Consider the following 54,477-nt stretch of genomic DNA (forward strand, 5'->3'; position numbering starts at 1 on the left):
GCCTGGTCCTGGCGGCCGTCATGGTGCCGCAGACGGTGCTCGCGCTGCCGCTGTACCTGATGGCCTCGGAGGCGGGCCTCGTCAACACCTTCTGGGCCGTGTTCATCCCCGTCCTGTTCAACCCGTTCGGCGTCTACCTCGGCCGGATCTTCAGCCAGGGCTATGTCCCCGACGAGGTGTTGGAGGCGGCCCGCGTCGACGGCGCGGGCGAACTCACCACCTACGTACGGGTGGCGCTGCGGATGCTCGGCCCCGGCCTGGTCACGGTCTTCCTCTTCCAGCTCACCGCCATCTGGAACAACTTCTTCCTGCCCATGGTGATGCTCTCCGACCAGGACCTGTATCCCGTCAGCCTCGGCCTGTACCAGTGGAACAGCTCGGCCTCCGTGTCGCCCGAGTACTACCCGGTGGTGATCATGGGATCGTTGCTCGCGGTCGTCCCCCTCATCCTCGCCTTCGCCCTGCTGCAACGCTTCTGGCGCAGCGGACTGACGGCGGGCTCCGTCAAATAGCTGTGCCTGTACCGGAGTTGTCGACCAGCAAGGAGTACCCGACCCCGAATGACCGTGTCCTCGCCGGGCCCCGGCTTCCGCCCCCGTGCCGCACTGGCCATGTCCCCGGACGCCGCCGACGCCGTCCTCGACCCCGACTCGCTCGCCGCCCTCGCCGCAGTGTGCGACCTGGCCCCGCTCCCCGTACTCGACGACTTCGGCACCGAGCGCGCCCGCGAGATCCTCGCCGGCGTCGACCTCCTGATCACCGGCTGGGGCTGCCCGGTCCTGGACGCCGACGCCCTGGAGGCGGCTCCGCGACTGCGGGCGGTCGTGCACACGGCGGGCAGTGTCCGCCCGCACGTCACCGAGGCCTGCTGGGAGCGCGGCATCGAGGTGTCGTCCGCCGCCGCCGCGAACGCCCTGCCGGTCGCCGAGTACACCCTCGCGATGATCCTGCTCAGCGGCAAACAGGTCCTGGAACGGGCCCACGCGTACGCCGCCACCCGCACCCGTGACGACTGGCTGCGCACCTCCCGCACGATCGGCAACTATCGCCGAACCGTCGGCATCGTCTCGGCCTCCCTGATCGGCCGCCGAGTCATCGAACTGCTCCATCCCCACGACTTCGAGATCCTCCTCTACGACCCCTACGTGACCGACGCCGAAGCCGCCGAACTCGGCGTGGAGCGCGTCGAGTTGGACACCCTGTTCGCCCGCTGCGACACGGTCAGCCTGCATACCCCGCTGCTGCCCGCCACCCAGGGCCTGGTGAGCCGCGCCCTGCTCGACTCCATGCGTCCGGGCGCCGTGTTCATCAACACCGCCCGGGGAGGTGTCGTCGACCAGGACGCCCTCACCGACGCGGTCCGCGAACGCCGTATCCGCGCCGTCCTGGACGTCACCGACCCCGAAGTGCTGCCGCCCGAGCACCCGTTGTGGCAGTGCCCCGACGCTCTCCTCACCCCCCACCTCGCCGGTTCCCAGGGCAACGAGTGGCACCGCCTCGCCGATCTGGCAGTCGCCGAGACGGAACACTGGGCATCCGGCGCGGGCTTCCGCCATCCCGTACGACGCGAAAGGCTGGCCTTCCTCGCATGAGCAGCACGACCCGTATCACCAGCAGCGGAATCCCCTTCGAACTCCCGCCCGAGGACCGCGAGTCGAGCCCGCACACCGGCTACACGCGGGCCCACTGGGAGGCCGTGGCGGACGGACTCCTGGCCGCCGCCTGGCGCTGGAGCACCCCCGGCGGCGCCCTGCTCGACCTGCCCGGTGCCCCGTCCCGCTCGGGCGTGCGCTCCGACGGCCTCGAAGGCTACACGCGCACCTTCCTCGCCGCCGCCTTCCGGGTCGCGGGCGCGAACGGCGACGACCCGCACGGCTGGCTCGACCGCTACGCCCAGGGCCTCGCCTCGGGCACCACCACCCCCGGCCGCGCCGACACCGAGTCCTGGCCGCTCATCCTCGACCACGACGTCCAGGGCCAGCCGATGGTCGAGTCGGCGTCCGTGGCCCTCGGCCTGCGACTGACGGCGCCCTGGCTCTGGAAACGGCTCGACTCCGCCGTACAGGACCGGGCGGAGGAGTGGCTGCGCGGCTCGCTGCGCCACTCGCCCGCCCCGAACAACTGGTACCTCTTTCCGTACACGGTCGCCGGTTTCCTGGAGTCGGTCGGACGCGGCGATGCGGAGACGGCCAGGGCTCGCGAGCGAGCCCTGGAGCTGATGGAGACCTGGTACCGGGGCGACGGCTGGTACGCCGACGGCGACGGCCGGGCCTTCGACCACTACAACGGCTGGGCCCTGCACCTGTACCCGGTACTGGACGCCCACCTGGGAGACGACCGCGAACTGTCGTCCCTCTACGGCCCCCGTCTGCGCGAACACCTGGACGGCTTCGCGCTGATGTTCGGCGGTGACGGCGCCCCGATCCACTTCGGCCGCTCCCTCTCGTACCGCTTCGCCGCCTCGGCGGCCGTGGGCCTGGGCGCCCTCACCGGCCACACTCCACTGACCCCCGGCACGAGCCGCCGCATCATCAGCGGCAGCCTCCGCCACTTCCTCGACCGGGGCGCCCTGACGGAGGACGGCCTCCTGACCCTCGGCTGGCACGGCCCCCACCAGGCCACCTTGCAGACCTACTCGGGCCCGGCGTCCCCGTACTGGGCCTCGAAGGCCTTCGTCTCCCTGCTCGCCCCGGCCGACGCCCCGCTCTGGACGGCGGTAGAGGAACCGTCACCGGTGGAGGAAAGGGACCGGGTGCTGTCCCTGCCCGCCCCCGGCCTGCTGGTGCAGTCGACGCGCGCGGACGGGATCGTACGACTGCACAACCACGGCAGCGATCACGTCCGCCCGCACGAGGGCGAGACGGCGGACCAGGACGACCCGCACTACGGCCGCCAGGCCTACTCGACCCACTCCGGCCCGACGGCCCCCGCCAACATCGCCGACAACCACCTCTCCGTGGAGATCGGCGGCCGGGGCAGTGTCCGCCGCCGCATCCACCCTCTGGGCGCGGGCCACGGCGACGACTGGGGCTGGGCGGCCTCCTGGCACCGCCCCGTCTTCACCTCGGGCCCGCCCATGGTGCCGGGCCTGCGGGTGGAGAGCGTGACGGTGGTACGAGGCCGCCACGAACTCCGCGTCCACCGCGTGATCGGCGCCCCGACGGGCACCCGGGTCACGCACACGGGCTGGGCGACGGGCCCCGAGGAGCCGTTGACGTCGACCCTGCACCCCCTGCACGGCTGGAACCCGGAGACGGAGGAGGCCCGGGCTCCGCAGGGCACGGCGTACACCCGCTGGGCAATCGTCCCCCGCCTGACGGGCGAGGCGGACGGCACGTCCCTGTACGTGGCCCTGGCGACTCTGACAGCGGACCCGACCCCGCTGGTACCCGACCAGGTCATCTCCGAGATCGAGGCGACGGAGACGACGGTGGAGGTGACCTGGGCGGGGGACGCCGCCCGAACGAGGATCACCTTCGAACCGGTAGCGGTACAGCAGCGCACCTAAGGGGCGCGGGGAACTGCGCGACAAGCCCCCACGCACCCGCAGCCAACAACGAACCCCTACGGCAGCAACTTGTCCAACGCGGCAGCCCCCTCCTCCGCCAACTTCCGCTCAGCCCAAGCCAGACTCCGCGGAGTCACATCACGCCCCGTCGCAAGCACCAGATCCTCAGCGGAAGCGCCATGCTCCGCACCGGTGTGCAGCAGGGCATCGGGCGTCGTGGCATCGTCGGACCACGAGGGCGAATCGGAGTGCTGGATCGGCATGGCGGTCTCCTCGTTCGACGGACCTGCTACCACCATGCACAGCTCACGCCCGGCGCGCACCCCGCGCCGGTACGGGAGCGGGAGCCGTCACTCGAATCGTGACGTGTCTCCCGCGCCCCGGCGCACGATCTCCGCCTCGCCGCTGGAGAAGTCGATCACCGTCGTCGGCTCCGTGCCGCAGTCACCGGAGTCGACGACCGCGTCCAGGACGTGGTCGAGCCGCTCCTTGATCTCCCAGCCCTGCGTCAACGGCTCCTTCTCGTCGGGGAGGAGCAGCGTGCTGGACAGGAGGGGCTCGCCCAGCTCCGCCAACAGGGCCTGCGTGACCGTGTGGTCGGGGATGCGCACGCCGACCGTCTTCTTCTTCGGGTGCAGCAGCTTGCGCGGGACCTCACGCGTCGCCGGGAGGATAAAGGTGTAACTGCCGGGCGTGGACGCCTTGACGGCTCGGAACACGTCGTTGTCGACCTGCACGAACTGGCCGAGCTGGGCGAAGTCCCGGCACACGAGGGTGAAATGGTGCCGGTCGTCGAGCTGCCGGATCGACCGGATCCGGTCGATGCCGTCACGGCTGCCGAGCTGGCAGCCGAGGGCGAAACAGGAGTCCGTCGGATACGCGATCAGCGCACCGGAGCGGATGCTGTCGGCGACCTGACTGATCGTGCGCGGCTGCGGGTTGTCGGGATGGACGTCGAAGTACCTTGCCATCCGGCGAGCCTATGCCCTCCGTGCGGTAAATTCCGGACCGTGATGCGGTGTGAACGTGATTGACCGGGGAAGGGCCGTCGTGGCAGGCAGTGGAGCCGGCGACGGGCAGGACGACATGGGTGGCAAGGCCTCGGGGAACTGGGCGGACGAACTCCTCGACCATCTGCGCCCGGCCGCCCGGGACATCGGCAGGGTGGCCGCCTGGCTCGCCGGGGCCGTCGACGCCGAGGTGTCCCTCCAGGATGTGAACGGCAGCCTCCTCGCCGGGACCGGCGTCCCCGCCGACGACGGTCTGGTGCTGGACGTGTCCACCGGCAGAATCGCTTCTGCGGCCGTCCACGCCCACGGCCGTCACGTCCGGCTGGACGGACTCGGCCACCCCGCCACCAAAGGCGTGCTCGCGGTGACCCGCAGCCGGCCCTTCGACCAGCGGACCACTGACATCGTTGCCCGCACGGCCTGGGTCCTCGAACTGCTCCTGCGCGAACGCGAGACGGCTAGCGCCGAACACCGCCTCGACCAGGCCACCTCCGACCTCCGGCTCGCCATCCTCCAGCTGCTGATGGTCGGCGACATCATCGCCGCCCGCCGGGTCGCCGCGGGCCTCTGGCCCGGCCTCTTCGACACCGACACCGCCTGCGTCTACGTACTGGAGGGCCACGCCGCCAGGCGCGACGACCTCGCCGAGGACTGCCAGGAGGCGGCGGACGGCCACGCGCTCATCGTGCGGTGCCCGGCCGTGGACGAGCATCTGATCGTCGTCGCGCCCGTCGACCGGGGCCAGGACCGGGCGGGACCGGAGCTGCGCACGGTCGTCGGTGAATGGCCCGACACCTTCATCGGCGGCAGCGTCCGGCAGGACCTCGCCCAGACCGCCACCGCGTACGGCCAGGCCGTCAGCGCCCTCGCCGTGGCCCGCTTCCGCCCGGACCGGGCCGCCGTGTACGCCGAACGCACGCACCCCGAGCGGCTGATGAACCCCCTCGCCCTGCGCGGCTGGGCCGACGGGCTGCTGAGCCCGCTCGACGACCTGCCCCACCACACGCGCGCCGAACTCCTCGCCACCACCCGCCTCGGCTTCTCCTTCACCGCCGTCAAGACGGCGATCATCCTCGGCGTCAGCCGCAACACCGTGCGCGCCCGGATGGAACGCGTCGAGGGCCTGCTCGGCGCCGACTTCTCCGACCTCACCACCCGGGCCGCCGTCCAGCTCGCCCTGAACACCCAGGCCGCCGTCCCCGACGGACCGCGCCCGCCCGCGGCCCCGCCCGCCGGAGTGACCGAGCTGCTGCGCACCGACCCGCTCGTGGCCTGGGCGGACGGCCTCCTCGGCCGCCTCACCACGGACTCCCGGGACCTGCGGCGGACGGTCCGCACCTGGATCGCGGCCGGCGGCAACGCCGAACGCACCGCGCAGGTGCTCGGCATCCACGCGCAGACCGTCCGCGACCATGTACGCAGTGCCGAACCCGTCCTGGAACGCCAGTTGCTCTCCGGCGGCAGCGACCTGTACGAGGTCGTCCTCGCCCATCTGGCACTCGGTGACCTCGGCGAACCCGCCGTCGGCCGGGCGAAGCGGGACCATTCGGACGTGACCGTGCACGAGTGAGTCCTCGGCGCCCGAGAGAGGGCACCGGCGAGATACACACCCCCGCTCAACGCGCGTAGGTTCATGTGCACGCCGGTGCTCCAGTGCGCGAGCGCCGGAGCCCACGACGTGGTGCCTGGCCGGAAACCGGCCCCCAAGGCGCCGCGGGTGCGGGGGCGCGGCAGGCACGGGGGTCCGGCCGTTTCCCGCACCCGCGGCTTTCATTCGCGTATGCCGGAATTCGGGTGCGCCGCGTGAGTAGCCCGGCGATTCGTGGGAACTCGGCGGCCATGGACACGGCACGAGCAGCAGCGGACGCGGGTCAGGTACTCGCCGCGTCGAGCGACGTACTCAATGTGATCGCCGCCTTCGCCGGTGGCCTCATCGTGGCGGGCCTGCTGATCTGGGCCGTCCGGTTCGGCGTGCGGGTGAAGGACACGGAGGCGCCCCGGCCCCGGCCGGACGAGCAGCCCAGGCTGCCCGCGTCCGGGGCGGTGCACGAGGAGCGGGAGCGGCGCGAGCCCAACGAGGTGCCGCACACCTCGGCCGAGGACGAGCGGCTCAGGCCGCACAACCTCCACCCCTCCGGCACGAAACGCGGCGAGGACCAGACCCGGCCGCGCTGGTCGCCGGGCAACAGCGGCTCCTTCGGCAGCGGTGGCTCGGGCCGGACCTGACTCCTAGAGTGGGCCGTATGGGGGAAACACCTGACACACGGCCCACGTCCGAGTTCCACGCCGGCAATTTCTCCACCGCCGACGTGGACAGGCTCGTGGCGGGCCTGGACGCGCAGGATCAGGCCGACGGCGTACGACGGCTGCGTGCCTGGGCACAGGGCGCGCTCGACCCGCGTCCGGGCGAACGCGTGATCGACATCGGGAGCGGTACGGGGACTCAGACCCTGGCCCTGGCGGCGGCCGTGGCGCCGTCCGGCGACGCGCTCGGCATCGAGGCGAACCCGGTGATGCGCGAGGTCGCCGAGCGGCGAGCGGCGGCGGCCGGGGGTCCGGCCCGCTTCCTGCACGGCGACGCGGTCGCCCTCCCGGTTCCCGATGCCTCGGTGGACGTGGTCTGGTGCGAGCGGGTCCTGCAGCATCTGTCCGAGCCGGACAAGGCCGTGCGCGAGATCGCCCGGGTGCTGCGCCCCGGCGGGCGCGTGGCGCTGATCGACTCCGACTGGGGGACCGCCCTCCTGCACCCCGCAGACCCCGACACGTTGGCCGCGCTGACGAAGGGAATCCTGGCCATGGCGGCCAATCCGTACTCCGGCCGCCGGCTGCTCGGCCAGGTCGCCGACGCGGGGCTGGTCGCCGACGACCAGGGTTCGCAGGCGCTCATCCAGGACCGCGGGTCGGTGACCTGGCCGCTGGTGCGCATGATGACCGAGTCGACCGTACGGAGCGGCCTGCTGACCGAGGAGCAGCGGGACCGGCTGCACGCGGAGCTGGCCGCGGCGGCGGAGCGGGGCGCCCTGCACATGTCGGTGACGATGTTCGCCGTGGTGGCACACCGGCCCCGCTGAGCTGCCTCGCCCGTTCCCCCGCCGGTCCCCGGGCCGGTGGCGCTCGGCGTGCGGGCGGCCCCGGGGCGTGGTCCGCTGTGAGGCCGAGGCGGGTGGCGACGGACCCTGTGGTGGCGCGATGTGCTGGAGTGCGACGGCGGACCTGGTGGCGGGCGCGGGCATCGCCGCCGTGGGCGTGGCCTGCGTGACGACCGTGGCGCGGGCGGGCCGGGCCCGTGAGCTGCCGCTGGCCGCGCTGCCGTTGCTGCTGGGAGCCCACCAGGTCGTCGAGTCCCTGGTGTGGCGGGCGGACGGCGGCACCGGCCCGGCGACCGTGGCCTGGGCCGTCATCGCCCTCCCGCTGCTCGCCCTCTGGGTACCGGTGGCCGTCCTGTGCGCGGCACCCGCGACAGCCAGGCCCCGTCTGCTGCTGCCGCTGGGCGCCGGAGTCGCGACGAGCGCCGCACTCGCGTACAACCTGTCCCGCCACCCGGTGGCCGCGGACATCCGCGGCCACACCGTCGGCTACGCGGTCCAGCTGTCCCACTCCGGACTGCTCGTCGTGGGCTATCTGCTCGCCACGGTCGGCTCCCTGCTCCTCTCCGGCGATCGCCGTCTGGTGCTGTTCGGAGCGCTGGCCGGCGTGGGCGCACCCGTGTGCTGGGCGCTGTGGCGGCTGGAGTTCGTCTCCACCTGGTGCGCCCTCGCCGCGCTCTGCTCCCTGGTCCTGCTGGGCTGGGCCCACCGCCGGACCGGGCCCTACTCGGCGTCGGCCCCGACGAGCGCGCGGACCTCGAACTCCTCGTACGAGGACGGCTCCTGACGTCTGGTCAGAACAGTGCCGAGCCAGCCCAGGAGGAAGCCCGCCGGGATCGACACGATGCCGGGATTCTGCAGCGGGAACCAGGCGAAGTCCGACTCCGGATAGATGGAGGACGGGGTCGACGACACCACTGGCGAGACCACCACCAGCAGCACCGAGCAGACCAGGCCCCCGCACAGACTGAGCAGCGCGCCCCGGGAGTTGAAGCGCCGCCAGAACAGGCTGTAGAGGAGCGTGGGCAGCAGCGCGGACGCGGCGATGGCGAAGGCGAGGAAGGCGAGCGTCGAGACGTTGGTCTCCCAGGACAGCAGGGCCAGCGCCATCCCGAGGACGCCGATGAGTACGGCGGCCAGCCGGGCCACGCCCAGCTCCTCGGCCTGGGTGGCGCGGCCCTTGCGGACGACCTCGCCGTACAGGTCGTGGGCGAGGGAGGAGGCGGCGGCGAGGGTGAGGCCGGCCGCGACCGCGAGGAGCGTCACGAAGGCGAGGCAGGACAGCAGCGCGGTGAGCACCCCGCCGCCGATGGACTGGGCGAGCAGCAGTACCGCCGCGTCGCCCTTCGGGTCGGTGTCGACGATGTTGTCCCGGCCCACCAGGGCGGTCGCGCCGAGGCCGAGGACACCGGCGGCCAGACAGACGAAGCCGACCAGACCGGCGGCCCACACCACCGAGGAGCGCAGGACGTTGGTGGAGCGCGGCGCGAGCAGCCGCATCATCACGTGGGGGAGCGCGGCGAGGCCGAGCACGATGGCCAACTGGAGGCTCAGGAAGTCGAGTTTGCTGGTGGTGCTGGCGCCGTAGCGCAGCCCGGGTTCGAGGAACCGCTGTCCGATGCCGCTGTTGTCGGTGGCCGCGTCCAGCAGCGCGTTCACGTTCCAGTCGAAGCGGTTGAGCACCATGACGGCCGCGACGGTGACGCCGCAGATGAGCATCACGGCCTTGACGATCTGGATGAACGTCGCCCCGGGCATACCGCCGAGCGAGGCGTACACGATGACGATGGTCCCGATGACGACGACGCACAGGGTGCGCGTGGTGGAGCTGGGGACGCCGGTGAACTGGGTCAACAGAGCGACGCTGCCGACGAGTTGGGCGACCAGATAGAGGCAGCAGATGGTCAGGGTGCACAGGGAGAGGGCGACCCGGACCGCCCGTCCGCCCTGCGGGAGCCGCAGCGCCAGGGTGTCCCCGAGCGTGAACCGGCCGGAGTTGCGCAGCGGTTCGGCGATCACCAGGAGCACCATCATCCAGGCGACCGTGGTGCCGCACAGATACAGCAGCCCGTCGTAGCCGGTGAGGGCGACCAGTCCGGTACTGCCGAGCAGGGTCGCGGCCGAGAGGTAGTCCCCGCACATCGCCAGGCCGTTGCGCAGCGGCGACATCTCCCGGTTGCCGAGATAGAACTCGGCGACCTCGTCGCGCTGCGGGGCGATCAGCAGCGCGGCGAACAGCGTCACCACGACGACGGAGAGGAAGAGCACGAAGGTCAGCTGCCGGCTGAACGGGTCGGCGACACCCGCACCGATGCTCACCACGCGCGGTACTCCCTCGCGCTCGGCGTGCCGTACGTGCTCTGCGTCCCGGGCCGACGCTGCTCCGCCTGGGCCCGCAGCCCCCGGGCGACCGGATCGAACTGGGTGCGCATCCGCCGGACGTAGCACCAGGCGGTGACCCCCATCACCGCGAACTGCCCGAGCCCGAGGGCCAGTCCGAGCGTCAGACGACCGGCGAGCGGCTGGTTCATGATGCCGGGAGCGAAGTTGGACAACAGGACATAGAGCAGGAATCCGCCGACGGATAACGCCGTCGAAACCGCTGCGAAGCGGCGGTAGCCGTTTCGTAACGACTGGAATTCGGGGTGGTCGTGTATCGACCTTCCCGGGGTGCTTCCGGAGGTGCTTTCGGGGTATCGGGGGCTGTATGCGGGCGGCTCGTCCGGCCGCGTGAAATAGTTGGACATAAACGCACCTTCTTTGCTGCTTTATGTCGCGCATCCAAAGTCGCGCGCTTCTGCGGACTTGGTGGAAGCAGATTGTGGCAGCGCCCCTCCGGAACAATCAACAGGCTGTGATGGGGAGATCGCGGTGTGGAGGCGCCGTGAAGGGGAAGTCGAAGGGCAAGGAAGAACAGGGCAAGAGCGGCGAACAGCGGAGGAATGATGGATTCCACCACGACGGTGATCGTGGTCGTCGCGGTACTGGCGGTGGCCGCGCTGGCCGTGGCGGCCACCGTGCTGGTACGGCTGGTCCGCACCCGCCGGGACCTGCGCCGCGCGGGCCTGCCGACGGGCTCGCGCTGGGTGTTCTGGGGCGCCGTCCTCTATCTGGTGCTCCCGACCGACCTCGTGCCCGACCCCGTCTACCTGGACGACATCGGCGTACTCCTGCTGGCCCTGCGCTCCATGCGGGCACAGGCGCGGGAGCGGGAGCTGGAGTTGGACGCCGGCGGGCCGGTGGAGTCCGCTCCGGGCGGCCGGGCGGACCGGTTCGGGTGAGACACGTGACAGGGCCCGGCCCGCGGTACGCCGCGGACCGGGCCCTGTCGTTCGTGCCTGCTACCTGCGCACCTGCTACCGGTGGGTGTGCTGCCGGTGCATCCCGGTGTCTTTACGGTACGTTCACGCCTCGCTGGCGCGGAGCATGCCCTCGCGCTCGACGATCTTGACGCGCTCGCGGCCCTCGGGCTCGCCCAGCGCCTTCTCCGCGGCGTCCAGCTTGTACCAGCCCTCCCAGGTGGTGAAGCGGACGTTCCGCTCGCCGAGGAAGGCCTCCACGGCCGCCGGGTCGGGCGAGGCGGGCGTGCGGAGCCGGTCGTTCGCGAAGTCGTCCAGCAGGTTGGCGACGGTCTCGTTGGCGTCGCCCTTCGTGTGGCCGATCAGACCGACGGGGCCGCGCCGGATCCAGCCGGTGACGTACGTCGACGCGAGGTGCTCGCCGGTCTCCTCGATGACCCGGCCGCCCTCGTCCGGGACGGTGCCCGAGTCGACGTCCCAGGGCAGCTTCGGCAGCTTGTCGGAGAGGTAGCCCACCGCGCGGTAGACGGCGCCGAGGTCCCAGTCCTTGAACTCGCCGGTGCCCTTGACGTTGCCGGTGCCGTCCAGCGCGGTCCGCTCCGTGCGCAGGCCGACGACCCTGCCGTCCTCGCCGAGGATCTCGGTGGGCGACTCGAAGAAGTGCAGGAAGAGCTTGTGCGGGCGCTCGCCGGTGTCCCGGATCGCCCAGTTCTCCAGCGTCTTGGCGACCATGTCGGCCTGCTTGTTGCCGCGCCGGGTCGCGATCGAGCCCTCGTCGTAGTCGATGTCCTCGGGGTCGACGATGACCTCGATGTTGGGGGAGTGGTCCAGCTCGCGCAGCTCCAGCGGGCTGAACTTGGCCTGCGCCGGGCCGCGGCGGCCGAACACGTGCACTTCGAGCGCCTTGTTGGCCTTGAGGCCCTCGTGGACGTTCGGCGGGATCTCGGTCGGCAGCAGTTCCTCAGCCGTCTTGGCGAGGACGCGGGCCACGTCGAGCGCGACGTTGCCGACGCCGAGGACCGCGACCTTCTCCGCGTCGAGCGGCCAGGTGCGCGGCACGTCCGGGTGGCCGTCGTACCAGGAGACGAAGTCGGCGGCGCCGTACGAGCCCTCCAGGTCGATGCCGGGTATGTCGAGCGCGCGGTCGGCCGTGGCGCCCGTGGAGAAGATCACCGCGTCGTAGAAGGCGCGCAGGTCGTCCAGGTTGATGTCGCCCGGGTAGTCGACGTTGCCGAAGAGACGGATCTGCGGCTTGTCGAGCACCTGGTGCAGGGCGGTGACGATGCCCTTGATGCGCGGGTGGTCGGGGGCGACGCCGTACCGGATCAGGCCGAAGGGGGCGGGCATCCGCTCGAAGAGGTCGATGGACACGCCGGGCTCCACGGCCACTGCGGACTTGAGCAACGCGTCGGCGGCGTAGATCCCGGCCGGGCCGGCTCCGACAATGGCCACCCGCAGAGGGCGAGGCATGATCAGGTTCCCTTCGAACGATGACAAGAGATCTTCGAAGGAAGCCTAAACTAAGGCAAGCCTAAGCTAGTACCGGGGTCCGGGTTATGGGCTCATAAGGCGGACTTATGGGGTGTGTGATGCCCCTGGTCCGCCGGTCTTCCTTAGAGATTCCTATGAATCCGCGGGGCGTTTGAACGCTCGGGAGCCCGTCCGCGTATGGCACTGGGGGCATTTCCATGTCGAATCCGGCCATGACGCGCAGGAGTACTCCGTGGGACGTAACACGCGCAGACGCCCGACAGGTCCACGCCGAGCGACCTTTGCCGCGGTCGCCCTGATGCTGGGCGGAGGTGGACTGGTCGTCGGGAACGTCTACGCCTCCGCCACCGAGAGCGGCCCGGGCGGTGAATCGGCCGACCGGACGCTGTCCTCCGGGGCCGCCACGATCGACTGCCCCGAAGTCGGCGGCAGACTGGCGGCCGTACCGGACGAGGCGCGGCCGGAGGTGGACAGGGAACTCGCCGCCCTCGACCAGCAGATAGCCGAGGCCTATCAGCGGCTGCAGAACTCGGCCCGGGAGATCCGGCAGGACGGCGGCTTCGCCGAGTCCGCGATCATGAACCCGCTGAAGGAGAAGCGGGCGGCCACGATCGAGCGGATAGCTCTTGCCATCGACCGGGTGGGGGACCGCCCCGAGGGCCTGGAGGACCTGGCCGCCTGTGTGTTCCGCGAATCCGGCAATCAGCCGGAGGACGAGGGTGAGTGGCAGGACGGGGGCGGCGGGACCGAGGAGGGGCAGGACCAGAACGGCGACGGCCAGGACCAGGGGAGTGGCCAGGACCAGGGCGACGGCCAAAACGGTGGCGACCAGGGCAACGACCAGGGCGGCGACGAGGGGCAGCAGCAGGGCGCCGGCAACGGCGGACAGGCCGGGAACGGTCCTGTCGCCGTCGACTTCGTGGACATCGCCACCGTTCAGCCCAACGTCTCGAACCCGGCTCAGCAGGGCGACGCCTCCCGGGGCACCTTCACCACCAGCTGCGGGGTGAACGCCGAGGGCCTGTTCAACTCGGACAACGTCATCGTGGCCCCCGGCGTCTCCAACGGCGCGCACCACTTCCACGACTACGTCGGCAACCAGTCCAACAACGCCTTCGCGAGCGACGAGGACCTGGCCGCCGCGCGCACCAGTTGCGTAGACCAGGGCGACAGGTCCTCGTACTTCTGGCCGGTACTGCGCCTGCAGAACGGCGCACAGGAGCAGGACGCGAACTCTCCTGGCGGCGGCATCGAGGGCAACGCCGGGGAGATCGTCACGCCCCGGCAGGTCACGATGACCTTCGTGGGCAACCCGCGCGGCGAGGTCGTCGCCATGCCCAGGCTGCTGCGCATTATCACCGGCGACGCCAAGGCGTTCGTCAACGGCACGGCCAACGCCAACGCCTCCTGGAGCTGCACCGGCTTCGAGGACAAGGCGCAGCTGAAGGACAAGTACCCGCTCTGCCCCCGGGGCAGCGAGGTCGTGCGCACCTTCAGGTTCCAGAGCTGCTGGGACGGCAGCAACATCGACAGCGCCAACCACCGCACCCACGTGGCCTTCACCGACGCCGACGGGAACTGCCCGACCGACTTCGAGGCCATCCCGCAGCTGGTCCAGCGCATCGTGTACGACGTCGACGCGCCGAGCCTGCGGGACGGCGGCCGTACGACCCCGCTGTTCGCGGTCGACTCCTTTCCCGAGCAGCTGCACAAGCCGGTCACCGACCACGGCGACTTCATCAACGTCTTCGACGAGGACCTGATGCGGGAGATGGTCGGCTGCATCAACACCGGACGGCAGTGCGGGGCCGGCGCCCCGAACGGCGAGGAGCCGGAGAACAGTCCGTCACCGACCCCCGCCCCGCCGTCCGAGCAGCCCTCCGAACCGCCGTCCGAGGAGACCACCGAACCGGCCCCCGACCCCGTGGACACCACTCCCGGCCCCGTGGACACCCCGGGCCGGGACGAGACCGCCGAGCCCACGCGGACCCCGGACCAGGCGAGCGCCGAGCCCACGAAGAACCCCGTAGAGGCGGAGCCCCGGGCCTACACCTCGCCGCCGGCCACCCAGCGGCCCGAGACGGCCGCGTCGCCGACGGACGACACCGGCGGTGCGGTCGGCGGCGAGATCGGCAGCGCGGCGACCGCCGACGAGGGCGACGGCGACAACGACGGTGTCATCACCCAGCCCGCACCGCAGGCGGTCACCGGCGACCTCGCCGACACGGGGACCCAGCTGTGGCCGGCCGCGGTCGGCGCACTGCTGCTGATCGGCGGCTTCGTGCTGCTCCGCCGGGTGCGGCGCGGATCACGCTGACGGCGACCGGCGGCGCCCATCGGCGCGGCGCCGCCGGTCAGGGCCGGTAGGACTGCTGCTGCGTGTTCGCCTGGCCACCGGCGCCGCCGTGCTGCAGCTGTTCCGCCTGCTCCTTGGTCACCTTCTGCTCCGCACCGCAGAAGGTGCACTGCGTCTGGTACTTCGTCGAGAAGGGGAACAGCGGCACGAAGAACAGGGTGAACTTCGTGACGCGTTTGCGCAGGGCGTGCGCGGACGGGTTGCCGCAGTGCCCGCACACCAGGGTGAGTATCGCGAGCTGGTAGAGATAGCCCTTGGTGCCAAAGATGATCATGTTCTACGTCCCGTCCTCGGTGCGTCTGCCGGCTGCCTGGGGCCCCTCAAAAGGGGGTAGTGGATTATGTGCGTCCGGTTCATGGTGAGGGACATGACCGCACTGCAGACTTTCCAACTGCCCCTGACCGTAGAGGGCGGCGACGCCGACCGGTTACTCGGCCGGGCACTCGTCGCCGCCTGGCAGGCCGACGGTATCTTCCAGGTCGAGGCCACCCCTGACCAGGACGTCGCCACCGGACGGGCCCTCGACGCATCCCGTGCCTTCGTCGGCCGGCCGCTCAAGGAGAAGGCCGGGCATGTGTCCGACCTCACCTACAGCGGCTATGTCGCCTCCGGTGAGGAGGAGACGGCAGGGGAGAAGGACGGCTCCGAGATCTTCACCGTCTGCCCCGACATCCCCGCCACCGACACCCGCGTCGTCGACAAGTGGCCCTGCCACGGCCCCGCCCCCTGGCCGTCCGGCGAGTACGCGGCTGCCATGAAGGACTACATGGCCGTCGTCGGCGACATCGGCCACCGGCTGCTGCAGCTGACCGCGCTGGGCCTCGGCCTGGACGACATGGACCACTTCACGCGGCTCACCGACGACGGCTGGCACCACATGAGGGTGCTGCGCTTCCCGCCCGCCGACGCGACCTCCGAGCGCGGCATCGGCTCCCACACCGACTACGGCCTGCTCGTCATCGCGGTCCAGGACGACGTGGGCGGCCTCTACATCCGGCCGCCCGTACCCGGCGAGACCCGGGGCCGCAACTGGCTGCCGGAGGAGTCCATGGCCGGGCGCTACGAGAACGAGGAGCCCTGGACCTTCGTCACCCCGGCCCCCTCGGTCTTCACCGTCTTCCCCGGCGACATCATGCAGTTCATCACCGGCGGGACCCTTCTCTCCACCCCGCACAAGGTGCGCCTGGCCGACCGTGAGCGCTTCACCATGGCCTACTTCCACGAGCCGTCGTTCCAGGCCGTGGCCCGCCCGCTGGAGCCCGCCGACGCCGACGAGTTCATCCACTACGGCACGCACTTCACGAACATGTTCATGCGCTGCTACCCGGACCGCTCGACCACCGCGCGGATCGAACAGGAGGACCGACTGTCCGTCCTGGAGCGGCTCCGCAAGGAGGCCCTCAACTCCTGAGCGGGACACCGGATTTCCCTGGAGCCGCCCGGCGGAACAACCGCCGGGCGGCTTCGGTGAATAGGTGAACAGCGCTCAGCAAATCGCCCGGCCGAATTCTCGCCGGGGTGTTCCGCATTCCTGGCTCACGGACGATGGCCGATCACCGGCGTACTGAGGAAAAGGGGCCAATTCGGCGGTCAGGGGAGCAGGCCGAGGCGCCGGGCCGTCATGACGGCCTCCAGCCGTGAATGGGATCCCAGCCTGCGCATCGCACTGCGCAGATAGCTTTTCACCGTTTCGGCCCGCAGGCCGAGTTCGTCCGCCACATCGGTATTGGTCCGGCCCAGTGCGACGCACGACAGCACGTCGAGTTCGCGCGCGGACAGGGCCGGTGCGGCGGGGTGCCGGGCGGCGGGGGCTCCGGCGCCGGCGAGCCTGTCGCTCAGGGCGGTGACCCGGTCGCGCAGCTCGGTGTCCGTCAAGTGCTGGGCGAGGAGCCGCAGTTCGGCGTAGGCCTCGCGGATCGTCTCCCACCGGGGCGAGGCCGGCCCCGGTGGCCGGTCGGCGGCCACCGGGGGCTCGTCGAGTTCGGCGAGGCGGCGGGCCACCTCGTCGCGCACCGCCAGGTTCTGTTCCAGCGCGCGGGCGGTGTCCATGACGGCGTCGACCGTCCGGTCGCCCAGCCCGACGGACTGGCGGACCGCGCCGTACATCACCGCCCGCACCGTCCGGTTCACCACGACGGGGGCCGCGACGACGGCGCGAATGCCCTCTGCGGCGACCATGAGGTCGTAATGGTGGCTGATCCGCTTGGAGTTGGCGTAGTCGTTGACCGCGATCGGGCGGTGCAGGGCCACCGCCTTGCCGCCGAGCCCCATGCCGAACCCGAGGGTCAGCCCCATGAGGGCTCTGGTCGAGTGACCGGCGAACTCGGTGAGCTGGGCGTGCCGCCCTCTGGTCACGACACCGCCGAAGGTGAGGTCCACGCCGGTGGAGTCGCGTAACCCCTCGATGGCCCGCCTGAGTTGGCGGTCGTCGTCCGAGGCGGGGAGTGGTGTGGGTGTCATGCGCATCCTCGCTGTGCTCCGGAGCCCGGGCGGGCGGCCTGTACGGCTGTACATCCCGTTTCCCCGGCCGGGCAGCGGCCTTCCGCTCACACCACGATGAGGTAAAGGCCACGGCTCTGCTACCCCCGGATGAGGGGTGGAACGGAGGGGGACGCTCCTCGCGAACCGGCGGCCGTGAGACGTCAATTACTTGTACTCTCAAGGGTATTGACGTCGGTATGCGCTTGCAGAACTCTTCTGCTGGCAACGGGGCACCCTCGGCCAGGTAAGGAGTCGACGCGCTCATGCTGCCGACGGAAGACAGTGAGGAGGCCGCCGCGGCCCGTGCCGCCGTGCTGGCGCTGCGCAGGGACAGCGGTCTGCCGATCGCGGGTGCGGCCTGGCTCGTCGGCCCGCGGCTGCTGCGGATCAGCGAGACCAGCGGCGTGACGTCGCGGTGCCGCCGGGGGTTCGCCGTACCGGCGGGTGCCGGACTGATGGGCAAGGTGCTGACGACCCGACGGCTGGCGGCGGTCAGCGACTACCGGGCCGCCCGGCAGATCAGCCACGAGTACGACGCCTTCGTCGCGGCGGAGGAGGTGCGGGCGATGGCGGCGGCCCCCGTGATCGTCGGCGACACGGTACGGGCCGCGCTCTTCGTGGGCTCGCGCGAAGCCGTACGCCTCGGCGACCGCGTACTGACGGCTGTCACGCAGGCAGCCCGCGACCTGGAGCAGTTCCTCGCCGCCCACGAACAGGCGCACCGCCTCCTCTCGGAGGCCAGGGCCGTACGGCGCACCCCCTCGCTCCAGGACGCAGCGGCCCTGGAGCGGGTGCACGAGGTCCACACCGAACTGCTGGAGCTGACGGCGACGATCGACGAGGGCGACCTCAAGTCGCGCTTCCACGAGGTGTGTTCGCTGCTGGAGTCGGGCTGCTGTGCCGAACGCCCGGCACCGGAACCGGCGGCGCGGCTCACGCCCCGCGAACTGGACGTCCTGGCCGGGGTCGCCGCGGGCCGCACCAACCTGGAGATCTCGGACCGGCTCGACATCGGCCTGGAGACCGTCAAGGGCTATCTGCGCTCGGTGATGCGCAAGCTCGGCACCGGCACCCGCCTCGAAGCGGTCACCGCGGCCCGCCGGGCGGGGCAGCTCCCGTAGCGCCGGGCACGCCGCTCAAGTCGCCGGCCTCGCTAAGGGTGTCGCGGTAGAGGAACGGCACGAGGTGCTGGTGGACGTCGATCCGGCGGGGTGCAGTGCTCATCGTGGTCTCTGGGGCCTCAGCCGTCGAAGCGTGACGAGCCGAGCGTCACCTGGTGCCCGACGAGGCCGATCTCGACGCCGTCCGCGCCGGCCCGCGCCGACTCGAAGCCGACGCCCTGCGGGAGGCCGACCCGCCAGTCCAGTCCGGGCCGGTCGACACCGGGGACCGTCAGGGAAAGCTCGGTGCCCTGCGCCAGCAGCGTTCCCGTGGCGTCCAGCGCCGTACCGCCGACCGTGCCCGTGACCCTGACGCGGGCCGCCTGGCCGTTCGAGCCCGCTGCCCGGGAGACCTTCAGTGGGCCGCCGTCGCCCGCGAGCCGGGTGAGCACTCCCGACAGTTCCGCGTACGAGATCGACAGGGTGCCGGTGGCGGTGTTCGCCTCGGCGCTGCGCGACGCCAGCGAGGTCACCCGTACCCCGCGCAGGTCCAGCTGGAGGCGGTCGACGTGCAGATAGCCGCCCTGGGCGTTGTTCGTCGTGTCGATCAGGAAGCGGCGCGCGTTCAGCGTCACATGGTCGAAGCTCTCACCGGCCGCCTGCGTCAGGAAAGGGAAGCCCTCGATCGACACGTCCATACCGCCGTCGGTGGTGTTGGCGTAGCCGTACTTCTCCTTGGCGAGCTGTGTCGCCTCCTTGTCGGCGTAGTGCACGGCGACGCGGTCGGCCGCAGTGAACAGCGCGGCGAGCACCACGACCGTGACCAGCAGAACCTTCACCCATCGACGTCTCACGCCGATCCCTCCCCCGCACCGCGCCGAGCCGAGCACATGGCACTCACACGGAGGCCGGTGGAGACTCTAGGACGCCGTCGGCCATGAACAGCCGTACGGATGTTCAAGGCCGCGTCAAGGTGTCCGCCCCGCACGCGGGGAACGGACGCCCGACCCGCGCGGGCCGGGCGACCGCCGGGTCAGACGGCGTCCAGCTCGGCCAACTCCTCCGCGGAGAGCTTCAGTTCGGTGGCCGCCGCCGAGTCACGGATGGTCTCCGGGCGGGACGAACCCGGGATCGGCACGACCACCGGGGACTTCGCGAGCATCCAGGCCAGGCACACCCGCTGCGCACTGACACCGTGCGCCTCGGCGACCCGGGCGAAGGGGGCGTACGCCGAACCGAGCCCGCCCGCCCGGGAGATACCGCCGAGCGGGCTCCACGGCAGGAACGCGATGCCCAGCTCGTCGCAGAGCCGCAGCTCCGGCTCGCTGGAGCGGAAGGCCGGGGAGAACTGGTTCTGCACGGAGACCAGTCGGCCGCCGAGGATCTCGTTCGCCTGCCGGATCTGTTCCGGGTTCGCGTTGGAGATCCCGGCCAGCCGGATCTTGCCCTCGTCCAGCAGGTCCCGGATCGCGCCGACCGACTCGGCGTACGGGACCTTGGGGTCGGGACGGTGGAACTGGTACAGCCCGATGGCCTCCACGCCCAGTCGGCGCAGCGAGGCCTCGCAGGCCTCCTTCAGGTGCTCGGGCGAGCCGTCCAGGGTCCAGCTGCCGTCACCGGGGCGCAGATGGCCGCCCTTGGTGGCGACCAGCACGTCCGCGCCGCGCTCATGGGTGGCGAGCGCCTTGGCGATGAGGGTCTCGTTGTGACCGACCTCGTCGGCGTCCCGGTGGTAGGCGTCCGCCGTGTCGATCAGCGTCAGGCCCGCGTCGAGCGCGGCGTGGACGGTGGCCAGGGAACGGGCCTCGTCCGGCCGCCCCTCGATCGACATGGGCATCCCGCCCAGACCGATCGCGCCGACCTCCACGTCACCGATGCGTCGAGTGTGCATGTGTTCGTTGCCTCTTCCGGGAGTCGAGCGGCGGGTGTCCAGTGGCGGGTGCCGCGGTCGTGGGGCAAGGGCTTGCACTCCAGCGTTGCCCGCCGGACGCCCCGGGGTCCAATAGAGGAATCCGAACGCATTCAGCACCCGGGCCGCTGAATCCCGGTGAGCCGGAGGCCCGTGGGGCCGCCGCTGGTAAAATGGGGTCACACTTCGACACCGCCTGGGCCCGTACCGCATGGGTACGGGCCCCGGTGCGTTCGAGGCGTCAGACCAGGAAGGCTCCCCATGACCGCCGAACCGTCGGCCCGCACAGCGCCGCAGGGCGAACTCATCACTCCGCGGACGGGGACCCCGGGCCTGCCGCCGGCCGAGTCCTTCGACGCGCTCGGCCTGCCGCCGAAGCTGCTGGCGACACTGACGGACCTCGGCGTGACGGAGCCCTTCCCGATCCAGGCGGCGACCCTGCCCAACGCGCTGGCCGGCCGCGACGTCCTCGGCCGCGCCCGCACCGGCTCCGGCAAGACGCTCGCCTTCGGGCTCGCGCTCCTCGTCCGTACGGCGGGACTGCGCGCGGAGGCGAAGCGGCCCCTCGCGCTGGTGCTGGTGCCGACCCGGGAGCTGGCACAGCAGGTCGGCGACGCGCTGGAGCCGTACACGCGGGCCCTGGACGTACGCCTCGCGACCGTGGTCGGCGGGCTGTCGATCAACAAGCAGCAGGCGCAGCTGCGGGCCGGCGCCGAGGTGCTCATCGCGACGCCGGGACGGCTGACCGACCTGGTGTCCCGCCGGGACTGCCTCCTGAACCATGTCCGGATCACCGTGCTGGACGAGGCCGACCAGATGTGCGACCTGGGCTTTCTGCCGCAGGTCTCCGAACTGGTCGGCCAGGTCCGTCCCGACGGGCAGCGGCTGCTGTTCTCGGCCACCCTCGACCGCAACGTCGACCAGCTGGTCCGCGACCACCTGCACGACCCGGTGCTCGCGACGGTCGACCGGGTGGCGGGCTCGGTCACCACCATGGAGCACCACGTCCTGAACATCCACGCCGCCGACAAGTACGCGACCGCGACCGAGATCGCCGCCCGCGACGGCCGGGTCCTGATGTTCCTCGACACCAAGTCCGGCGTCGACCAGTTCACCCGGCACCTGCGCGCCAGCGGGGTCCGGGCGGGCGCCCTGCACAGCGGCAAGTCGCAGCCCCAGCGCACGCACACGCTCGGCCAGTTCAAGGACGGCGAGATCACCGTGCTGGTCGCCACCAACGTGGCGGCGCGCGGCATCCACATCGAGGCGCTCGACCTCGTCGTCAACGTCGACCCGCCCGCCGACGCCAAGGAGTACCTGCACCGAGGCGGGCGTACGGCGCGGGCGGGGGAGTCCGGGAAGGTGGTCACCCTGGTCACCCCCAACCAGCGGCGCGACGTCAACCGCATGATGACCGACGCGGGCATCCGGCCGACGGTCGTCCAGGTGCGCTCGGGCGAGGAGAAGCTGACCGCCATCACCGGCGCGAAGCGCCCGCCGACCGAGACGAAGGCCGCCACCGGCAACGCCCCCTTCCGGGGCATGGGCACCCGCCCGGGCCGCCCCGCGAAGGAGTCCCGCAAGGCCGCCGAGGCCCGCAAGACGGCGGAAGCCCGCGCCGCCGCCCGGGTGCGCAAGGGGCGCTGACTCTAGGTCCTGTCGTCAAATTCCCGTCGTCGCCCGAAGGGCGGCCCTGCGGCGTCAGGTGCGTGCTCCCGGCGTGCCGGGCCCTGACTCGCGTACTGGACGTACTCGGGTCAGGGCCCGGTGCGGCGGGAGTGCGTGCATGGCGTCGCGGGGCAGACGGGAATTTGACGACAGGGCCTAGTAGTGCTTGGGCAGGTTCACTCGCCGGTGGCGTGTCCGTTTGATCGCTTGTTCCGTTGACCTGTTGTGATGGGTGGGGAGCTTGCCGCGGTCCGGTGTGATCTCGAGGACTTCGCGGCAGAGATGTTCGAGCCGTTCGCGCGGGCGGATCAACGCCGGTGGGGAACGGTCTATCTGCGGGGCCTGCTGCTGGACGGGCGGCGCAAGTCGGTGGAACCGATGGCCGCCCGCCTGGGCGAGGACGGCAACCGGCAGGCCCTGGCGAACTTCATCACCACCAGCCCGTGGGACGCGGCGCATGTCCGCGCCCGCCTGGCCTGGCGGATGCAGCAGGTGGTCAAGCCGACCGCGCTGATCGTGGATGACACAGGCTTCCTCAAGGACGGGGACGCCTCGGCGTGTGTGGCCCGGCAGTACACCGGCACCGCGGGCAAGGTCACCAACTGTCAGGCCGGGGTGTCCCTGCACCTGGCCTCCGACGACGCGTCGGCTGCTGTCGACTGGCGTCTGTTCCTGCCCGAGAGCTGGGATCCCGCCTCGTCCAAGGCCGATCCGGGCAAGGTGGCCCGCCGCACCACGTGCGGCATCCCCACCGACGTCGGACACGTCGAGAAGTGGCAGCTGGCCCTGGACATGATCGACGAGACCAGGTCGTGGGGCATCGACGTCCCGATCGTCGTCGCCGACGGCGGTTACGGCGATACCGCAGCCTTCCGGCTGGGCCTGGAAGAACGCGGGCTCGGCTACGCGGTCGGCATCTCCACCACGACCACCGCCCACCCGGAAACGGCACGGCCGCATACCCCGCCCTACGGCGGTCGCGGCCCTCGGCCCCAGCCGGTTTATCCCGAGGCGGCCAGGACGGTGAAGAAGCTGGTTATCGAGGCCGGCAAGCAGACAGCCCGGCCGGTGCAGTGGCGGGAAGGCTCCCGCCCGGGCAGCGGCCGCAGCGGCGTCAAGCGCATGTACTCCCGCTTCGTGGCCCTGCGCGTGCGGCCCGCCGGACGCGAGATCCGCAAAGCCTGCGACGGCCCGGAACTGCCCGTCTGCTGGCTGCTGGCCGAATGGCCCGCCGACCAGCCCGAACCCGTCCAGTTCTGGCTGTCCAACCTTCCCGCCGACACGGCGCTGGCCACCCTCGTGCGCACCGCGAAACTACGCTGGCGCATCGAGCACGACTACCGCGAGATGAAGCAGACCCTGGGCCTGGCCCACTTCGAAGGCCGCACCTGGCGAGGCTGGCACCACCACGTCACCCTCGTCTCCGTCGCACACGCCTTTTGCACCCTTCAGCGCATCACCCGGTCCCCAAAAGAGACGGCGCCGGCCTGAGCCTCTACCAGGTCGCCCGCGAACTGCAGCTACTCCTCGCGGTCTGGACCGGCGCCTGCCCCACCTGTCACCGCAACATGCCAGAACCGATACCGACCTGACCAAGCACTACTAGGGCTTCGCCCTGACCAGGCCGGCGTCGTACGCCGTGATCACCGCCTGGATGCGGTCGCGGGCGCCGATCTTGGCGAGGACGCGGCCGACGTGCTTCTTGACGGTCGACTCGGTGAGGACGAGCCGTTCGGCGATCTCGCTGTTGGTCCAGCCCTGTGCGACGGCGATCAGCACCTCGCGCTCCCGGTCGCTGAGCGACCGCAGCCGGGGGTCGACGGCCGCCGGGGCGCCGGGCGGGGCGAGGACCTGGTGGGCGTAGGCGTCCAGGAGGCGGCGGGTGAGGCGGGGGGCCACGACGGCGTCGCCGGTCGCCACCGCGTGGATGCCCGCGACGAGTTCCTCGGGGCGGGCGTCCTTGAGCAGGAAGCCGCTGGCACCGGCCCGCAGACCTTCGTACGCGTACTCGTCGAGGTCGAAGGTCGTCACGATGAGTACGCGGGTGCGGGCGCCGGTGGCGGTGATGCGGCGGGTGGCCTCCAGGCCGTCCATGCCGGGCATCCGGATGTCCATCAGGACGACGTCGGGACGGAGTTCGGCGGCCAGCCGGACCGCCTCGGCGCCGTGCGCGGCCTCGCCGACCGGGGTCAGGCCCGGGGTGCCCTCGATGAGCATGCGGAAGCCCATGCGCTGCAGGGGCTGGTCGTCGGCGATCAGCACGGTGGTCATGACAGGTGTTCTCCCGAGGCGGGCGGGGCGGGCGCGGAGGGCGCGTCGAGGACGACGTCCACCAGCCAGCCGTGGCCGGTGTCGCGCGGCCCGATGGTGACGGCACCGCTGTACATGGCGGCCCGCTGACGGATGCCGACCACGCCGTGACCGGTGTCTCCGGTGTCCGGAGCGGCCTTCGCAGACGCGCCCTGGGGCAGACCCGTGTCCTCGACCCGTACTCGGACCCGGCCGGCGTCGGCGGCCACGGTGACCTCGGCGCTGGAGCCCGTACCCGCGTGCTTGATCGTGTTGGTCAGCGCTTCCTGGACGATGCGGTAGACGGTGAGCTGGACGCCGCTGGTCAGTGCGTCGAGTTCGCCCACCGTCCGGTAGGTCACCGTCAGCCCCGCCGCGCGGACCCGGGACAGCAGGAGGTCCAGGTCGTGGATGCCGGGCTGCGGGTTGAGCAGGCGTACGTCGTCCTCCTCCTCGCGCAGGACACCCAGCACCCGGCGGAGTTCGCCCATGGCCTGGCGGCCGGTGTCGCCGAGGATGCGCAGGGCCTCGGCGGACTTCTCGCCCCGGTTGGCGGCGAGGGTCGCGGCGCCGTCGGCGACGCTGACCATGACGGAGAGGTTGTGGCCGACGATGTCGTGCATCTCGCGCGCGACCCGGGACCGCTCGGCGGCGGCGGTCAGCCGCACCCGCTGGTCGCGCTCGACCTCCAGCCGGGCGGCCCGGTCCTCCAGCGCCGCCAGGTACATCCGGCGGATGCGCAGCGTCAGACCGACGGCGATGGCCGCCGTCGTCGTCCCCAGCAGGAAGAACATGGCGAGCAGCGGCGGCTCGACGGGCACCAGGACGAACACCGCCAGGGCGACCTGGACACCGGCCACCGCGGCGGCCCAGCCCAGCTTCCGCAGCGATCCGTGCAGGGCGAGGCTGTACAGCGCGACCAGCATGCTCATGCCGGCCTGCTGCCAGATGCCCAGGGACCACTGGACGAGGGACACCAGCGCGATGACGAAGAAGGTGACGGCCGGGGCCCTGCGCCGCCACCACAGCGGCACGACGAGCGCCATGGCGAAGGCGAACAGGACGCCGGTCGGATGGGTGCTGTTGCGGACCGTGTCCTCGAAGGGACCGCTTCTCTCATGGGAGAACACGTCCGGCAGGCTGGTGAGGGCGACGAACAGGACCACCGCCGTGTCCAGCAGCCACGGATGCCGCCGGTCCAGCCGCTGTCTGCGGCTCTGGTCCCGCAGCAGTCTGCCCAGCAGCGGATGTGTCCAGGCGGCGTCGAACCCGGAGGACGGCGCGAACGCCGCCTCCGGGGCCGGGTGTGCGGGGCCGGCTGCCGCCCGCTCGGGACTCATGAGCCTCATTGTCCCCGGCCCGCCGCTCACGCGTCGCTGCGGACCAGCCGGTACGCCGCCCCGGCGAGGGTCAGCGCCACCCAGCCGGCGAAGACGGCGAGGCCCGCTCCGGGCGAGAGGGCGTCGGAGGACTCGTGCAGGGCGTACACGGCCGAGCCCGCGTTGCTGGGGAAGTACGGGTTGATGTTGTCGTACAGCGAGTCCGGCAGCAGCGAGGCCAGGCCGGGCAGGATCAGCAGAACACCGACCAGGACCGCGATGGCGCCGGCGGAGGAGCGCAGCAGCACACCCAGGGCGACACCGAACACGGCGACCAGACCGAGGTAGACCCCGGCACCTGCCAGGCTGCGCAGCACCCCGTCGTCGCTCAGGGACAGGGCGATCTTCTCGCCGTCCAGACCGAGGGTGCCCAGCTGGAAGGCGGCCAGCGCGCCGACGGTGGAGAGGACCAGGGCGACGGGCCCGATCACGGCGGCCTTCGACCACAGCACGGGCAGCCGGCGCGGTACGGCGGTGAGGGTGGAGCGGATCATGCCGGTGCTGTACTCGCCCGCCGACAGCAGCACCCCGAGGACGCCGACGGCCAGCGAGGCGAAGGTCACCCCGAGCAGCGCGAGACTCACCGCGTCCTGGGTGCCGGAGCCCGGACCGCCGGGCGGCCCGCCGTCGGCGACGACGTCCGGACTGTAGGTGGCGGAGGCGATGGCACCGAGGGCGACCAGCAGGAGCAGGGAGACGCCCAGGGTGATCCAACTGGAGCGCAGCGACCAGAACTTGGCCCACTCCGAACGCAGTACCCGCAGGGCGGTCACCTTGCGCACGGTCGTGCGGACGGGAGCCGCGGAAAGGGTGTCGGTGGTCATCAGGCGGCCTTTCGTGCGGTGTCGGCGGGGGCGCTCTGGTACTCGACGGCGTCATGGGTGAGCGCCATGAAGGCCTCCTCCAGGGAGACGGCCTGCGGGGTGAGTTCGTACAGCGCGATCCCGTGCTCGGCGGCGACCGCCCCGATCTCCCGGGCGCTGCGCCCCGACACCACCAGTTCCTCGGCGGCGGACGAGCTGACGACGACGTCCGGGCCCGCCAGCAGCGAACGCAGCCGTACGGCCTCGGTGGTGGAGACCTTCACACCGCCGCCGCCCGCCTCCCGCACGAAGTCGTCGACCGTGGTGTCCGCGAGGAGCCGGCCCCGGCCGATGATCACGAGGTGGTCGGCGATCAGCGCGGTCTCGCTCATCAGGTGCGAGGAGAGCATCACCGCCCGGCCCTCGTCGGCCAGCGAGCGCAGCAGGTTGCGTACCCACAACACGCCCTCCGGATCGAGGCCGTTGACCGGTTCGTCCAGCATGACGATCGCCGGGTCGGCGAGCAGCGCCGAGGCGATGCCGAGCCGCTGGCCCATCCCGAGCGAGAAGGCGCCGACCCGCTTCCCGGCCACGCTGGTCAGCCCCGCCAGCTCGATGACCTCGTCGACCCGGCCGCGCGAGATGCCGTGGGTGTGCGCGAGCGCCATCAGGTGGTTGAACGCCGTACGCCCCGGGTGGACGGACTTGGCCTCCAGCAGGGAGCCGATCTCGTGCAACGGCGCCGGGTGCTTCGCGTAGGAGCGCCCGTTGACCGTGACCGAGCCGCCCGTGGGGGCGTCCAGGCCGATGATCATGCGCATGGTCGTGGACTTGCCCGCGCCGTTGGGGCCGAGGAAGCCGGTCACCTCACCCGGTTTGACGGTGAAGCTCAAGTGGTCGACGACCGTCTTGTCGCCGTACCGCTTCGTCAGCTCACGCGCTTCGATCATGGGAGTGGCCTTCCTGCCTCGAACACGGCTGCGGATGCACCGCGGCGTCTGCTGTCGAAACTACGAGACGCACTGGTCACGACCGTGGGACCACAGGGGACACTCCGGTGACCGGGTGGTACCGCGGTACCACTGGCGGGTCCTTCGCAAGCGGTACGTGAGCGGCCGTCAGGAGGCGCGGCCGTGCGCGGCGGGAACCGTCAGGAGGCGCCGTCGTCCAGGAGCCGGTCCGCGCCGAAGGGGAGGGACAGCGCGCGGTCGCCCAGATCGGCGGGGACCTCGGGGTGGCCCGGGTTGATCCGCACCAGGCGGGCGCCAGGGGTGTGGCGTACGAGGCTCTCCATGGGCCGGCGGATCACGCCCGGGGTGTTGAACCCGGCGCCGATCTCCACGACGAGCAACCGGCCGCCGGTGGTCTCCCGGTCCAGCCACTCGGCCAGTCGCCGCCCGGCGGGCAGGTGGGCGTCGTCGACGAACCCGGGGCCGACCCGGACGTTCGGGAAGACCTCGCCACCGCAGTCCGGGCACCGGGGCAGGGCCGCCGGGTCGGTCACCCGGCCGCTCTCCCGGTCGTACGCCGCGAGGACGGTGTCGAGGAACGGCCTGCTCGGCCAGGTCTCGCGCGTGCAGGGCACCGTGCACTGCAGCCGGCCGTAGTCGCCCTGCGGGGTGAAGACCCGGTCCGCCGCGAAGCCGTTGCGGGCGAACAGGGCGTCCACGTTCGACGTCATCACCCAGTGGTCGCGGTCGCCGACCAGGGCCCGCAGCCGCCGGTAGAGCGGGTTCGGGGCGGTGCCGTACCTGATGTCGTCGATGTGGACGGCCCAGTAGCCCCACATCATGTCCGCCGGCAGCGGCACGCCCAGCAGATAGCGCGAACGCAGACCGAGCCGGTACAGCGCGGGCAGGAGCTGCCGGAAGCGTTCGGTGTCGCCGTAGTCGTAGCCCGCGGCGGCGCTGAGGCCCGCACCGGCCGCGATCAGGACCCGGTCCGCCTCGCCCAGCCAGTCACGGAACGTCCCGTCGGCCCGGGCCGCGGAGAGAGGGGAGTTGCTGCTCGTGGCGCTCACGTGTCCTTCGTACCCTTTCCATTTTCCGCCGCACCGGCACCTTGCCGAGACGGCGTGACCTCGAACGTACGAGGAGGAACCGGTGCGGGCCGGATACACTTCCGACTGATGATGGCCAAAAACCGACAGAGTGCGGCGCGGGAGATCCGCGAGGTCCCCTTCGCCGCACCGGCCGGAACGCCCGCCGGTGTCGAGACCATGTCGCTGGCCGACCTGCGCGGACGGGTACCCGGTGAGCGCCTCGCCCGGCCGCAGCGCCCCGACTTCCACCACCTGCTCACGCTCACGGCGGGCGGCCTCGCCCACACCGTGGACTTCACCGCGCACGCGCTGCGGCCGGGCTCCTGGCTGTGGGTGCGGCCCGGGCAGGTGCAGCAGTGGGGCGACGTCACCGGGGCCGAGGGCACGCTCGTCCTGTTCCGGCAGGACTTCCTCGACCCGGCCACCGCCACGGCCGCCCGCGTCGACGACGCGCACGCCCCCGTCGTCAGCACCCCCGTCGCCGACGACGCCCGGGCCCTCGACCTCGCGGCGGAGCATCTGAGCCGCGAGTTCCACGCCCTCGGCCAGCTGCCGCTTGACGTGCACGTGGCGGCCCTGCGGCACCTCCTGGCGGTCCTCGTGCTGCGGCTGGCCCACCTCACGGTCCCGGCCGACGGGCCCGCGCCGGAGCCGGACGAGACCTACCTGAGGTTCCGGGACGCGGTCGAACAGCACTTCACCCGGACCCGGCGCGTGGAGGACTACGCCCAGCTGCTCGGCTACTCCCCGCGCACCCTCGCCCGGGCCACGCTGGGCGCCGCCGGGGTCAGCGCCAAGGAGTTCGTGGACCGCCGGGTCGTCCTGGAGGCGAAGCGGCTGCTGGCCCACAGCGACCAGACGGCGGCGCGGGTCGCGGCCCAGCTCGGCTTCGCCAACCCGTCCCAGTTCAGCAAGTACTTCCAGCACCGGGTCGGGCAGTCGCCGATCGACTTCCGGGAGGTCGTGCGGGGGCGGGCGGAGAAGTAGGCCATGGCTCCGCCGGGGCGCCGGCCGGCCTTTACGCGCGCTGGTCAGAGGTGCGGGCGGTTCGGTTCGGTGCGCAGTGCCTGGCGGTAGGCGTTCTCGTCGGCCGCTCCGAACACCGTGAACACCACCCGGTCGAAGCGTCCGGGGTACGTGTCGAGCCAGTCGGCGACCGTGCGCAGGGCCAGGGGCGCGGCCTGTTCCTTGGGGTAGCCGAAGACGCCGGTGCTCACGGCGCACAGGGCGACCGTGCGGATGGACCCGACCTCGGCGGCCAGGTCCAGACAGGCCCGGTAGGCGGCGGCGAGCGCCTCCTCGTCGTCCGCGCGCGGCCGGCCGTCGGTGATGGGGCCGACGGTGTGCAGGACGTAGTGGGCGGGCAGGTGGTAGCCCCGGGTGATCTTGGCCGTGCCGGTCGGTTCGGCGGTGCCCTGGAGGGTGACGACGGTCTGGCAGTCGTCCCGCAGCCGGGGCCCGGCGGCACTGTGGATGGCGTTGTCGATACAGGCGTGCAGGGGCTGGAAGCAGCCGAGCAGGGCGCTGTTGGCGGCGTTGACGATGGCGTCCGCCGAGAGGGTCGTGATGTCGCCCCGCCACAGTGCGGTGCGGTCGGCCGCCCGGTAGGGGGAGTGGGGGAACCGCGCCGCGATGGTGGGGAGTCGGGACGCCCGCACCGTCGGCCGGAGGCCGCGTTCCGCGCCGAGGACGGCGTCCAGCGCCTCGGTGACACCGTCCGGCAGGGCGCCGGGCGGGCGGACGGTCAGCAGGGCGCGCAGCAGCCGGCGGGCCGAGGCGCCGTCGGCCGCGAGGTCCCGCAGGGCGTCGGGCCGCAGACCGAGCCGGGGTACCGCCGGGTCGTCGCTGAGCAGCCGCAGGGCCGTGCGCACCCGCTCGTCCAGCCGATCGGGCGGGGCTGGAGCCGTGGACGGCAGGAAGGGCTCGTCGAGCGAGATCGCGGCGCGGTAGGCGGCCAGGGGGAGTCCCGGTCCCGAGGACGGCCGGTCGGCGAGGCCGCTGTGCGGGGAGAAGGCGGACGGGGACGGCGGCATCGTCATGGGGAGGCTCCGGGGCGGAGGGCGGAGGGCGGAGGGGGAGTGGAGCGGGTGGCAGCCGGATCAATGGGTCGGGGGTGGGTCGGGGCGCCGGTCGTGCCGGTGCCCGGCGGGCGCGCGTCGTGGCGCGGCTGCCGGGCACCGGACACCGGGAGGATCAGGCGAGGCCGATCTGCTGGAGGAAGGTCTGGTTGTCCCAGAAGAGGAACTCCTCGTCCATGACACCGCGCTTGTTCCAGAGGCCGACGGTCACCATGTTCACGGCGAAGCTGTTGCCCGTCGGCTGGACGAAGCCGCCGTTCCCGTCCGGCATCGGCCGGGAGAAGGTGCCCTTCATGACGCCGGTGACGGCGGTCAGCTCGCCCTTGGCGATCCGGATCGGGTGCTCGCTGATCCGGGTGTTCGGCGCCCAGACGAACTGGGCCTTCAGGTCGGCGACATGACGTTCGATGCCGTCGGTGTAGTGGCCGTCGGGCCAGTGCACGCGGATGTTCCGGGAGTGGCTCTCGCCGAGCCGCTCCCACTCCTGGCCGGAGTAGACCGCGAAGTCCAGCTCGTCGAAGGTCTTGAGGTTGCGGCGCTCGGTGGGGGTGAGGTGCTGGGGCCACAGCGACTCCGCCTCGGGGGTCGAGGCCGGGTCGCCGAGGAGCTGCGGGTGGCGTTCGGCAGCGGCGGCCAGGTCGGTGCCGCCGGCCACGGCGGTGAGCGCCAGCGCGCCGAGGGTGGCGGCACTGCTGTTCCGGAGGAGGGAACGGCGGTCTATCACGGGGGGTTCCTCGGGGTTTGTGGAGGTGTCGAGGTACAGAGGTGTGGAGGCCACGGTGTGCGTCGAGCCGGCGACATATCGAGGTGGCGACGTATCGAGCCGGCGACGCGTCGCGGTGTCGGTGGCGGTTCGCCGTCAGAACAGGCCGTTGCCGTGCGGGAGTTCGGCGGGCACGGGCGCGATGACGTCCCAGTGCTCGACGATCTTTCCGTCGGCGACGCGGAACAGGTCGTAGTAGGCGACGGGCACGCCGAACTCGCCCTCGGACTGGGTCAGCACGAGGTCGCCCTCGGCGATCACCTTGTGGACCTTCTTGTAGACGAGGTTCTTGCCCTCCTCGGCCCACTTCGCGGCGGCGGCGCCGAAGCCGTCCAGACCGTCGGCGGCCTCGGTGTTGTGCTGGTGGTAGGTCTCGGTGGAGATGTAGTCGGTCAGGACCGAGTAGTCGGCGCTGACGAGGACCTTCTCCGCGAACTCCGTGACCAGGGCGCGGTTGGCGTCCGTGCTGTCCGCGTCGCCGGTGCCGGTCGGCCCGTCGGTCTGGGAGCGGCCCGAGACGGTGTCCTCGACCTGCGGGGTCAGGGCGTCCCAGTGCTCGGCCAGCTTGCCGTCGGCGTCGACGCGGAAGATGTCGAAGCCGACGAGCGGGACGGGGCCGAAGCCGTGGTAGGTGCCGTGCAGGGCGACCAGGTCGCCGTCGGCGACGACCCGGGCGCCCTCGTAGCGGAAGTCCGCGCCGAGGCTCGCGACCAGCCCGCGGAGGGCTTCGGGGCCGTCGGCGGCGAGGGAGCTGTGCTGCCTGTAGTCGGCGGCGACCCAGCGGTCCACGGCCGAGGGGTCCTTGTCGCCGAACAGTTCGGTGGCGGCCTGGAGAACCGTGTTCTTCACGTTGCTCATGACTGTCTTCACTGTCTTCCTGGTTTGCGGAACCGCGCGGGACGATCGGGGCGGTGTGTTCAAACTAGGTCGGGAAGACAGGGTCGGCCGGGCTTCCAGCCGACTCTCGATGGTCAAAAAGCGACAGTCAGAAGGCGAACGCCTCGGTGAGGCGCACGCTGTAGCCGTCCTCCTCCATCAGGACGACGGTGACACCGAAGGGGGAGGGGTGGTCGATGTCGAGCGGGACGAAGGAGTAGTCGACGGCGGCCCGGACCGGCGGCAGCAGTTCGGCGCCCGGCTGGGGCTCGGGCGCGGGCAGCCAGCGCGGCTCGACCCCGGCCGGGCCCTCGGCCCCGGTGCCGGGGGAGGTGGCGAGGGCCTGCTCGGCGTAGGGGAACCGGTGCAGGGTGTGGCTGTCCTTCGTGGCGTGCAGCATGTTCAGGCACGGCTCCGGGCCGTCGGCCGGCTGCTCGCACAGGGCGGCGACGTCCCGCGACTCCCAGGCGAGGACGACCTCGTCGGCACCGGCCGCCGCCGCGATGTTCGACAGCTGGGCGATGCCGGTGAGCGCGTCCCTGCCGGTCTCGACGGGACGCAGCCAGATCAGGCCGACGAGTTCACCACGGACCAGCGGCATGATGACCGGACGGGGCACGGCCCCCTCGCCCAGGCCCGCGGTGTACGCGTTCCTCATCGATGCGGCCAGTGCGTCCCAGGTCTGCGTGTCCACGAACTTCCTCTCACCCACGGCACAGTCACGACTCGGGCGACCCTGTCACGGCGGCGGTGGTCGACGCCAACTCGGCCGGGAGCAGAGGGAGCGGCAGCGGCCGGTCCGGGACAGCCCGGGGCACGCGCTCCAGGATGCCGCCCGCGAACACGTCGTACAGCGGCAGTGTCTCCAGGTGCACGTAGCCGATGTGGCAGTCGCACACCCGCAGCGGACAGGCCCGCGGTCCGAGCGCGGCCCGGTAGGAGCCGTCGTACAGATTTCCCAGCTCCGTACGGACGAAATGGCACCGGCGTACCGTGCCCTCGCCGTCCACCGAGAGTACCGACTCGCCGGTGCGGCAGGGCAGGCCCGCCGAGCGGTGCGGATGGCGGCTGAAGGGGAAGAGGGGGTCCAGGGCGGTCCAGCGGTCGGCCTCCTCGTCCGTGTAGGTGTGGCCCTCGGCGGCGTTCACCCACAGGTAGACGTGTTCCGGCAGCTCCGCGCGCAGCCGTCGCGCGTGCTCCAGATGGTCCGGCACGCCGACGACACCGACGCTGAAGCGGACCCCGAGGGCGGACAGTTCGTGCGTCTTGGTGAGGAACCGTTCGTAGGGCGTCTGTCCGGGGTGGTAGGTGCACCAGAGGGCGACGGTGTCGCGGTCCGCGTCCGCCAGCCAGTCGGTGCGGCAGCTCAGGTTGGTCTGGATGGCCACCCGGTGTATGTGCGGCTCGTGCGAGAGGTCGACGAGAGCGCGCCGGTACCAGGAGCGGACCAGCCCCTCGCCCCACGGTGTGAAGAGCACCGACAGCCGGTCCTCCCGCTGCTCCCGCGCCCACCCGGTGAACCTCTCCAACGCGGCTCGGTCGGCGCGGAGTTGGGCCGTGCTGTCGCGGCGCTTCGCGAACGGGCAGTAGGGGCAGTCGTAGTCGCAGGAGGAGAGCGGACCCCGGTACAGCAGCGTCAGATCCATGCCGACCCGCTCACTTCGTCTCGTAGGCGGCCATGGCGGCCCGCACGTCCGGCGAGAAGAACTCGGGCCCGATGGCGTCGGAGTGGGCCAACCCCTCGGCGGACAGCCGCAGTTGTCCCGCCCGGTCGCCGTCGAGCCAGCCTCGGGCGGCGAGGGTGTCCAGCTCGGCGGGGAAGTCGGCGTAAGGATCGGAGCCGAACCGCAGCCGGTACTCGGCGACGGGCATGCCCTCCGCCTGGAGCAGCGACTGCAGCAGATGGCGGCGCCGAGCCTCGTCCGCGTCGACCCAACGCCCGTGCAGGGCACGGGAGAAGTCGGCGGTGGCCGTGTAGTCGTCGATGATGCCGCGTATCTCGCCCATCGACACGGCGTAGTCGAAGGAGTAGTGCAGCCGCGAGGTGTAGGAACGGGCCCCGCAGCCGAGACCGATCATGCCGTCGGTCTGGCAGGCGTAGTCGTCCGGGCCCTGTGGTGGTGCGTCCGCGCGCCGGAACATCCGCATCGACACCTGCTCGTAGCCCTGGGAGAGCAGATGGTCGCGGCCCTCCCGGTAGCGGCGCAGGCGCTGCTCGTCCCACTCGCGGTCGGCCGCCGCCGGGTCGACCCGGCGGCCGAGGCCGGTGAGCGGGCGGATGTAGAGGGGGTAGAGGTAGATCTCCTCGGGGCGCCAGGCCAGCGCCGCGTCGAGGGAGTAGCGCCAACTGGCCGCGGTCTGGCCGTCGATGCCGTAGATCAGGTCGATGTTGAGGACGGGGACGGCGGCCTCACGGATGCGGGCGAGCGCCGCCTCCACATCCGACCTGTGCTGCGGGCGTACGGCGGCCCGTGCCTCCTCCTCGACGAAGCTCTGCACGCCGAGGCTGAGCCGGGTGGCGCCCCGCTCGGCGAGCACCGCCAGCCGGTCGGCCGTGGCGGTGGACGGCGACGCCTCCACCGACAGCGGTACGGCCCGCAGGTCGACGCCCATCTCCGACTCGGCGATGTCGCACAGCCGATCAAGCTCCGTGGCCTCCAGGAAGGTCGGAGTGCCGCCGCCGAAGGCCGCGTTGACGAACCGGGGGGTCTCCGCGTCGCCCAACGCCTCCCGCACGGCGGCGGCCTGGCGCCGCACGGCGTCCAGATAGCGGCCCGGCAGACCGTCGGGCGCCCCGATGCGGGTGAACAGGTTGCAGAAGCCGCAGCGCACCTCGCAGAACGGGATGTGCAGATACAGCGACAGCGACTGCCGTGACTCCCCGGCCCACAGGTCCGCGAGCCGGGGCGCGGGTGACAGCGGCCGGTAGGCGGTCTTGTGCGGGTAGGCGTACGTATAGCTCTGGTAGGGCCGTGGGGTGAGTGTGGCGCTGTCGGTCGCGGTGACGGTCATACGGACGGCTCCAGGAAGAAGTGGCCGTAGGGCACGGTCCACACGGACTCGTGGCCGAGGCGGTGGCCGGTGTAACCGTCGTCCCCGTAGGCGGTGCCGTGGTCGGAGCAGACGATGGCGAAGCAGCGGCGGCGCGAACTCATCGCCGCGAACAGCCGCCCGACATGCCGGTCGACGTACTCCAGCGCGGCGGCATGGGTGGCCCGGCTGTCGCCCGCCTCCCGGGTCGCGCCGGGCAGGTGGAACCAGTTGGGCTGGTGCAGCGCGGAGACGTTGACGAAGAGGAACAGTCGCTGCTCGGGCGGCAGTTCGGCGACGGTCTTCTCGGCGCGCGCCACCTGTGCCTCGAAGGAGGTCGGGGAGGCCACGGAGAACTCCGGCTCCCAGTGGCTCTCCTGGAAGAACCCGGGCAGTACGTCGCCCAGGGCGCCCTGCTTGTTGAAGAAGCCGACCCCGCCGACGCACACCGTGCGGTACCCGTGCGCGGCGAGCCCGGACACCAGGTCCGGAGTGTCGAAGACGTAGGTGCCGTCCGCCGTCGACTCGCTGCCCGCGAACCTGGCCGCGAACAGGCGCGGATGCGGTCCTGGTCCGGCCGGGGTGGGCAGGAAGCCCGCGAACATCGCCTGGTGGGAGGCGTAGGTGAAGCTCCCGGGCGCGTGCCGCTCCTCCCAGACGCCGCCCGGCAGCCGGGCGGTCAGGTTGGGCAGCCGTCCGGCGGCGGCGAGTTCGACGGCCACGTCGTACCGGAGGGTGTCCAGGGTGAGGAGGAGCAGGTCGTCCCGGCCCACCACCTCGTTCATGTCCGGCCCGGCGGGCGGGGCGGGGGAGGGCTCAGACGGTGGCATGGGTGTTCCTCGGCAGTTCGTACGACAGTTCGTGCGGTCGTTCGGGTGACAGTCCGGGCAGTCCGGGTGGTGCGATCGGGCCGACAGCCGCGGCCTGTCCCGGGAGCCGGCCGGGGGAGAAGGAGACGGCCGCGGCGACCTGTGCGGCGTAGGTGTCCAGGCCCTCCGCCCCGCTGCCCGGGAGGCCGGTCAGCCGGGGGAGCAGGTCGCCGAAGGCGTTGACCTCGCCGACGGCGAACCGGCGCCAGCCGACCGCGGGCAGCACATCGACGCCGACGCACAGGGTGCCCGGGAAGCAGGCCGCGGCCCGCTCGGCGGTTTCGAGGGCCGTGGCCCACCGGTCACCGGCCAGCGCCCGGACGGCCGCCAGATCGCCGCGCGCCCCGCCGAGATGCAGATTGGTCAGCGGGGAGCGGCTGGTGCGGACCACGGCGTGGGTGGCCCGGCCGCCCACGACCACGATGCGCAGATCCGCCGACCGGCCGCCGAGGGAGGCCTTCGGCAGCCACCGCTCGATGTGCAGCCCGTCCGGCGCCAGCGCGTCGACGATCGCGGCGATCTCCCGCTCCTCGGTGTACCGGCGCACCCGCAGGGAGTTGTGGAGCCGGCCCTCCCCGGTCCGCTCCACGGACGTGGTCGCGCGGATCCGCCCCGACGCGGTGGTCTCGACCGCGAGGACACCGGAGGCGGAGGAACCGTGCGCGAGCTTGACGAAGACCCGCCGCAGCCCCGCCTCGTCCATGAGACGGCGTACGTCCGCCCAGTCCCGCACCGGCGGTACGCCCCCCGAGGTGGGGGACTGCGGCACGGGCACGTCCGCCCGGGCCAGCCGGTCGTGACAGAGCCGCTTGTCGAACATCACGGCCAGCTCCGCCGGGTCGTCGAGCCTGCGCCCGCCGCGCAACGAGGCCACGCCCGCCAGAAACCGCCCGTACCAGCGCGCGGAGCCCTCCACCCGCGTCGGTTCGTCGGCCCCGCGCAGCAGCGCGTCCACCTCGGCGTCCTCCCCCGGGGAGTCGAGGCGGACCAGCTCGTCGTCCGCGAAGTCGTGGCCGCCGTCCCGCAGCACGTCGGCCCACTCGACCACGCGGGGCGTGCCGTGACCGGCCGCCTCGGTGGCCGCGGCGAACATGCCCACCCGGCGGTTGTCACCGTTGGCGACCACCGCCCACCTCGGCGGAGCGTCCTCCTCATGCGTGCGCCCCATGGTGCTCACCATCCCCCTCTTCGTACCTGTCTCCGGCCCCCCGAGCGCCCTACTCGCCCACCGAGACGAACCGCCAGACCGTGCCGTCCTCCTCCTCGTCGGACTCGGCGTCCTCGGGATCGGCGTCCACCTCCACCCCGGCGGGCTCCAGCGTCTCCAGCAGCCGGGTGCGCAGCTCGTCGCTGAGGTAGTTGTGGTACAGGTCGAGCTTCTTCAGATGTGTCAGCGGCTGGCCGGTCAGCAGGGCCGTGGCACCGTCGTCGGTGAGCACGCCCATCGAGATGTCCAGCACCTCAAGGCGGGCCACCACCGGCGCGGACGCGAGCGCCGTACAGATGGCGTCCTGCATCTCGCTGTTGCGCAGGGCGAGATGCGTCAGGCCGGGCAGCCGCGTGCCCGCGAAGAAGGGCTCCAGGTCGGCGATCTCCGCGTCGCCGCCGTACTCGGGCGTGCCGAGCCACAGGTCGAGTTCGACGAGGGCGGGCAGATCGCTGCCCGCGATGCCGCGCACCACCGCGACGGGCAGACCGCCGGACTCGACGGCCAGTTTGCGCAGCCGCTCGTGCCGCACGGCCGGGAAGACCAGTCCGTTGCCGCCCCGGACCGTGAACTCCTCCAGGGCGGGGAAGGCCTCCAGGAGGGGTGTGACCTCGCCCTGGGTGATCCAGGAGATCTCGGCCTCCTCCATCACGATGTCGCCCAGGAACAGGCCGCGCAGCGCGGGCAGCCGGTCGCGGGCCTCGACCAGCGCCTTGATCACCTCGTCCGGACCGCTGTCGTACACATCGCTCCACGCGCCGACGACCAGGGCGCGGACCCGCTCGGTGTCGACGGCCGCCAGGAAGCGGGCGAAGGCCTCCTCCCACTGCTCCTTGGAGTCGTAGGAGTCCACGGCGACCCGCCAGGCGACGGACTCGGGCGCCGGCAGGGCGGACGCGTCCGCCGACGTGTCACCGGCGTCGGGAAACGTGAAGGCGGGCAGGCCGTGGAACTCCGTGAGGTGGCTACCGATGGTCATGCGTGCCTGCTCCCTGATGCGATGCCGGTGGATCGGCGGTCGTGGTCCCGGTCCTGGCGCGCGCCGATCGCGTCCAGGTAGAGGAGTTCTACCAAGCCCCACTGACAACGCCGCCAACTGGGGCCTCCCACACGGCGAACCGGCTCGTCGGCGGCCCGTGGAGACGGTGCCGGGGACCGATTGTCAGTGCCCGCCCCTACGGTCGTTCCCATGGCACACGGAGTGCCGAAACGGGAGGGAGACCCATGTACCGGCAGGGAGACGTACTGATCGTGGCACTGGCGGAGGGCGCGGTGCCGGAGTTCGCGGTCGACGCGGCGTCCGAACCGCGCGACGGCCGCGGCAGACTCGTCCTGGCGCTCGGCGAGGTCACCGGCCACGCCCACGCGGTGGCCGGTCCGGGGCGGCTGATCCGCGAGGCCGGGGTGTTCGGCCCGATGCTGCTGCACGTGCCCGAGGGAGCCCGCGTCGTCCACGAGGAGCACGCGGCGATCACGCTCCCGAAGGGCTGGTACCGGGTGATCAGGCAGCGGGAGTACATACCGGGCTCGGTGCGCGTCGTCGCCGACTGACGACGCCCGGGCACACACACGGGACCGATGAAGGACCGACCGGACCGTACGACATGGGGACGCGGCCGGCGGCACAGCACTTGGAGAGGAACGGCACTGATGGACCAGGGCAGTTGGCGGACGGCGGCGACAGCGACGGGACCGGGCGACCGGGCGGCGGCCGAGGCGGGCGTCCGGCTCGCCTACCGGCGGGCGGGCCTGCCGGAACCCGAGCGCGTCCTGTGGGCGCGCTCGCCCCTGGAGGCCGTACGGATGCTCATGACGGAGGCGCACCCGGACGGTTCGCCGCTCGGCACCCTCGGCGCGGGTGTCCGGGACGCCGTGTGGAGCGCGCCCTGGGCCGCCGAACGGGGGCGGCTGCACGCCGAGTTGGGCGCCGAGCGGTGGAGCGGGCACTGGCGGGCCACCGGGGCCGGGCTGTGGGAGGCGACCCGCACGCTGGTGGACCGGGTGCGGGCGGGCATCGTCGAGGAACTCGGCGCCGACCGGAAGACGGAGGCGCGGGTCCGTCTGCTGCTCCTGGACGCGGCGCTGGGGCAGCACGACGCGGCGTGGATGTGCGCGTTCGAGCCGGGCGACGACAGCCCGCTGGCCGGCCTGGCAGCCGTGGCGCGCGACGCGGGCTGGTGGTGGCCGTACGAGAGGACCGTGATCCTCAGCGAACGCCCGCTGGCCCTGCACCGCGACGAGGCGGGCCGCCTGGACCGGGGCGACGGCCCGGCCCTCGGCTACGCGGACGGCTTCGAGCTGTACGCCTGGCGCGGCATGCCCGTACCGAAGGACTTCCTGGACGAACTGAGCACCCTCACCCCGGAGCGCATCCGCGACGAGGAGAACGCCGAACTCCGGCGCGTGATGCTGGAGTTCTACGGCTACGACCGCTATCTGGAGGAGTCCGGCGCGGTACCCGTCCACCGCGACGAGACAGGTGTGCTGTGGCGCGTCCAGCTCGTCGGCGACGAGGACGTGGTGATGGTCGAGGTCGTCAACTCCACACCTGAACCGGACGGTACGAGCCGTACGTACTGGCTGAGGGTGCCGCCGACGACCCGTACGGCGCGCGAAGGGGTGGCCTGGACGTTCGGTGTCGAGGCGGAGGCGTACGAGCCGCTCCGGCAGACGTGAACGGGGGCGCTGCTGCGATCATCCTGACGAAGGCGGAACACATGGTCGAGGGAGCGGGATGATTTCGGAGCCGGAGTTGGCCGGGGAGTTCGACGGAGTCGACACCCGCGAGGTGGTGGGCGGCTTCGACGAGGAGCCCGGTGGGGAACCCCGGCCGCGACCGCCGTGGCAGTGGGCGCTGGGCGGGGCCGTGCTGGCGTCCGTCCTCTGGGCGGCGGCGCTGTTCGTGTACGGAGCGGGCGAGCAGAAGCCGGACTTGAACGGGTACCAGCTGAAGCAAGACCCTTGCCCGTCGCTGCGGTTGAAGGCGCTCGGTGCGGTGATCGCGCCGAGAGAGCCCACCTCCAAGATCGACTCGGCCCTGCTGCGCGATGCGGCCCTCGACCAGATCCAGTGCTCTATTCCCCTCCGGTTCCTGGCCGGCGGGGAGCAGGCCGGGAAGGGGTGGTTCACCGGCTACACCGTCGGAATCGCGGTGGCACTGCACAAGAAGACCGATCCCGGCGCGGAGTTCGAGGCAGGCCGACGGGTGACCGATGCCGGCATTCTTTCCGAGGACCAGGTCCAGACGGTTCCGGACCTTGGCGACAAGGCGTATCTCCTGACCCAGGACAACAACAAGGCGGAGTTGCGGGTACTGGACGGGGGAGCGGTCCTCTCGCTGGATCTCTCCGTCTACACGTACTACAAGGGCGACAACCAGGACGAGACCGCCGTCGGTGACGGGCCGGAACTCCCCGACCTGTCCCTGTACCGGTCGGCCATGATCGCCGACATGCGCGACCTGATGTCGAGCCTCAAGCGGTGAGGAACTCGGCGGCCGTCCGGCGGGCCGGGGCCTCGGTCTCCCGCGCGATGCGGTGGAAGGTCTCCTGGGCCGGGCGGGCCGGCCAGTCCGCGGGCAGATGGCGGGCGGGGAGCCGGGGGTCCGTGCGGATGATGTCCAGCCACTCGCTGATCACCCGCAGCCGGATGCCCAGCGGATCGCCGGAGGCGGTGCCCGGCCGGTCGGACCAGCGTTTGTCGAAGTCGGCGTAGCGGGCGCCGACCTCGCCCAGGTCCCAGGTGTCCCGGATCATCAGGGCGATGTCGGTGGCGTCGTCGGCAGTGGCGTGGAAGATCTTGACGTGGGCGGCGAGGCCCAGCTCGGCGACGAAGGAGGAGGCGTCCACGTCGCCGGGCGCGATCCACAGCCCGCTGTAGAGGGCGCCGAAGCCCGACCAGGTGAGCCGGGAGCGCAGATCGTGCCGCTGGCGCTGCCAGGACTCGGGCAGTGAGAAGCCGAGCAGTGTCCAGGTGCCGTCCCAGTCGTCGTTCACGGCACCGGTCTGCCACAGGCGCCGCTTGCCGTCCCACAGGACCTGCTCCGTCTGCGCGGTCAGCCCGAAGTGCATCCGGCGCCCCTCGCGCTGCCGCCGCAGCAGCCCCCGGTTGACCATGCGCGTGAGGGTGGACCGGACGGCGTGCTCACCGACCCCGGTGCGGGCGAGGACATCGATGATGCTGCCCGAGTACACGGGCCCGAGCCCCTCCTCCAGGACGTAGCTGCCGAAGAAGGCGAACAGCAGCGACTGGGGGCGCAGCTGCGGGATGGGCGAGGTCATGGAGGGCTGAACTCCCTTTCGCCTGGGCCTCGGCCGGGTGGTGGCCGCGCCGGTCGAAGTCGCCGGGTGCCTCTCTTGTCCGGAGTGCTGACAGCGCGAACATAGGTGTGTACATTGCGGCCGTCAAGAAAGTGCACAACATTCGGTGTTGCTTCCTCAGGAGGGGCCCATGCAAAGGCGCATTCTCGGGCTTGCCGCAGTAGTGATCACGGTCGTCGGTGCGGCCGGATGCGGATCGTCGGACTCGGCGGACAGCGGTTCGTCGTCCTCGGGCGGAGCCAAGACCACCAAGGTCAAGGTCGGCATCATCCCCATCATCGACGTGGCCCCGCTCTATCTGGGCCAGAAGAAGGGGTTCTTCAGCAGCCGCGGCATCGAACTGGAGATGGTGGCCGCCCAGGGCGGCGCGGCGATCATCCCCGGTGTGGTGAGCGACCAGTTCCAGTTCGGCTTCAGCAACACCACGTCGCTGATGATCGCCCAGGTCAAGGGCGTACCGATCAAGTCCGTCGTCAACGGCGCGGCCTCCAACGGGAAGATCGGGGGCGATGTCACCGGGGTGGCCGTCAAGAAGGACAGCTCGATCAAGTCGGCCAAGGACCTCGCCGGGCACACGGTCGCCGTCAACACCCTGCAGAACATCGGGTCCACGACGGTGCGTGAGTCGGTGCGGCTGGCCGGCGGCGACCCGTCGAAGGTCAAGTTCGTCGAAATACCGTTCGACCAGATGCCGGCCGCACTGGACGCCGGACGGGTGGACGCCGCCTGGATGGGCGATCCCGCGATGAACGCCGCCAAGGCGCAGGGTGCCCGCGTCGTGGCCTCGCCGTTCGCCGAGACGGACCCGAAGCTCACCGTCGCGACCTACTTCACCTCCACCCAGCTCACAAAACAGAAGCCCGACCTGGTCAAGAAGTTCGCCGAGGCCATGACCGAGTCGCTGAAGTACGCCACCGACCACCCGGACGAGGCACGCCAGATCCTCACCACCTACACGAAGATCAGCGCAGACGTCCTGAACCAGCTCACACTGCCCGCCTGGCCCGCCGAGATCGACATGGCCTCGCTGGAGAAGCTGGCCTCCCTCGGCGAGACGGACGGCCTCTTCGACGGCAAGAAGCCCGACCTGACCGCCCTCTTCTCATGACCCGCCCCGCCACAAGCACCACCGTGGTGGGCGGCTCCGCCGGGACCGGCACCGGTCCCGGCGGAGCCCCCGCCCGGCGGCGGCTGCCGGACCGGGCCGTCACCCCGCTGCGCGGCCTCGCCGGGCTCGCGGGCCTGGTAGCCGTACTCGAAGCGCTCCCGCACACCGGCCTGGTGTCGGCCGACTACCTGCCACCGGCCTCGGAGACCGTCCGCGCGCTGTGGGGTCTGCTCGCCGAGCAGACCTTCTGGACCGCCCTCGGCGACACCCTCACCGGCTGGGGCCTGGGCCTGGTCATCTCCGTCGTGGCGGGCGTGGCGGCCGGACTGGTCATCGGCTCGGTGCCCGTCCTGCGCGCGGTCACCGCCTCCACCATCGAGTTCCTGCGCCCCATCCCGTCCGTCGCCCTGATCCCCGTCGCCGTCCTCCTCTACGGCGCCGACCTCAGGTCCAAACTCCTGCTCGTCGTGTACGCCGCCTTCTGGCAGGTCATCGTCCAGGTCCTGGCCGGCATCCAGGACGTCGACCCGGTCGCCGACGACACCGCCCGCAGCTACCGCCTCGGCACCTGGGGACGGCTGCGCCACGTCATGTGGCCCACCGCGCTGCCGTACGTCATGACGGGCGTCCGGCTGGCCGCCACCGTCGCGCTCATCCTCGCCGTCACCGCCGAACTCGTCATCGGCGCCCCCGGACTCGGCCAGGAGATCGCCGTCGCCCAGACCTCCGGCGCCGTACCGCGCGTCTACGCCCTCGTCCTGGTCACCGGGCTGCTCGGCGTCGCCGTCAACCTCGCGGCCAGAGCGGTCGAGCGCCGGGCCCTGCACTGGCACCAGTCCGTACGCACGGAGGTGAACGCATGACCGCCCTCACCGTCCTGCGCCGAGCCCTGCTCCTGCTGGGCCTGCCCGCCACCCTGTTCGCCGTGTGGTGGTACGCCACCGCCGACAGCACCGACTTCTACGTCCCGCCCCTGTCCGCCATCCTCGACGCCTTCGGCAAGGTCTGGACGGGAGACCGGCTCCTGTCCGACGTCGTACCGAGCCTCCTGCGCCTCACGGCCGGCTATCTCCTCGCCGTCGTCATCGGCGTGGGCCTCGGCCTGCTGGTCGGCATGCGGCGGGCCGTACGCGACGTCCTCGAACCCGTCCTCGAACTCTTCCGGGCCATCCCGCCACCCGTACTCGTACCGGTGATCATGCTGTTCGCGGGCATCGGCGACACCATGAAGGTGCTCGTCATCGTCAGCGGCTGCGTCTGGCCGATCCTCCTCAACACCGTCGAGGGCGTCCGCGCCGTCGACGAGGTGCTCAGCGACACCTGCCGGTCCTACGGCATCACCGGCACCGCCCGCCTGCGCCACCTGGTGCTGCGCGGGGCGAGCCCGCAGATCGTCACCGGTATGCGGCAGGCGCTGTCGATCGGCATCATCCTCATGGTCATCAGCGAGATGTTCGCCGCCAGCAACGGCCTGGGCTTCACCATCGTGCAGTTCCAGCGCTCGTTCGCCATCCCCGAGATGTGGAGCGGCGTCCTGCTGCTCGGCATCCTCGGCTTCCTCCTCTCCCTGCTCTTCCGGTTCGCCGAGAACCGCGCCCTGGCCTGGTACCACGGCCTGCGCCGGGCCCGGCGCACCCCCTGAAAAGGAGCCGTCGATGCTCGACGTACGCAACCTCCAGAAGATCTACACCGGCCGGAACCGCGAGGTCGAGGCCCTCAGGAACCTGACCTTCCACATCGGCGCGGGCGAACTCGTGTGCCTGGTCGGGCCGTCGGGCTGCGGCAAGACCACCCTGCTCAAGTGCATGGCGGGACTGCTCGACCCCACCAGCGGCCAAGTGCTCCTGGAGGGAAAGCCCGTCGACGGACCCCCGCCGGGCATGGCCGTCGTCTTCCAGGAGTACGGCCGCTCCCTGTTCGCCTGGATGAACGTCCGCGACAACGTCGCCCTGCCGCTGCGCCGCAAGAAGCTCGGCAAGGCACGCGAGCGGGAGTTGGTGGACCACGCACTGGAGGTGGTCGGGCTCGCCGACGCCCACGAGGCCTACCCCTGGCAGCTGTCCGGAGGCATGCAGCAGCGCGTCGCCATCGCCCGCGCGGTCGCGTACGAGCCGAAGGTGCTGCTCATGGACGAGCCCTTCGCGGCCGTCGACGCGCAGACCCGCGCCGAACTGGAGGATCTGATCCGGGAGTTGTGGCGCGAACTCGGCGTCACCGTCCTGTTCGTCACCCACGACATCGACGAGGCCGTCTATCTCGGCCAGCGCACTGTCATCCTGTCCAAGTCGCCGACCGTCGTACAGGAGGACCTCACCATCGACCTCCCCGACGAACGCGACCAGTTGCACACCCGCTCCAGCCCCCGCTTCGCCGAACTCCGCGCCCATGTCTACGAGCAGATCCAGCGGGCGAAGTACCGGAGCGGGGACACGGACGCAGGGGTGGTGGACCGGGCCCCCGAGCCCGCGAAGACACGGAGTTGATGACCACGATCGACGACATCGACAGCATCGAGGAGCAGGTCGCCCTGGTCGACGCGGCCGTCCGGCCCATCGCCGAGCGGCCGGTGGACACCAGCGATCCCGACTGGGCGGACAAGATGCGGCAGCGACCGGCCGCCATGGACGAGGCGGGCGTCCGGACGGAGGCCGAGGCAGCGCTGCGCGCCCTGATCGCCGTCTACGCACAGGGCGACGAAGTGCTCCGTGCGTCCGTGCGCGGGCTCTTCTCCCGCTACACCAACTTCCGTTGGGCCGTACACCTCCCCGTCGAACCCACCCCCGAGGGCTTCCGGTGGCGCCTGCTGCACATGTCCGCCGTCGACCAGGGCAACGACACCCGCGACGAACTGCTCGCGCTGCGGGATCTGTGCGCGGACGCCCGCACGGCCGGGATCGACCTCGGGCCGATCCTGCGCGAGGTGGCCGAACTGTCCAGCCGGGAGGACAAGTTCGGGTGGGGGTCCATGCGGGACATCCTGCTGAGAGCCGCGTAGCCCCGGCGGGCCCTACCCGGTCGGCAGTGCGACCGGCTGGCCGGTGCGCAGCGACTCGTAGGCCGCCAGCACGATCCGCAGGGTACGCAGACCCGCCTCGCCGTCGGGGGAGGGGCGCCGCCCGGTGCGTACGGCGTCGAGGAACTCGTCGAGCATCGCGGCGTCCAGATCCACCCCGCCCGCCTCCCAACGGCCGCGCCCGGTACGGGAGTCGAAGCCGCCGAGCAGCGGCGGGAAGGCGTCGAACTCCACGATCGCCTTCTCGGCGACGCAGGTCATCGCGAGCCCGCCCCACGTCGGGTGGTCCGGCGGATGACTCCAACTGGCGTCCACGGCGGTGACCAGCCCGCCGGGGTACCGGATGGTGACCAGCCCCGCCGTCTCCACCTCGGGCGTCGGACCGCCGTCGTCGAGGACGCTGTTCGCCTGCGCGTACACCTCCGCCGCCTGCTCGCCGTCCAGCAACGCGTCCACCAGGTCGGCGACATGGACGGTGTGGTCGGCCAGCGCGCCGCCGCCCGCCAGCTCCGGGTCGGCGAACCAGGCATGCGAACGGGCCGGATTCGAGCCGTTGTTGGCGCCATGGACACTGATCAGCCCGCCGAGCGAGCCCTCGGCGAAGGCCCGGCGCAGGGCGGTGAAGGCGGGGCTGAACCGTACGGGATAGGCGGTCATCAACCGCACCCCGGCATCAGCGCAGGCGTCGATCATGGCCGTCGCGTCCGCCTCCGTCGTCGCGAGGGGCTTCTCGCACAGGACGTGCGCCCCGCTCGCGGCGGCCCGTTCGACCAGGTGCCGGTGCCGGGCGTTCTCGCTGGTGACGATGACGGCGTCGGGGCGTTGGGCGAACACCTCGTCCCAGGTGTCGGCGTAGGCGACGCCGAGCCGTTCGGCGAGGGCGCGGCCACGGGTGGGGTCGCCGGGCGGGGCCTCCGGGTCGGCGGTGATCAGTTCGATGCCCTCGCGGTCCCGCAGCAGCCCGATGTAGGTCGCGGCGTGCAGATGGGCGAAGGACAGTACGGCGACTCTCACTGCTCGATTCCCTTCGTGGCGACGGTGGTTGAGCCAGTTGTTCCCGGCGCGAGTTCCACGGCCCGTCCGGTGCGCGCCGACTCGGCCGCCGCCTCGGCGATGCGGACGGCCGTCACCCCGTCCCGGCCGCTCACCCGGGGTTCGGGACCGCCCGCGAACGCCGCCGCGAACTCGCGGATCTGGGTGACGTACGGCGACTCCCCGAAGTCCCCGGCCGGGATGCCCTCCGCCGGGCCGCCGGACACGGCACCCGTGATCCGCAGATCCAGATGCGCCAGCGAGTCGTGCTGGACGGTGCCACCGGTGCCCGACACCTGGAACGTGGTACGGAACGGTGTCGCGGGCGGCCCCCACACCCCGACGACCTGGGAGATCGTGCCGCTCGCATGGGTGAGCACGGCCGTGCCGGTGGCTACCGCGCCCTCCGGTGCCGGGGCGGTGAGGTGCCCCTGCTGGGCGGCGTGGACGCGGACGACGTCGCCGAAGAGCCAGCGGGCGATGTCCATGTCGTGGATCATCTGGTCCGTCAGGATCCCGCCGGAACGCGCCGGGTCGGCGAACCAGCCGCTCCAGGTCGGGTAGCGGCCGGTGCGGGTGAACCGGGCCACGGCCACCCGGCCCAGGGCGCCCCCTGCGACGAGGTCGCGCAGCCGGGCGTACGCGGGGAAGAAACGTACGACATGCCCCGGGTACAGCCGCACCCCGGCGGCCTCCGCCGCGTCGGCCATCTCCGTCGCCTCCGTCGCGCCGAGCGCGAGGGGCTTCTCGCACAGGACGTGCGCCCCGGCCGCCACGGCGGCGAGCGTGACCTCCCGGTGGGTGTCGGTCGGGGTGCACACGTCCACCACCGCGGCCCCGTCGAGCGCCTCGCTCAGCGAGCCCACCGAGGTCGCGCCGAACTCGCGGGCCAGGGCGGGGGCCCGGTCGTCGGGCGCGTAGAGGCGTACCCGCGCGCCGAGCGCCGTCCACGCGGGCAGATGCGCGCGGGCGATGCCGCCCGCGCCGATCAGCGCGACTTCGAGTTCTGCCATGGAAATCTCCGACCTCCTGTGTGTTCGGTGTGTTCGGTCCGGGTGCGGGGTCAGCCCTTGAGGGCGCCGCTGAGCACACCGCTGATGAAGTGCCGCTGGAAGAACAGGTAGACGAGCACCACCGGGGCGATCACGATCAGCGTGGCGGCGGCGAGCAGCGGTACGTCGACGCCGAACTGCCCGGTGAAGAAGCCCAGTCCGGCCGGTGCCGTACGGCGGGACGGGTCCTGGATCAGGATGAGCGGGAGCAGGAACTGGTTCCAGCTCCACACGAAGTACAGAACACCCAGCGTCGTCACCGCCGGGCGGGAGCTGGGCAGCAGGATCCGCCAGAGCGTCGCCCACGACGAGGCACCGTCCAGCCGGGCCGCCTCGATGAGACTGCGGGGCATGGTCGCGAAGTGGGCGCGCATCCAGAACACCCCGAAGGGCATGAACGCGCCGATCTCCGCGAGCGCCAGCCCCGGCACGGTGTTCGTCAGGCCGACGGCACGCAGGTCGTAGTAGAGCGGGATGATCGTGCCCTCGGTGGGGATGGACAGGCCGAGCAGCAGATAGGCGTACAACCGCCCCCGGCCGGGCACGTCGAGCGTCGCCAGGGCGTAGCCGGCGAGCGTCGCGCACACCACCGCGGCCGGCACCACGCACACCGCGATCAGCACGCTCGACCGCAGCAGCGTGCCGAACCCCGCCGCCGACCAGGCCCGGGAGAAGTTCTCGAAGTGCAGCCCGTCCGGGAGCGCGAAGCCGGTCAGCGGGGCGCCCGCGGGCTGGAGCGCCGCCAGCAGCAGGGAGGCGAACGGCACGAGTACGGCGGCGATGAAGAGGACGAGGACTATGGGCGCCGCCAGCCGTCCCGCAACCGCTCGCGCGGGTGCGGCAGTTGAGGTCAGCGTGGTCACGGTGCCTCCCTGGACAGCCGGTTGATCACCAGGACGGCCACCGAGATGACCGCCGTCAGGACGATCGCCAGCGCGCTGGCCACCCCCACCGCGCCGCCCCCGAACGCCAGCCGGTAGATGAGGATGCCGGGCACGACCGTGCTGTTGCCCGGGCCGCCGCCGGTGGTGATGTAGATGAGGTCGAAGCTGGACAGGGCCGCGATCACGGTGATCGACAGCGCCACCGCGAACTCGGGGCGCAGCAGCGGGACGGTGATCGACCAGAACTCCCTTACCGGGCCCGCCCCGTCCATCCGGGCCGCCTCGTAGATCTCCTGGTCGATGCGCTGGGTGCCGGACAGGAACAGCACCATGCACAGGCCCGACACGACCCAGGTCCCGATCAGCCCGACGGCGGGCAGCGCCCAGGTGAAGCTGCCCAGCCAGGCGTCGGCGAGTCCGCCCAACCCGACTGCCCGCAAAGCCTGGTTGAGGATGCCGTCCTCGGCGTACACCCAGCGCCAGAGGATGCCGACCGCGACCAGCGGGATGACCTGCGGCAGGAACAGCACCGTCCGGACCAGCCCGGTGCCCCGGCGCCCGGCCCGCCGGGACACGAGCGCCGCCGCGACCAGGCCGACACAGATCGGCAGCACGGAGAAGAAGAGGATCAGCGCGCCCGCGTGCCAGGCGGCGGCGCGCAGCTGCGGATCGCTGCCGATCCGGCCGTAGTTGTCGAGGCCGACGAAGGACGGGAGCGTCACCCCGTCCCAGTCGAAGAACGAGAGGTAGGCGGTGTGCAGCAACGGCAGGACGGAGAACAGGGTGTAGGGGAGCAGGGCCGGCAGCAGGTACAGCAACGCCACGGTCCGGCGTCGGCGGCGGCCGGACCGTGCCGTACGGCGGCCCCCGCGCCCGGCGCGGTCCGGCCCGGGTTTCGTCGGGCGCGGGGCGGCGAGGGCGCGGGCGGGCTCGGCGGTCAGCCGCCGGTCGGCAGTGGTCATTTGTGGTAGTTCTCGAAGTCCGACTGTAGCCCGGCCAGGAACTTCTCCGGGGTGACCTTTCCGCCGACCAGCAGCTGGAGCTGGGTGGTGAGGGTGTCGCCCATCGTCGGGGTGGAGGAGTTCTGGATGAACGGCTGCAGCCCGGCGTCCTTGACGATCGTCTCCCAGCCCGACTGGACATCGCCCAGCAGACCCGTCTGGCTCGGCATCGCGCCCGCGTCCGGCGCCATGAAGCCCGCCTTGGCGGTGACGGCGGCGGCCCGCGCGCTCGCCGCGAAGTCGAGGAAGGCAGCGGCTGCCGCGGCGTTCTTCGACTTGCTGGACACGCAGTAGTACACCCCGGCGCCGGTGGTGCGAACCTTTCCGCCCGCCGTGACCGGCGGCATGTTGAAGTAACCCGCCCGGTCACCAAGGCCCTTGGCCACCGCAGCCGCCGCCCAGTTGCCGCTGATCCGGAAGACCCCCTCGCCCTTGGCGAACGCGGCGGTGGCGTCGTTGTCGCTGACGCCGTTGACCTTCGGCGTGACGTACCCCTTGTCCACCCAGCGCAGCAGCGTCTCGGCCGCCGTCTTCGCCTCGGGCAGCACGATGGTGGCGCTCCGATGACCGAAGGCCCACGCCTCGCGGTCCTTCGGGGTCAGATAGGCCGAGAGCAGCACGTTGAAGGGGTGGTTGAGCCCGCCGTCCAGATTCCCGGCGACCAGCGCGGTCTCACCGGCCGCCCTGGCCTTGGCGAACAGCGCCTCCAGGTCCGCGAGGGTGGCCGGGGGAGTGGTCAGGCCCAGCTCGTTCGCCTTGGCCTTGTTGTAGTAGACGCCCTCGAAGGACAGGCCCGCGCCCACCCCGTAGAGGTCGCCGGTGCCGACGGTCTTGCCGTCCGGGGTGAGGGTGATCTGGTCCAGGCCGGGGAACTTCGTCGCCCAGCCGTACGCCTTCCCGTACTCGCCGACCTTGAGCAGCAGCCGGCCGGGGACGAGGTTCTGCATGCCTGACGTGAACTGGGCGATGTCGGGGGCCGTGTCCGCCGACATGGTGGTGTTGATGCTCTTGAGATAGTCGTCCCAGCCCGTGTACTGGCGCTTGACGGTGATGTTGGGGTGCTGCTCCCGGAAGGCGTCGAGCAGACCCGGGGTCATGGTGGTGTCGTCGGCGTCCGCGACCACCAGCGTGATCTTGTCGGCCGGTACGGCGGTGGAGAAGGGGCCGGTGCTGCTCTTGTCGGACGACGAGGCGCCCGGGGTCAGCTCACTGCACGCGGTGAGCGCCACGGCACCGATCGCACCGGTGGCCGTGAGGAACGTACGTCTGGACAGGGACGACGGACTGTGGCTCATGGATCTCATGAGGTCTCCTGGGCATGACGGGACGGGGAAGCCGAGGGAGAGAAGAGGAAAGTCAGGGCACCGGGGGAGACATGCGCCCTAGTTCGATAACGCAGTTGCGTTTTATAATCAGAGTGGGTCCGGTCCGCGTCAAGCACTCACGGCTGGATTGTTATCGTCGGGACGGTCGGTGCCGGTCCCCGATGTGCCTCGATGTTCCCCGCTGTTCAGGAGGTTGATCATTGGTCCCGCAGACGTGGTGGCCGCTCGGCGGACTGCCGGAGCCGTCCGCTCCCGGGCGTGAACTCCCGGCGGTGGTGGGCGTCGGCGACCTGCGGGCCACGAACGCGGCGGCCGTTCTCGCCGCCGTCCGCACCACGGACCCGCACCCCCGGCTCGCCGCACTGGTCGAGGCGACCAGGCTCTCCCGGCCCACGGTCGAGGCGATCGTCGAGGAACTCACCGACTGCGGCCTCATCGAGGTCGCCCCGGCCGTCTCCGCCCGGGGCCAGCGCTCGCCCGGCCGCCCGGCCCGCCGGTTCCGCTTCCGCCCGCACGCGGGCTTCGTCGTCGGCGTGGACGTACGGGCCCGCTCGGTGAGCGCCTGCGTGGCCGACCTCGACGGCAGGACGGTCGCCGTCGAACGCAGGGCGGTGCGCGCCGACTTGAGCGGCTCGGCCCGCGCCCGTGCGGTAACCGCCGTAGTACAGCGCGCTGTTGACGGCTCGGGGGCCGACGCCCGCCAGGTGTGGGCCGCGACGGTGGGCACGCCCGGACTGGTGAACCGGAGCAACTCCCGTATCCGGCAGGCCGACAACCTCCGGGGCTGGGCCGAGGCGGACATCGTCACCGTCCTCGGCGACGCCCTCGGCTGCCCGGTGGCCGTGGAGAACGACGCCAACCTCGCCGCACTCGGCGAGCAGTGGCGCGGGGTCGGCGGCGCCGCCGACGAGATGGTCTTCGTCCTGCTCGGCGAACGCCTCGGCGCCGGAGTCATCACCGGCGGGCGGCTGCTGCGCGGGCACCGGGGCGCGGCAGGCGAGATCGGCTTCATCCGCTTCCCCGGCAGCACCTCGGCACAGCCCGGACTGGAACCCCTGGTCCCGGACAGCGCGGGTCGGGAGGGCACGGGCATCGTGGGCGGCGCGGCCTCCGGCGACCCGGAAGCGGTCGCGGCCATCACCTCGTACGGCCGGAGACTGGCCGCCGGGATCGCCCCGGTGCTGCTCGCGCTGGACCCGGCCCTGGTCGTGCTCGGCACCAGCCTCTTCCCCGTGCCCGGGCTGCTCCCGGCGGCGGAACTCCTCCTCGGGGCGGCCGAGGAGGAGGCGGCCAGTCTGCTCGTCGACCTGCCGCAGTGGCGGCTGTCCGCGCTGGGCGACGAGGCCGTGATCACCGGCGCGGTGCGGTTCGCCCTCTCGTCGGTCGAGGAGGTGCTCCGCACCCGGCCGACCAGCCTCGCCGCACGGGGCACGCTCGCGGAGCACTCGTAACACCTCGCACGGACGGCCTCAGCGCAGGGCGGCCTCACCCGCCCGGACGGCACGCAGGGCGCGCTCCACGTTCTGCTCGTTCTCGCCCACCGGAGCCACGTAGTCGAGGACGCCTCGCGCGGCGGCCTCGCCGAGGGTGCGGGTGATCACCCAGGTGGCGAGGTACTGCGAGGCCAGGCAGCCGCCCGCCGTGGCGATGTTCCCCTCCGCGTGGAAGGGCGCGTCGAGCACGGTGACGCCATGGGCCTCGACGAAGGGGCGGCTCGTCCGGTCCGTACAGGCGGGCATGTCACCGAGCAGACCGAGCCGGGCGAGCACCAGCGCGCCGGAGCACTGCGAACCGATCAACTGCCGTGCGGGATCGAGCGGCAGCCGGGCGATCAGCCGGTCGTCGGCGACCACCTCGCGTGCCTTCACCCCGCTGCCGATCAGCACGACCTCGGCCTCGGCCACGAACTCCATCGGCCGCTGCCCGGTCACCTCGACGCCGTTCATCGACGTGACGACCGGCGTCGGCGTCGTGATGAAGGCCTCCAGACCGTCCTTGCGGCAGCGGTTGATCAGCGCGGAGGCGATGAAACTGTCGAGTTCGTTGAACCCGTCGAAAGTGACCACGGCTACCCGCATCACAGCCCCTCTCTCCCTTCTCTCCCTGCGAGATTCGTACGGCTGTCTATTGTCCCGCGGTCTGGAAACCGTCGGCGGACCGGTCGCGGACCGCCGGTTCCGGGGCGGGCGGCGGGTCGTCGAGGAAGTCGGCGGTCGGTACGTGGAAGAGCGTGCCGGTGACCGCCGTGGAGAAGTCGAGCAGCCGGTCGTGGCTGCCCGGCGGATCGCCGATGAACATGTTCTCCAGCATCCGCTCGATGACCGACGGGGTGCTGGAGTAGCCGATGAAGTACGTGCCGAACTCCCCGCGCCCGGGCGCCCCGAAGGGCATGTTGCTGCGCAGGATCTCGCGTTCCGTGCCGTCCGGGTCGGTGATCGAGGTGAGCGCGACGTGCGAGTCGGCGGGCTTGACGTCGTCGGGCAGCTCGATGTCGGAGAGCTTGTGGCGGCCGACCGCGCGCTCCTGAGCCTCGACCGGGAGCGCGTTCCACGACGGCAGGTCGTGCAGGTACTTCTGCACGATGACATAGCTGCCGCCGGTGAAGTCCGGGTCCTGGTCCGGATCGGCGTCGCCGATGACGACGGCGGTGTTCGCGGCGGGCCCGGTGGGGTTCTCGGTGCCGTCGACGAAGCCGAGCAGATCGCGTTCGTCGAAGTACTTGAACCCCGCCACCTCGTCGCGGACGGTGACCGCGCCGCGCAGCCGGTCCATCAGCTGCGTGGCCAGCTCGAAGCAGAGGTCCGGCTGCCGGGCCTTGAGGTGGAAGAGCAGGTCGCCCGGGGTGGCCGGCGCGGTGTGCGCGGCGCCGACGACCTCCCGGAAGGGGTGCAGTTCGGCGGGCCTGGGGCCGGTGAACAGCCGGTCCCAGGCGTCGGAACCGATACCGGCGACGCAGGTCAGCTCGCCCTCCGGGCTGCGGAACCCGACGGCCCGCACCAGACCGGAGAGGTCGGTCAGCAGTTCCCGTACGACCGGTTCGCCGCCGGGGTCGACGGTCACGACCAGGAAGACGGCGGAGTTGGTGAGCGGGCTCAGTACCGACTGCGGGACGGGTTGCGGCTCGGGCACGGACATTCCCCAATCCTTCGGCGAACAGGGCGAGCGGACCCGATCAGCCTCTCACCGGAGACCGCTCCCTCGCGCTGTCATCGATGATCCGCTCCCTGGCCGGTGGACGCCTGGGGGCGCGAAGCGGACCTCCGCACCGGCCGGGTGGCGCGTGCCGGAGCACATCGTTCCCGCGGTGATACTTGGCGGACGTTCAAGATTCGGGGGCCGTGGTGACCTGGTCGATGATGCTCGCCGGGCTGACCGCCGGTCTGTTGATCGCGGCGGTGACCGCACCGGTGGGGGTCTCGGGCGCGGTGTTCCTGCTGCCGGTCCAGTTGAGCGTGTTCGGTGTCCCCAGCCCCGCGGTCACGCCCACGAACCTGTTGTTC

The 54,477-nt window shown here is 71.7% G+C and carries 55 protein-coding genes (2 of these 55 cut by a window edge); 24 read left to right on the plus strand and 31 right to left on the minus strand.

What is annotated here, in order from left to right:
* The 3 genes in view from CW359_RS07260 to CW359_RS07270 are tightly spaced (at most 48 nt apart) and all read left to right on the plus strand, a layout consistent with a single transcriptional unit that may run on beyond the window.
* Positions 1-512, plus strand: the 3' portion of a protein-coding gene (locus tag CW359_RS07260) for a carbohydrate ABC transporter permease (RefSeq protein WP_105968950.1). 352 nt of this gene lie to the left of the window's left edge; the window shows 512 of its 864 coding nt (coding positions 353-864); its start codon lies beyond the left edge, outside the window; its stop codon occupies positions 510-512.
* 48 nt (positions 513-560) lie between these two features.
* The gene (locus CW359_RS07265; RefSeq protein ID WP_105968951.1) at positions 561-1,592 is read left to right on the plus strand and encodes a hydroxyacid dehydrogenase; all 1,032 of its coding nucleotides are present in this window, start codon (positions 561-563) and stop codon (positions 1,590-1,592) included.
* On the plus strand, positions 1,589-3,508 hold the full coding sequence (locus tag CW359_RS07270; protein WP_105968952.1) for a DUF2264 domain-containing protein: 1,920 nt from the start codon (positions 1,589-1,591) through the stop codon (positions 3,506-3,508). Before CW359_RS07265 ends, CW359_RS07270 begins: the two co-directional genes overlap by 4 nt.
* A 56-nt stretch (positions 3,509-3,564) precedes the next feature.
* On the opposite strand, the gene CW359_RS07275 is transcribed toward CW359_RS07270, so the two are convergent.
* Both CW359_RS07275 and CW359_RS07280 read right to left on the minus strand, forming a co-directional pair.
* Positions 3,565-3,771 carry a hypothetical protein gene (locus CW359_RS07275; RefSeq protein WP_105968953.1) on the minus strand — a complete coding sequence of 69 codons (207 nt, stop codon included), beginning with the start codon at positions 3,769-3,771 and terminating at the stop codon, positions 3,565-3,567.
* A gap of 87 nt (positions 3,772-3,858) precedes the next feature.
* Positions 3,859-4,479, minus strand: a complete 621-nt coding sequence (locus CW359_RS07280; protein WP_105968954.1) for an L-threonylcarbamoyladenylate synthase — start codon at positions 4,477-4,479, stop codon at positions 3,859-3,861.
* Between the two features lie 115 nt (positions 4,480-4,594).
* On the opposite strand from CW359_RS07280, the gene CW359_RS07285 reads away from it, so the two are divergent.
* The 4 genes from CW359_RS07285 (at position 4,595) to CW359_RS07300 (ending at position 8,391) form a co-directional block, all read left to right on the plus strand.
* Entirely contained in the window at positions 4,595-6,088 is a 1,494-nt protein-coding gene (locus tag CW359_RS07285) for a helix-turn-helix domain-containing protein (RefSeq protein ID WP_105968955.1), read from the plus strand.
* A gap of 269 nt (positions 6,089-6,357) precedes the next feature.
* A complete protein-coding gene (locus tag CW359_RS07290; RefSeq protein ID WP_105968956.1) occupies positions 6,358-6,744 on the plus strand; it encodes a DUF6479 family protein in 387 nt (128 codons plus the stop codon).
* 17 nt (positions 6,745-6,761) lie between these two features.
* Positions 6,762-7,589: a methyltransferase domain-containing protein gene (locus tag CW359_RS07295; RefSeq protein WP_105968957.1), complete on the plus strand. Its 828-nt coding sequence runs from the start codon at positions 6,762-6,764 to the stop codon at positions 7,587-7,589.
* 118 nt (positions 7,590-7,707) lie between these two features.
* A complete protein-coding gene (locus tag CW359_RS07300) occupies positions 7,708-8,391 on the plus strand; it encodes a DUF6629 family protein (protein ID WP_105968958.1) in 684 nt (227 codons plus the stop codon).
* Here the strand turns inward: CW359_RS07300 and CW359_RS07305 are convergent.
* Both CW359_RS07305 and CW359_RS07310 read right to left on the minus strand, forming a co-directional pair.
* Entirely contained in the window at positions 8,328-9,926 is a 1,599-nt protein-coding gene (locus CW359_RS07305; RefSeq protein WP_105968959.1) for a solute symporter family protein, read from the minus strand. The genes CW359_RS07300 and CW359_RS07305 overlap by 64 nt on opposite strands.
* On the minus strand, positions 9,920-10,351 hold the full coding sequence (locus tag CW359_RS07310) for a DUF485 domain-containing protein (RefSeq protein WP_105968960.1): 432 nt from the start codon (positions 10,349-10,351) through the stop codon (positions 9,920-9,922). Before CW359_RS07310 ends, CW359_RS07305 begins: the two co-directional genes overlap by 7 nt.
* 198 nt (positions 10,352-10,549) lie before the next feature.
* Here CW359_RS07310 and CW359_RS07315 point away from each other — a divergent pair, with 198 nt between their 5' ends.
* Complete coding sequence (locus CW359_RS07315) at positions 10,550-10,885, plus strand: YkvA family protein (protein WP_105969239.1); 336 nt, start codon at positions 10,550-10,552, stop codon at positions 10,883-10,885.
* Positions 10,886-11,008: 123 nt separating this feature from the next.
* On the opposite strand, the gene CW359_RS07320 is transcribed toward CW359_RS07315, so the two are convergent.
* Entirely contained in the window at positions 11,009-12,373 is a 1,365-nt protein-coding gene (locus CW359_RS07320) for an FAD-dependent oxidoreductase (protein ID WP_105968961.1), read from the minus strand.
* 319 nt (positions 12,374-12,692) lie between these two features.
* Between CW359_RS07320 and CW359_RS07325 the strand changes: the two genes are divergently transcribed.
* Positions 12,693-14,711: a DUF1996 domain-containing protein gene (locus CW359_RS07325; protein WP_408647465.1), complete on the plus strand. Its 2,019-nt coding sequence runs from the start codon at positions 12,693-12,695 to the stop codon at positions 14,709-14,711.
* A gap of 37 nt (positions 14,712-14,748) precedes the next feature.
* Here the strand turns inward: CW359_RS07325 and CW359_RS07330 are convergent, their stop codons facing one another.
* Positions 14,749-15,024 (minus strand): zinc-ribbon domain-containing protein, encoded by a 276-nt coding sequence (locus CW359_RS07330; RefSeq protein WP_105968963.1) that lies wholly within the window; start codon positions 15,022-15,024, stop codon positions 14,749-14,751.
* A 93-nt stretch (positions 15,025-15,117) separates the two neighbouring features.
* On the opposite strand from CW359_RS07330, the gene CW359_RS07335 reads away from it, so the two are divergent.
* Positions 15,118-16,161, plus strand: coding sequence for a 2OG-Fe(II) oxygenase family protein (locus tag CW359_RS07335; protein WP_105968964.1), 1,044 nt, complete (start codon positions 15,118-15,120; stop codon positions 16,159-16,161).
* Positions 16,162-16,340: 179 nt separating this feature from the next.
* Here CW359_RS07335 and CW359_RS07340 read toward each other — a convergent pair whose 3' ends face one another.
* Entirely contained in the window at positions 16,341-17,210 is an 870-nt protein-coding gene (locus CW359_RS07340; protein ID WP_198655122.1) for a helix-turn-helix transcriptional regulator, read from the minus strand.
* A gap of 284 nt (positions 17,211-17,494) precedes the next feature.
* On the opposite strand from CW359_RS07340, the gene CW359_RS07345 reads away from it, so the two are divergent.
* A complete protein-coding gene (locus CW359_RS07345; protein WP_105968965.1) occupies positions 17,495-18,352 on the plus strand; it encodes a LuxR C-terminal-related transcriptional regulator in 858 nt (285 codons plus the stop codon).
* Between the two features lie 119 nt (positions 18,353-18,471).
* Here the strand turns inward: CW359_RS07345 and CW359_RS07350 are convergent, their stop codons facing one another.
* The gene (locus CW359_RS07350) at positions 18,472-19,185 is read right to left on the minus strand and encodes an LmeA family phospholipid-binding protein (RefSeq protein WP_232838269.1); all 714 of its coding nucleotides are present in this window, start codon (positions 19,183-19,185) and stop codon (positions 18,472-18,474) included.
* 179 nt (positions 19,186-19,364) lie between these two features.
* Complete coding sequence (locus CW359_RS07355) at positions 19,365-20,222, minus strand: aldo/keto reductase (RefSeq protein WP_105968967.1); 858 nt, start codon at positions 20,220-20,222, stop codon at positions 19,365-19,367.
* A 279-nt stretch (positions 20,223-20,501) separates the two neighbouring features.
* Between CW359_RS07355 and CW359_RS07360 the strand changes: the two genes are divergently transcribed.
* The gene (locus tag CW359_RS07360) at positions 20,502-21,887 is read left to right on the plus strand and encodes a DEAD/DEAH box helicase (protein WP_105968968.1); all 1,386 of its coding nucleotides are present in this window, start codon (positions 20,502-20,504) and stop codon (positions 21,885-21,887) included.
* 249 nt (positions 21,888-22,136) lie between these two features.
* Complete coding sequence (locus CW359_RS07370; protein ID WP_198655123.1) at positions 22,137-23,399, plus strand: IS701 family transposase; 1,263 nt, start codon at positions 22,137-22,139, stop codon at positions 23,397-23,399.
* A 111-nt stretch (positions 23,400-23,510) separates the two neighbouring features.
* On the opposite strand, the gene CW359_RS07375 is transcribed toward CW359_RS07370, so the two are convergent.
* The 5 genes from CW359_RS07375 to CW359_RS07395 all read right to left on the minus strand — a co-directional run bounded on the left by CW359_RS07375 (position 23,511) and on the right by CW359_RS07395 (position 28,399).
* Complete coding sequence (locus tag CW359_RS07375; protein WP_105968970.1) at positions 23,511-24,179, minus strand: response regulator; 669 nt, start codon at positions 24,177-24,179, stop codon at positions 23,511-23,513.
* Positions 24,176-25,537: a sensor histidine kinase gene (locus CW359_RS07380; RefSeq protein WP_105968971.1), complete on the minus strand. Its 1,362-nt coding sequence runs from the start codon at positions 25,535-25,537 to the stop codon at positions 24,176-24,178. Before CW359_RS07380 ends, CW359_RS07375 begins: the two co-directional genes overlap by 4 nt.
* 26 nt (positions 25,538-25,563) lie before the next feature.
* The gene (locus CW359_RS07385; RefSeq protein WP_105968972.1) at positions 25,564-26,400 is read right to left on the minus strand and encodes a hypothetical protein; all 837 of its coding nucleotides are present in this window, start codon (positions 26,398-26,400) and stop codon (positions 25,564-25,566) included.
* Positions 26,400-27,329, minus strand: coding sequence for an ABC transporter ATP-binding protein (locus CW359_RS07390; protein WP_105968973.1), 930 nt, complete (start codon positions 27,327-27,329; stop codon positions 26,400-26,402). The genes CW359_RS07385 and CW359_RS07390 overlap by 1 nt, the downstream gene beginning before the upstream one ends.
* 200 nt (positions 27,330-27,529) lie before the next feature.
* Positions 27,530-28,399: an SIR2 family NAD-dependent protein deacylase gene (locus CW359_RS07395; RefSeq protein ID WP_105968974.1), complete on the minus strand. Its 870-nt coding sequence runs from the start codon at positions 28,397-28,399 to the stop codon at positions 27,530-27,532.
* Positions 28,400-28,507: 108 nt separating this feature from the next.
* On the opposite strand from CW359_RS07395, the gene CW359_RS07400 reads away from it, so the two are divergent.
* On the plus strand, positions 28,508-29,407 hold the full coding sequence (locus tag CW359_RS07400) for a helix-turn-helix domain-containing protein (RefSeq protein ID WP_198655124.1): 900 nt from the start codon (positions 28,508-28,510) through the stop codon (positions 29,405-29,407).
* A 44-nt stretch (positions 29,408-29,451) separates the two neighbouring features.
* On the opposite strand, the gene CW359_RS07405 is transcribed toward CW359_RS07400, so the two are convergent.
* The 9 genes from CW359_RS07405 to CW359_RS07445 all read right to left on the minus strand — a co-directional run bounded on the left by CW359_RS07405 (position 29,452) and on the right by CW359_RS07445 (position 38,222).
* Entirely contained in the window at positions 29,452-30,459 is a 1,008-nt protein-coding gene (locus CW359_RS07405; protein ID WP_232838270.1) for a protein-ADP-ribose hydrolase, read from the minus strand.
* Positions 30,460-30,613: 154 nt separating this feature from the next.
* A complete protein-coding gene (locus CW359_RS07410) occupies positions 30,614-31,222 on the minus strand; it encodes an ester cyclase (protein WP_105968975.1) in 609 nt (202 codons plus the stop codon).
* Positions 31,223-31,357: 135 nt separating this feature from the next.
* Positions 31,358-32,119, minus strand: a complete 762-nt coding sequence (locus tag CW359_RS07415) for a nuclear transport factor 2 family protein (RefSeq protein ID WP_105968976.1) — start codon at positions 32,117-32,119, stop codon at positions 31,358-31,360.
* A gap of 127 nt (positions 32,120-32,246) precedes the next feature.
* Positions 32,247-32,831, minus strand: coding sequence for a hypothetical protein (locus CW359_RS07420; protein ID WP_105968977.1), 585 nt, complete (start codon positions 32,829-32,831; stop codon positions 32,247-32,249).
* 25 nt (positions 32,832-32,856) lie between these two features.
* Complete coding sequence (locus CW359_RS07425) at positions 32,857-33,783, minus strand: STM4011 family radical SAM protein (RefSeq protein WP_105968978.1); 927 nt, start codon at positions 33,781-33,783, stop codon at positions 32,857-32,859.
* Between the two features lie 10 nt (positions 33,784-33,793).
* Positions 33,794-35,149: an STM4012 family radical SAM protein gene (locus CW359_RS07430; RefSeq protein WP_105968979.1), complete on the minus strand. Its 1,356-nt coding sequence runs from the start codon at positions 35,147-35,149 to the stop codon at positions 33,794-33,796.
* On the minus strand, positions 35,146-35,952 hold the full coding sequence (locus CW359_RS07435) for an STM4013/SEN3800 family hydrolase (RefSeq protein ID WP_105968980.1): 807 nt from the start codon (positions 35,950-35,952) through the stop codon (positions 35,146-35,148). Before CW359_RS07435 ends, CW359_RS07430 begins: the two co-directional genes overlap by 4 nt.
* Positions 35,953-35,983: 31 nt before the next feature.
* Positions 35,984-37,204 (minus strand): STM4014 family protein, encoded by a 1,221-nt coding sequence (locus tag CW359_RS07440; RefSeq protein WP_232838271.1) that lies wholly within the window; start codon positions 37,202-37,204, stop codon positions 35,984-35,986.
* Between the two features lie 49 nt (positions 37,205-37,253).
* Positions 37,254-38,222 carry an STM4015 family protein gene (locus CW359_RS07445; RefSeq protein ID WP_105968981.1) on the minus strand — a complete coding sequence of 323 codons (969 nt, stop codon included), beginning with the start codon at positions 38,220-38,222 and terminating at the stop codon, positions 37,254-37,256.
* A gap of 245 nt (positions 38,223-38,467) precedes the next feature.
* Here CW359_RS07445 and CW359_RS07450 point away from each other — a divergent pair, with 245 nt between their 5' ends.
* The 3 genes from CW359_RS07450 (at position 38,468) to CW359_RS07460 (ending at position 40,727) form a co-directional block, all read left to right on the plus strand.
* Positions 38,468-38,794 (plus strand): hypothetical protein, encoded by a 327-nt coding sequence (locus CW359_RS07450; protein WP_105968982.1) that lies wholly within the window; start codon positions 38,468-38,470, stop codon positions 38,792-38,794.
* 99 nt (positions 38,795-38,893) lie between these two features.
* Positions 38,894-39,919, plus strand: coding sequence for a DUF6745 domain-containing protein (locus tag CW359_RS07455; RefSeq protein WP_198655125.1), 1,026 nt, complete (start codon positions 38,894-38,896; stop codon positions 39,917-39,919).
* Positions 39,920-39,977: 58 nt separating this feature from the next.
* Positions 39,978-40,727 carry a hypothetical protein gene (locus tag CW359_RS07460; RefSeq protein WP_105968983.1) on the plus strand — a complete coding sequence of 250 codons (750 nt, stop codon included), beginning with the start codon at positions 39,978-39,980 and terminating at the stop codon, positions 40,725-40,727.
* On the opposite strand, the gene CW359_RS07465 is transcribed toward CW359_RS07460, so the two are convergent.
* On the minus strand, positions 40,717-41,523 hold the full coding sequence (locus CW359_RS07465) for a PaaX family transcriptional regulator (RefSeq protein WP_105968984.1): 807 nt from the start codon (positions 41,521-41,523) through the stop codon (positions 40,717-40,719). The genes CW359_RS07460 and CW359_RS07465 overlap by 11 nt on opposite strands.
* Before the next feature lie 169 nt (positions 41,524-41,692).
* Here CW359_RS07465 and CW359_RS07470 point away from each other — a divergent pair, with 169 nt between their 5' ends.
* The 5 genes from CW359_RS07470 to CW359_RS07490 are packed head-to-tail and all read left to right on the plus strand — an operon-like array spanning position 41,693 to position 45,665.
* Positions 41,693-42,670 carry an ABC transporter substrate-binding protein gene (locus CW359_RS07470; RefSeq protein WP_105968985.1) on the plus strand — a complete coding sequence of 326 codons (978 nt, stop codon included), beginning with the start codon at positions 41,693-41,695 and terminating at the stop codon, positions 42,668-42,670.
* Positions 42,667-43,533 carry an ABC transporter permease gene (locus CW359_RS07475; protein ID WP_232838272.1) on the plus strand — a complete coding sequence of 289 codons (867 nt, stop codon included), beginning with the start codon at positions 42,667-42,669 and terminating at the stop codon, positions 43,531-43,533. Before CW359_RS07470 ends, CW359_RS07475 begins: the two co-directional genes overlap by 4 nt.
* On the plus strand, positions 43,530-44,312 hold the full coding sequence (locus tag CW359_RS07480) for an ABC transporter permease (protein ID WP_105968986.1): 783 nt from the start codon (positions 43,530-43,532) through the stop codon (positions 44,310-44,312). Before CW359_RS07475 ends, CW359_RS07480 begins: the two co-directional genes overlap by 4 nt.
* A 13-nt stretch (positions 44,313-44,325) precedes the next feature.
* Complete coding sequence (locus tag CW359_RS07485) at positions 44,326-45,153, plus strand: ABC transporter ATP-binding protein (protein WP_105968987.1); 828 nt, start codon at positions 44,326-44,328, stop codon at positions 45,151-45,153.
* A complete protein-coding gene (locus CW359_RS07490) occupies positions 45,153-45,665 on the plus strand; it encodes a hypothetical protein (RefSeq protein WP_105968988.1) in 513 nt (170 codons plus the stop codon). The genes CW359_RS07485 and CW359_RS07490 overlap by 1 nt, the downstream gene beginning before the upstream one ends.
* A gap of 12 nt (positions 45,666-45,677) precedes the next feature.
* Here the strand turns inward: CW359_RS07490 and CW359_RS07495 are convergent, their stop codons facing one another.
* From CW359_RS07495 to CW359_RS07515, 5 genes are read right to left on the minus strand one after another with little or no spacing between them, the layout of a single operon-like run.
* On the minus strand, positions 45,678-46,697 hold the full coding sequence (locus CW359_RS07495; protein ID WP_105968989.1) for a Gfo/Idh/MocA family protein: 1,020 nt from the start codon (positions 46,695-46,697) through the stop codon (positions 45,678-45,680).
* The gene (locus CW359_RS07500; protein WP_105968990.1) at positions 46,694-47,728 is read right to left on the minus strand and encodes a Gfo/Idh/MocA family protein; all 1,035 of its coding nucleotides are present in this window, start codon (positions 47,726-47,728) and stop codon (positions 46,694-46,696) included. Before CW359_RS07500 ends, CW359_RS07495 begins: the two co-directional genes overlap by 4 nt.
* 50 nt (positions 47,729-47,778) lie before the next feature.
* Positions 47,779-48,630: a carbohydrate ABC transporter permease gene (locus CW359_RS07505; protein ID WP_232838273.1), complete on the minus strand. Its 852-nt coding sequence runs from the start codon at positions 48,628-48,630 to the stop codon at positions 47,779-47,781.
* Positions 48,627-49,613, minus strand: a complete 987-nt coding sequence (locus tag CW359_RS07510) for a carbohydrate ABC transporter permease (protein ID WP_105968991.1) — start codon at positions 49,611-49,613, stop codon at positions 48,627-48,629. Before CW359_RS07510 ends, CW359_RS07505 begins: the two co-directional genes overlap by 4 nt.
* Positions 49,610-50,956, minus strand: a complete 1,347-nt coding sequence (locus tag CW359_RS07515) for an ABC transporter substrate-binding protein (protein ID WP_105968992.1) — start codon at positions 50,954-50,956, stop codon at positions 49,610-49,612. The genes CW359_RS07510 and CW359_RS07515 overlap by 4 nt, the downstream gene beginning before the upstream one ends.
* A 221-nt stretch (positions 50,957-51,177) precedes the next feature.
* On the opposite strand from CW359_RS07515, the gene CW359_RS07520 reads away from it, so the two are divergent.
* A complete protein-coding gene (locus tag CW359_RS07520; RefSeq protein WP_105968993.1) occupies positions 51,178-52,428 on the plus strand; it encodes an ROK family protein in 1,251 nt (416 codons plus the stop codon).
* 18 nt (positions 52,429-52,446) lie between these two features.
* Here CW359_RS07520 and CW359_RS07525 read toward each other — a convergent pair whose 3' ends face one another.
* Both CW359_RS07525 and CW359_RS07530 read right to left on the minus strand, forming a co-directional pair.
* A complete protein-coding gene (locus tag CW359_RS07525) occupies positions 52,447-53,055 on the minus strand; it encodes a type 1 glutamine amidotransferase family protein (RefSeq protein ID WP_105968994.1) in 609 nt (202 codons plus the stop codon).
* A gap of 46 nt (positions 53,056-53,101) precedes the next feature.
* Positions 53,102-54,112 carry a Dyp-type peroxidase gene (locus tag CW359_RS07530; protein ID WP_105968995.1) on the minus strand — a complete coding sequence of 337 codons (1,011 nt, stop codon included), beginning with the start codon at positions 54,110-54,112 and terminating at the stop codon, positions 53,102-53,104.
* Between the two features lie 206 nt (positions 54,113-54,318).
* On the opposite strand from CW359_RS07530, the gene CW359_RS07535 reads away from it, so the two are divergent.
* Positions 54,319-54,477, plus strand: partial view of a TSUP family transporter gene (locus tag CW359_RS07535; protein ID WP_105969246.1) — the start only. It continues 627 nt past the right edge of the window; 159 of the gene's 786 nt are visible here — the first part of the coding sequence; its start codon is at positions 54,319-54,321; its stop codon lies beyond the right edge, outside the window.

It is taken from the genome of Streptomyces geranii (assembly GCF_002954775.1).
GTDB classification, from domain to species: Bacteria; Actinomycetota; Actinomycetes; order Streptomycetales; family Streptomycetaceae; genus Streptomyces; species Streptomyces geranii.

Excerpts from the sequence above, each read along its gene's own strand:
- CW359_RS07400 (WP_198655124.1), top strand. The coding sequence starts at position 28,508 with ATGATGGCCAAAAACCGACAGAGTGCGGCGCGGGAGATCCGCGAGGTC.
- CW359_RS07315 (WP_105969239.1), top strand. The coding sequence starts at position 10,550 with ATGGATTCCACCACGACGGTGATCGTGGTCGTCGCGGTACTGGCGGTG.
- CW359_RS07335 (WP_105968964.1), top strand. The coding sequence starts at position 15,118 with ATGACCGCACTGCAGACTTTCCAACTGCCCCTGACCGTAGAGGGCGGC.
- CW359_RS07355 (WP_105968967.1), bottom strand. The coding sequence starts at position 20,222 with ATGCACACTCGACGCATCGGTGACGTGGAGGTCGGCGCGATCGGTCTG.
- CW359_RS07415 (WP_105968976.1), bottom strand. The coding sequence starts at position 32,119 with ATGAGCAACGTGAAGAACACGGTTCTCCAGGCCGCCACCGAACTGTTC.
- CW359_RS07525 (WP_105968994.1), bottom strand. The coding sequence starts at position 53,055 with ATGCGGGTAGCCGTGGTCACTTTCGACGGGTTCAACGAACTCGACAGT.
- CW359_RS07345 (WP_105968965.1), top strand. The coding sequence starts at position 17,495 with ATGCTGCCGACGGAAGACAGTGAGGAGGCCGCCGCGGCCCGTGCCGCC.
- CW359_RS07285 (WP_105968955.1), top strand. The coding sequence starts at position 4,595 with ATGGGTGGCAAGGCCTCGGGGAACTGGGCGGACGAACTCCTCGACCAT.
- CW359_RS07265 (WP_105968951.1), top strand. The coding sequence starts at position 561 with ATGACCGTGTCCTCGCCGGGCCCCGGCTTCCGCCCCCGTGCCGCACTG.
- CW359_RS07330 (WP_105968963.1), bottom strand. The coding sequence starts at position 15,024 with ATGATCATCTTTGGCACCAAGGGCTATCTCTACCAGCTCGCGATACTC.
- CW359_RS07340 (WP_198655122.1), bottom strand. The coding sequence starts at position 17,210 with ATGACACCCACACCACTCCCCGCCTCGGACGACGACCGCCAACTCAGG.
- CW359_RS07515 (WP_105968992.1), bottom strand. The coding sequence starts at position 50,956 with ATGAGATCCATGAGCCACAGTCCGTCGTCCCTGTCCAGACGTACGTTC.
- CW359_RS07375 (WP_105968970.1), bottom strand. The coding sequence starts at position 24,179 with ATGACCACCGTGCTGATCGCCGACGACCAGCCCCTGCAGCGCATGGGC.
- CW359_RS07370 (WP_198655123.1), top strand. The coding sequence starts at position 22,137 with ATGGGTGGGGAGCTTGCCGCGGTCCGGTGTGATCTCGAGGACTTCGCG.
- CW359_RS07530 (WP_105968995.1), bottom strand. The coding sequence starts at position 54,112 with ATGTCCGTGCCCGAGCCGCAACCCGTCCCGCAGTCGGTACTGAGCCCG.
- CW359_RS07480 (WP_105968986.1), top strand. The coding sequence starts at position 43,530 with ATGACCGCCCTCACCGTCCTGCGCCGAGCCCTGCTCCTGCTGGGCCTG.
- CW359_RS07290 (WP_105968956.1), top strand. The coding sequence starts at position 6,358 with ATGGACACGGCACGAGCAGCAGCGGACGCGGGTCAGGTACTCGCCGCG.
- CW359_RS07295 (WP_105968957.1), top strand. The coding sequence starts at position 6,762 with ATGGGGGAAACACCTGACACACGGCCCACGTCCGAGTTCCACGCCGGC.
- CW359_RS07510 (WP_105968991.1), bottom strand. The coding sequence starts at position 49,613 with ATGACCACTGCCGACCGGCGGCTGACCGCCGAGCCCGCCCGCGCCCTC.
- CW359_RS07360 (WP_105968968.1), top strand. The coding sequence starts at position 20,502 with ATGACCGCCGAACCGTCGGCCCGCACAGCGCCGCAGGGCGAACTCATC.
- CW359_RS07270 (WP_105968952.1), top strand. The coding sequence starts at position 1,589 with ATGAGCAGCACGACCCGTATCACCAGCAGCGGAATCCCCTTCGAACTC.
- CW359_RS07320 (WP_105968961.1), bottom strand. The coding sequence starts at position 12,373 with ATGCCTCGCCCTCTGCGGGTGGCCATTGTCGGAGCCGGCCCGGCCGGG.
- CW359_RS07435 (WP_105968980.1), bottom strand. The coding sequence starts at position 35,952 with ATGAACGAGGTGGTGGGCCGGGACGACCTGCTCCTCCTCACCCTGGAC.
- CW359_RS07280 (WP_105968954.1), bottom strand. The coding sequence starts at position 4,479 with ATGGCAAGGTACTTCGACGTCCATCCCGACAACCCGCAGCCGCGCACG.
- CW359_RS07445 (WP_105968981.1), bottom strand. The coding sequence starts at position 38,222 with ATGACCATCGGTAGCCACCTCACGGAGTTCCACGGCCTGCCCGCCTTC.
- CW359_RS07470 (WP_105968985.1), top strand. The coding sequence starts at position 41,693 with ATGCAAAGGCGCATTCTCGGGCTTGCCGCAGTAGTGATCACGGTCGTC.
- CW359_RS07425 (WP_105968978.1), bottom strand. The coding sequence starts at position 33,783 with ATGGATCTGACGCTGCTGTACCGGGGTCCGCTCTCCTCCTGCGACTAC.
- CW359_RS07430 (WP_105968979.1), bottom strand. The coding sequence starts at position 35,149 with ATGACCGTCACCGCGACCGACAGCGCCACACTCACCCCACGGCCCTAC.
- CW359_RS07275 (WP_105968953.1), bottom strand. The coding sequence starts at position 3,771 with ATGCCGATCCAGCACTCCGATTCGCCCTCGTGGTCCGACGATGCCACG.
- CW359_RS07385 (WP_105968972.1), bottom strand. The coding sequence starts at position 26,400 with ATGACCACCGACACCCTTTCCGCGGCTCCCGTCCGCACGACCGTGCGC.
- CW359_RS07465 (WP_105968984.1), bottom strand. The coding sequence starts at position 41,523 with ATGACCTCGCCCATCCCGCAGCTGCGCCCCCAGTCGCTGCTGTTCGCC.
- CW359_RS07325 (WP_408647465.1), top strand. The coding sequence starts at position 12,693 with ATGCTGGGCGGAGGTGGACTGGTCGTCGGGAACGTCTACGCCTCCGCC.
- CW359_RS07300 (WP_105968958.1), top strand. The coding sequence starts at position 7,708 with ATGTGCTGGAGTGCGACGGCGGACCTGGTGGCGGGCGCGGGCATCGCC.
- CW359_RS07455 (WP_198655125.1), top strand. The coding sequence starts at position 38,894 with ATGGACCAGGGCAGTTGGCGGACGGCGGCGACAGCGACGGGACCGGGC.
- CW359_RS07405 (WP_232838270.1), bottom strand. The coding sequence starts at position 30,459 with ATGACGATGCCGCCGTCCCCGTCCGCCTTCTCCCCGCACAGCGGCCTC.
- CW359_RS07450 (WP_105968982.1), top strand. The coding sequence starts at position 38,468 with ATGTACCGGCAGGGAGACGTACTGATCGTGGCACTGGCGGAGGGCGCG.
- CW359_RS07460 (WP_105968983.1), top strand. The coding sequence starts at position 39,978 with ATGATTTCGGAGCCGGAGTTGGCCGGGGAGTTCGACGGAGTCGACACC.
- CW359_RS07490 (WP_105968988.1), top strand. The coding sequence starts at position 45,153 with ATGACCACGATCGACGACATCGACAGCATCGAGGAGCAGGTCGCCCTG.
- CW359_RS07475 (WP_232838272.1), top strand. The coding sequence starts at position 42,667 with ATGACCCGCCCCGCCACAAGCACCACCGTGGTGGGCGGCTCCGCCGGG.
- CW359_RS07310 (WP_105968960.1), bottom strand. The coding sequence starts at position 10,351 with ATGTCCAACTATTTCACGCGGCCGGACGAGCCGCCCGCATACAGCCCC.
- CW359_RS07380 (WP_105968971.1), bottom strand. The coding sequence starts at position 25,537 with ATGAGTCCCGAGCGGGCGGCAGCCGGCCCCGCACACCCGGCCCCGGAG.
- CW359_RS07500 (WP_105968990.1), bottom strand. The coding sequence starts at position 47,728 with ATGGCAGAACTCGAAGTCGCGCTGATCGGCGCGGGCGGCATCGCCCGC.
- CW359_RS07390 (WP_105968973.1), bottom strand. The coding sequence starts at position 27,329 with ATGATCGAAGCGCGTGAGCTGACGAAGCGGTACGGCGACAAGACGGTC.
- CW359_RS07485 (WP_105968987.1), top strand. The coding sequence starts at position 44,326 with ATGCTCGACGTACGCAACCTCCAGAAGATCTACACCGGCCGGAACCGC.
- CW359_RS07440 (WP_232838271.1), bottom strand. The coding sequence starts at position 37,204 with ATGGGGCGCACGCATGAGGAGGACGCTCCGCCGAGGTGGGCGGTGGTC.